Below are 57671 nucleotides of genomic sequence, written 5' to 3'. Positions count from 1 at the left end.
AAACGGGCTACTTGAATTGCTGTAAATACATCTTCTTGTATACCAAAATTCTCCTTTACATCATAAGGCTTGGCCGGCGTACGATCATATTTAATTCCGTTATAGATTGTACAAATTTTCTCTTCTGGTACACCTAGCGTTACCGTATTCCTCTTAAAACGTTCTGTAATAGCAAAAAATAAATCAACTTTCTTAAACGAACGCAAGTTTAACTTTGTAAAAACCCAACCTTTTAAACCACGTTTCATAAAATCCAATGTTGGATCACTGTGAATGGTTGTAACCCATTTGGCATTTATCTTTCTTCTTAATAAAGAAAGATAAAAGTTGGCTCTTGCCCCGTGGGTATGGACAATATCAAAACCTTCTTTATTAATAAAAGAACGTATTTTTGAAAGAATGGATATATCATAACGAGATGATTGTGAAAAAACATGTACTTTTATTCCTAATGCTCTCGCCTCACTGGCTATTGCACCTTCTTCAAATACCGCTAATTCTACTACATCTTTTGGAAATTGTGACAAAAGTGAAATAATATGCGTTTTTCCGCCACCTGTTTCTGCTCCAGCATTCATATGTAACACTTTCATCTTTTTTCCTCCATTAAATATATTTTCTTATTTTTTACTATAGCAAAAAATAAAAGCTAACATAGTGCTAGCTTTTATTTTTCCATTATTCTATTTCTAAATCAACGATTAAATATGCTAATAATACGACAAAGTAAATACTTACTCCTGGTGCCGTTAACACATGACCTGCTGTAAAAGCAATTCCTAATGCTAATCCAAGACCAGCAGCTAACAATGCGTACTTGACCGTAAATACTTCACGAAACCTTGTTATTAACACCATTAGAATTCTCAAACCATAATACAGAAACGGAATCATAAGAAAAATGAAACCGATAATTCCAAAAGTATAAAACCAATCATGGAAATCTCTTTCAATTAATTTTGGGGCATCTTTAAAGTTACCACCATATCCCATACCAAGTAACTTCTGAGACATAGGCGCTTGTTTATAAAAGTCTTCATACGTTTTTGTAAATAATTCACGTCCACTAAAAATGAGAGCCTGTGTCTCAGCCTTTTTCTCTTCTTCTTTCACTTTTTCTTTCTCTTTTGCGGTATCCTCTTGTTTAACATGGTTATTATGTTGCTTTTTTTCCTCTTGTACTTTTTCAAATACTTGATGATGAATCCCTGTATTTTTATATATTGGCGAGAATGGAAAATATCCTACTACTCCTGCAAATATAACTGTTGCGATTAAACCATTTAACAAATATGGCTTTTTATTACGTTCTTTCCGTTGTAAAAACGCTTGTATAAAGCACATAAAAATAGCAATAACAAATGTACAAACAATAGCACCGGCCCCTACTTTTGTTCCAATTGCAAACAATGAAAATACAATTAAAAGAGACGGAATCCAGAAATAAATTTTTGCTAAGCTTGTTGTTTTTTCAATAGAATACAATACAACAACTGGGCATACAATCGCTAAAATTGATCCAAGTTCATTCCCTGCAAAAAACCAGCCGCGAGAACCTTCTTTAAAATAGTCATAACTATTATAATCCGTTCCAGTTGCGATAGCTGCAACCATAGTTACATTTATAATTAAAGCTGCATATGCTATATAGTTTCTCATCTTTGTATGCATTGTTTCTTTCGTCTTTAATGACTTGAATACGAGAATATAGCAACTTATCATCACAAATGGATATAACGCCTTTGCTATAAACTTAAGATCTTCCATTTGTAACATCGGATGCTTAATCATTTTGTTATTTAAAAATCCTAATCCAAGGACAATTCCTAACCCAAGTAAATATATAATATATTTTCGATTTTCTTTTATACGGGCTTGCGTAAGAATATAAATACCACCAAGAGCCATAACAAATAAGCGTGTTATCACTCCAACCGTTGCATCGATTTTTAGCTCTAAAATACAAAATGATGTAAGTAAATCTATAATTGGTTGTAATATAATAAAAATCAATAGAAAACGTTCAAATTTATAACTTAAACTATTGTGATTTAACATTTTTACCCCCCATAAATATTGTTGCTTCTTTCCAAATACCTATTATAGCATAAGTTATGAATTGACTAGATGGGATTTTAATTGAATCATAAAATCTTTGAGGGCGTCACTTTTCTCCTATATCCATTGTATTTACTTTGAAAACAACACTTTCAAACGCTTTCTTTCCTTATTCTTTCGCTTTTTTTACATGTAGCGAAACAGGAATTGTTATTTTGATAACTTTAGTGTATATTCTTTCCTTGGAACATCTTTAGAAGGAAGGGATCGGAGCGATGTTTTTAATTGATGTATTTACATTTCTCGGTATTATCGCAGCTGCCATTTCTGGTACATTAGTAGGTTTAAAAAAAGAACTCGATTTATTTGGTGTCCTTTGTTTGTCTGTAGCAACAGCACTTGGCGGCGGAATCATTCGAGATGTTATGATTGGAAACTTACCTCCAGTTGCATTTGTTCAACCAATTTACTTTTTTATTAGTATCCTAGCAGCATTATTTACTTGTATGTTTTTTGAACGAATTCATAAATTACAAGTTGTTATTATGTTATCAGACGCTGTCGGTTTAGGCGTATTTACTGCTATCGGTGCAAATGCGGCCATTACTCATCACATGAATGCTTCTTTCTTAGTTGTTTCTATGGGAGTTATCACAGGTATTGGCGGTGGAATTTTACGTGATATGTGTGCGCAAGATATCCCATATGTCTTTCGTAAAGAAATTTATGCAATTGCCTCCATTCTAGGTGCAATTAGCTTTCTTATTACTTATGAAATGGGATCACACGTATTAGCTTTCTATATTTGTTTACTCGTAACATTTGTTATACGTGTAGTAACTTTTATCTATAATGTACATTTCCCAGTCTTTTTTAAAACACATGCGAAAATCCATAAAGGTCATTGATCTATTTTTATAAAAAGAGAATTCTTTCATGAATTCTCCTTTTTTATATACAAGTTAAAAAACAACATAAACATCTTCTTTCTATTTAAGGGGGAACGAGAGCGCATAGAAACAGTCAGGTCAGGACCTTTCCCTACCATATGTGACGTTTAAAACAAAAGGAGAAAGCTAGCGCAGGTCATGTTTTATTCTACATGACAGCGAATTACATGTTGAAAAATTTAAATGGATACATAATATATTACATAAATCCTTCGAGTTTTATATAAAGATAAGGTATAGAAAAATAGATATAATAAATAAAGAAACAAAGATTAGAAGCGATTCATAAAACAAATTGACGATCAGCAGGGGGTTTTACTATCCACGAATAACGTGATAAAACAAAATTCCTATGAGTGAGGAATAAAACCATCCACACTCATAGGAACTTTACTTTTTAAAAAATAGCTTTTGACAATATTGATTTATCATATATATCCCATAGCTTTGTAATATCAATAGACTTGGGACTAATACACCCTCATATACAATATGCATGTTCATAAACTTTGTATACAAATGGCTCGCAATTATGAGTAGAAACAGCATATAATTTCTATTTCCCTGTTTTTGAGCTAGAAGATGTAACATAGAGATTGCCGTAAATATCGTAATCATCATGTATATAAAATATCCACCTTTTATAAAGGTGTTTTTCATTTCTTGTTTCTCTAGCTCTCCTAAACTCATTTGAATAGAAGAAAAACGATCCTTCTCTATTTTATTCAACTTTTTGTTTATAAAATCCATATTATATTCTTTTTTCTCTTGTTCTGCTCTTTTTTCATTTTTTCCTATTAGGACAGATTGAATATACCCTTCGTTTGTAAAAGTGTATCGCGAATTACTTGATGTTCCAAGTGCATAACTTACTGCGTAATGAACACCATAAAATATAACACATACACCTATTAGTCTAATCAACATTCCTTTTCTATCTGGACTTTGCAAAACTTCTACTAATACAAGATACAAAACAAGAACTATAATTAAAAATAAGCCTAATGGACGAATCATATTACTGAAAGCAAATAAAGCAACGGCGACTCCCCACATATACGAATGACTTAATCCTTTATGTATAAGTAAGTAACAGGCAAAATAAAATAAACATGTTGCCAAATGCTCATTCGTTAAAACAGAACAAAGCATAATATTAGGAATATACAAAGCGTATAATACCGCTGCAATTCGGCCACATTCTTCATGAAATAGTTTTGAAGCAAGCTGATAAATAAAATAAGCGGTAGCTCCGCAATATAAAACATTACATACCTTTAAGACAAACGTTGCATCTCCGAAAAAACGAATTAAAAAGGATTCGTACATAATAAAAGGAGATTGAACTACAGTTTCTAGACTGCTAAAAATAGTATTTCCTTGTGCAACTTGTTTAGCAGCTTCATACATCACATTCATATCACTTTCGATCGGAGCTTTCATTAACACAATAGATAGAAACCGGAGTAACACAGTACCAGAAATGAGAAAAATAATAAATTGTTTATCCGTAAATCGATACTGTAAAATAGAGGTAGTCAGCAAAAGTAAAATGATACAAACACCTAATACAATCGCTAAACTAGAAGATTTTACATCAAAAACAGTTTTTACCTCTCCAAAAGAATACCAAAAGGAATATGCAAAAAAGAGGAACATGAGTCCAACTACTACCTTGTAAAAAAAAGCTGAAAAACCTATCTGCATCTTGTCCATAACTTTATTCTATCGCACCTCTTTTTTCTCTTGTTAATAGGTATCTATACCCTTAACTTCGTATTTGTAACAAAACGATTTTATCACGAATAAAGAGAATACCGGTACCCTATTTCTATAACAAAGTTCGTAACATCATATATTCTCCTTGCAATGTAAGCGAAATCTCTTTTACACTACAATCTATATACAGAGAAATTTTCGTTCACTGTTTATAACGAATGATGGACGAAATAAATTAAGTTCCGATGAATATCATAAGAACAAACAAAACAGGAGTAGATAATATGGAAAAGAAATTTATGAGAGAGTCAAGAGCGATAAAAACAACACGTGTTTTTCCAAATGACTTAAATAACCATCAAACATTATTTGGCGGAAAATTATTAGCGGAAATTGACAGCATTGCTTCTATCGCTGCTGCACGCCATAGCCGTCAGCATTGTGTAACTGCTTCTATCGATTCTGTTGACTTCTTAACACCAATTCACCAAACCGATTCTGTTTGCTATGAAGCATTCGTTTGTTATACAGGAAAATCTTCTATGGAAGTATTCGTAAAAATTGTTGCAGAGGATTTATTAGGCGGAGAACGCCGTATTGCAGCTACTTGCTTCATCACTTTCGTCGCATTAAAAGATGGAAAACCAGCCTCTGTACCAGGTGTGATCGCTGAAACAGAAGAAGAGATCTGGTTATATAACACAGGCGGGGAACGTGCAGAAAAACGAAAAATGAACCGATTAAAAAGTAAGGAAATGGCAGAAGTACTAACAATTCAAAAACCATGGAATGTGTAATTCCACAACCTCTTCTTGGCGAATGTATTCGCCAAGTTTTTTATATTATGAAGAAATACTAAGCTTTCTTATCTGCTATTTTCATACATTGTATGCCATTTTTAATGCAATTAAGAAAAGAATCCACTGTTGCTTTACAAAGTTTATCTGCGGTAAACTTATATCCGTAATTACTTAAAATTAATTGACTTATATAACTTATTAGCCAGAGGAACATTCCATGAATATCACTCAATAAAAAAATCTTATGCTATATATACAAGTTACAAAACTGATACAAAAACCCTTTTCTTTTTAGGAGGGAAGAGAGCATCTGGCCGCACATAGAAGCGGTCAGGGTCTTTTCTTGCCACATGCAAGGCTTAAAGCAAAGATAGACAGCGAGTGCAGATCATGACGGTCAAAGTTATAGGATTAAAAACGCAAATTAGACTTCTAATATTGAATTCCTTTCAATAGAAAACACAAAAGCATTTTATTTCAAGAACTATCGATGAAAGGTGAAATTATGCAAAAATCAATTGGATCAAATATTTTTTATAAATTATTGCTCAACACCTTTAATATTATCCTTCCGCTTCTAGTAGGCCCCTATGCATATCGAATGCTCGGGCCTCATTCAATGGGAACAGTTAACAATAGCGAAACAATTTTTAATTTTTTCTTTGTGTTTGCTACATTTGGTGTGTATCAATATGGTTTACGCGAAATTAGCTTAGTTAAAAAGGATAGAAAAAAAACTTCCCAATTGTTTACAAATTTATATCTTATTAATTTTACAACTAGTATCCTTGCTTTAATTGCCTTTTTACTTTTTAGTTACATTGGATATGAAAATAAAGAGGAATTTCCTGTTCTTCTTATTTTCGGGTTCAACTTTATTTCAAGTTTATTTTATGTAGAATGGTACAATGAAGCACATGAAAATTATGATTTCATTGCGAAAAAAACAATTGTTGTTCGTCTCATTTATGTTGTCCTTCTATTTATTTTTATTCATGGTGCAAATGATTACAAACAATTTGCAAGTTTATTAGTTTTATCAACATTTTTAAACCATTTTATCAGTTTTGTATATGTAAAACGTCAAGTTAAGTTCGATTTTTCAAACATAACCATTGTTCGGCATTTAAAACCATTATTTTTAGTTGTTATCTTTTCAAATGCAACTATTCTATATACACAATTAGACCGACTATTATTAGGGGAGTATGCTGGTAAATCCGAACTTTCTTACTATGTCATGGCTTTTCAAATTATGACAATTATTAATACACTTATGTTAAGTGTAATTCAAGTTACCATTCCGCGGCTCTCTTATTTATCAGGAAATGCAGATGAAAAAGAGTATGAAACATTATTAAATAAAATCTCAAAAGTGTACTTTATTACATTATTTCCAGCAGCTATTGGCTTAATGCTTATCGCTCATGGGGCTGTTGTTATTTACGGGGGAAATAAATTTGCTAACGCTGGTGGCACATTAGTTGCTTTTGCATTATACATGATTGCAATAGGTATCGAATCCATTTTATCGAATCAAATTATTTACGTAAAAAAGAAAGAAAACATTTTAGTACGTTTTTTATTCATTGGTGGTTTTCTAAACCTTATTTTAAATATCTTGCTGATCGTCTTTCACGTATTCACACCGACAACAGCAATTGTCACAACTACGATTGCATACTGCTTGTTAATTACACTGGAATATATATATGTAAAAAAGAAACTAAAAGTAAATTACACATTATTCGATATGTCGAAACTAAAATATCTCTTCTATTCACTTACATTTATACCGTTATCATTTCTCGTCCATATAACAATAACAGGAAAAATCCTTTCTGTTATTATTACAATCATCACATGCGGATGTGTATATGCCTTGATTTTATTGATAACAAAAGATGAGATATTGTTTATGTTTTTAGATAAAATTAAAGAAAAGCTGAAGAAAAAATGATGTAAGTAACAAAACACCATCTTGCATGTTTAAGCGAATGAAACTTCTTTAAAGGAGCTGTTCCGATTGAAATTCTCTTTAATCATGGCGACTTGCGGCAGACGTGATGATATTATAGATTTACTAAAATCATTAGAAAAACAAACATATAAAGGCTTTGAACTCATTGTAGTCGACCAAAACGATACACCAATCGCTGATTTATTTACTGACTATAAAGAAAAATTCCCAATCAATTATATATACACGCCAATCAAAGGACTCTCCCGTGCACGAAACACAGGTTTAAAAGTAGCTGATGGTGATGTTATCGCTTTTCCAGATGACGACTGTATTTACGAAACGAACGTGTTAGAAAATATTCAGGAGACGTTTAAACGAAATAACAATATTCATTTTATTTCTACCAATACAACAAATGTAGAAGGGACAGGCTCTTTAATACATGCTCCTAAAACAGATATTATTTTAAATAACAAATACGGATTCATGGGCCCTTCCTTTGCCCTTTTCTTTACGAAGCAGTTCGTACAAGATGTAGGCACATTTGATGAAAACTTAGGAGTTGGAGCAGGGACAATTTACGGAGCCGGTGAAGAAACCGATTTTGTACTTCGCGGTATGAAGAATGGCTATACAGGTTTATTTAAGAAAGATCTTTTCGTATATCATCCAGTAAAAGAAGAGATTATTAATGAGCAATCACTAAAAAGAGCTATTTCCTATGCCGGCGGTTTCGGAAGAGTCATTCGCTTACATTATGGATTTCCTTACTTTTTACGTGCCATTGCCGCTGCTTTATTCCGTGCAATGCAAAACATCTCTAATGATAAACGAAAATTCCATACAAATCGCTTAAAAGGGATTGTTAGAGGATACTTTAAATAAAATGAAATTAACCATCAGTTGGTGTTTTCATGATTTCCTACTGATGGAAAGCCCGTTAATGCGGGATAAAAAAAAGAGCAACTTTCCAATACAGGAACAGTTGCTCTTTTTTACAAGGGGTCTTTTCATAAAAACAAGGGGGGTTTTTATACTCTCTAAACAATTATAAAATGAGTAAACTAACGACTATTTATTATCTTGGTATACAGCACACATTATTGTATTTTTATCATTATACTTACTCATCTTTACAGCGTTTGTACCGCCTTACTAACTAAAGTGTATAATATATACAAGGACTCAACTATCGATTTATCTTACACTAACATTACATTGTTGTAATGAAAAAATCCCATAAAGTTACAGGCCCTTTTCATAAGGAATACGTGAAAATTCAAAGATAAAAGATAGCATTATATTTAAGAATTTAGTATCATGATTCAAGATACTATTATAAATAGCAATTGAAAAACTTACCTAAAACCTCTTTTTTTAGGTAGATGAGAGCATCTGGCCATGCTAGGGTCTTTTCCTCCCATATGCAAGGGTTAAAACAAAGGGAGAAAGCGAATGCAGGTCATTTTTTATGCTGCGTATTAGTAACTTTTATGTTAAAAAATTAAAATGGATTTATATATTTCAAACAGAGCGGAGGACACTATGAGCTTATTAACAGTTGAAAATCTAGGTCATACTTTTGGTGATCGTACACTATTTAAAGATGTATCAATGCGTTTATTAGCAGGAGAACATGTTGGATTAGTCGGTGCAAACGGTGTTGGTAAATCAACATTTATGAATATTATTACAGGGCAACTGATCCATGATCAAGGGCGTGTAGAATGGACACCTGGCACCCATTATGGATATTTAGATCAGCACACAATTTTAACACCTGGTCGAACTATTCGTGATGTATTAACAGATGCGTTCTTACCTTTATTCGAAAAAGAAAAAGAATTAAATACGATTGCTGAAAACATGGCAACAGCGTCTCCAGAAGAATTAGAAGAACTACTTGAAAAAATGGCAGGAGTGCAAGATGCACTTGAAGCAGGCGGCTTCTATTTATTAGATATTAAAATTGAAGAAGCGGCACGCGGTCTTGGAATTGATGCAATTGGCTTAGATCGTGATGTTTCGGCGTTAAGTGGGGGACAACGTACGAAAGTATTGCTTGCAAAGCTATTGCTTGAGCAACCTGAAGTACTATTACTCGATGAGCCAACTAACTATTTAGACGTTGAACATATTCAATGGTTAACAAACTATTTAAAGGAATATCCTCATGCGTTCCTTTTAATTTCCCATGATACAGAGTTTATGAACAAATGTGTTAATGTTATTTTCCATCTTGAATTTTCAAAAATGTCACGTTATACAGCAACATATGAAAAGTTCTTAGAACTAGCAGAAATCAACAAAAATCAACATTTACAAGCGTATCAAAAACAACAAGAGTTCATTAAACAACAAGAGGATTTTATTTCGCGAAATAAAGCACGTTACTCAACTACTGGACGTGCAAAAAGTCGCCAAAAACAACTCGATCGCATGGAACGTATTGATCGTCCAGAAACTGCTATGAAACCGGAGTTTTCTTTTAAAGAATGCCGTGCAAGCAGCCGTTTTGTCTTTGAAGGAGAAGAGGTAGAAATCGGCTATACGTATCCTCTCTTACCGAAATTAACAATGACTGTTGAACGTGGTGAAAAAATTGCCATTGTTGGATGTAACGGGGTCGGAAAATCAACATTACTCAAAACGATTCTTGGAAAAATTAAACCGCTAAACGGGAAAATTAGTCTTGGTGATTTTTTAGAGCCTGCTTATTTTGAACAAGAAGTTAAGGCTGAAAATATTACACCAATCGATGATGTATGGAATGCGTTCCCGCATTTAGACCAACATCAAGTACGGGCAATGCTTGCGAAATGCGGCTTAAAAAATGAACATATTTCTCGCCCAATGAGCCAATTAAGTGGTGGTGAACAAGCAAAAGTTCGTTTATGTAAATTAATGGCAACGGAAAGCAACTGGCTATTATTTGACGAGCCAACAAACCATCTTGACGTGACAGCTAAAGAAGAATTACAGCGTGCTATGAAAGCATATAAAGGTACAATTATTCTTGTTTGCCATGAACCTGACTTTTATGAAGGCTGGATTACAAAAGTTTGGAACGTAGAAGAATGGGCAGAGAAAGCAGCTCAGCAATAAAGTCTAATCCATCGGGGCCTCACTGCTCACAAATAGTGGGATAAAAATATGCCTCTTGTCTAAGACAAGAGGCATATTTCATTATTTTTTCTACCTAAAAAACATTTTACCTTATTAAAAAAATTGTATTCTTATAAAATAAAACTTCAAGCTTTTAAGCGGAATACATAATATGCTTTCTTCCTGTATAAATCATTCTATTACAACAAGGGGTGTAACAAATCATGTTAACCATACAATGGAATCGCTTCAATTCATTGTTAGCAAAATGCCTCGTAATTTTGTGTTTACTTATCTTTGCTTTTACTATTTGGGATTCTTATTTAACTGTTAAAGAAACTCTATTCGTTCGAACACTTATTAGTGCTCCCATTATAATTCTCATCATGATTTTGCTTATACTACTGACTTATCTTTGTAATACATACTTTTCAAAAACGACATTTATTATTTTATTAACACTTTGTGCGTTTACCGCTCGATTTATTTGGATTCTAAAAATCCCAACACCAATTGAATCTGACTTCGCATTAATGTATGAAAGTGCTGTACAAGCTGCTCACGGCGACTATAGTTTTTCAAGTTCTCCATACTACACAACATGGGTGTATCAACTAGGATTTGCAATGTATCAAGCTTTTATCATCAAATTATTTGGTAACCATATATTCATTTTAAAGTTGTTAAATGTCCTTTATTGTACGGGAACTACACTATGTGTATATGGCATTACAAGTAAAATTTTCAATGAGTGGACTGGTCGTGTAGCTGGACTATTATATGCTTTTTTTATTTCAAGCATTATGATGAGTTCGGTCTTAACCAACGAACACCTTGCAACATTTTTATTTTATTTAGGATTCTATTTATTAGTAACAAAAGGATTACACAGTAAATATACTTGGATCTTTATAGGAATTACACTAGCGCTTGGTGATATCATACGCCCCCTAGGTAGTCTCGTCTTATTAGCTGTTATCATTTATCTATTCCTTCATGGATTTCTTGGAAAAGATAAACAAACAATGTTTACTACAACAAAGAAACTTATTGGTATTCTTATTGTCTTTTATGCTGTCCATTATATTGTAAGCTCTATGTTCATTGCTACAGGAATTACAAAGTATCCATTATCTAATCGTGACCCTCTTTGGAAATTTGTCATAGGGCTTAACCACGAAACAACAGGATCATATTCAGTGTCAGATGCTGAACAAATCTTGCGTCTAGAAATAGGTGAAGAACGAAAAGCATTAGAAATGAAACTCATTAAAGAACGAATTGCAGATAAAGAAAAGCTATTCACACTCTTTGGAGATAAATTTTCCTATATGTGGGGGGATCTTGACTCCGCTGGTTACTGGAGCTTAAATCAATTAAACAAAAAAGATTTATCTGATACATCTATGGAATATGAAAAATATATGTATATTGCAACCATGTTATTTGGTGTGATTGGATTATTATCTCTTCTTTTCACAAAACAGAAAAACTTTCATTATACATTATTTCTCTTACTTATTATTGGATATATAACTGTTCATTTTTTAATAGAGGTGCAGACAAGGTATCGATATTTTATCATTCCAAGCTTCTTCATTATTCAAAGCTATGGAATCTATGTAATTCATCGATATATGGGAAAAAAACCATATAAATACAAGTTGAAAAAAATGGCATAAAAACCTCTTTCTTTTTAGGGGGGACGGGAGCATCTGGCTGTGCATAGAAGCGGCCAAGGCCTTTTCCTGCCACATGTAAGGGTTAAAAGCAAAGAGAGAAAGCGAGTGCAGGTCCTGTTTTATTCTGCATAGCAGTGATCTATATGTTGAAAAAGCTACTATATATAAATGTGTAGAATTCATTGTTCTTTACATTACATGTCAAATATTTGCATCCGAAAAGATACTAGAGATTTCCGAATCATTGATCGTACCGGATATGTTCCAATATAATAACAGCCTGTTCCAAAAATGAAATAAGCGGAATAGGCTGTTATATTTTTTAGCGTCTAAACAAGATGAGAAAATCTCCATACCCTTCTTTCTCTAAATCCTCTTTAGGGATAAAGCGTAATGCAGCAGAGTTAATACAATAGCGCAAACCATTTGGTCCTGGTCCATCTGGGAATACGTGTCCCAAATGAGAATCTGCTTCTTTACTGCGTACTTCCGTTCTCGTCATGTTATGACTTACATCTATTTTTTCTTTTATACTTGCTGATAACATCGGTTTCGTAAAACTAGGCCACCCACAACCACTATCAAATTTATCTAACGAACTAAATAAAGGCTCTCCTGACACGATATCAACGTAAATACCATCCTCTTTATGGTCCCAATATTTATTTTGAAAGGATGGTTCTGTTCCATTTTCTTGTGTAACATAAAATTGCATGTCAGTAAGCTTTTCCTTTAAATGAGTATTATCTTTTGACCAATATTTTTTGATAAACGCATCACGCCCTGAACCTTGGCGATATAACGCGTATCGAAATGGATTTTTCTCATGATAGCCCTGATGATATTCTTCCGCAAGATAAAATGTTGTAGCTGGTAAAATTTTCGTAACAATTGGCTTCGAAAAGCGTTCACTTTCTTCTAACTCACGTTTAGACATCTCTGCGTCTTTACGTTGCTCTTCGCTATGATAAAAAATGACTGTTTCATATGATTGTCCGCGATCATGAAATTGACCTCCAGCATCAGTTGGATCAATTTGCTGCCAATATAAGCGAAGCAATTGCTCATACGGCATACGCTCTGGATCAAAAGTAATTTGTACTGCTTCATAATGCCCAGTTGTCTCTGAACAAACTTCTTTGTATGTTGGATTTTCCTTATGCCCACCTGTATATCCAGATACAACCTTTATAATGCCATCCATTTCCTCAAATGGCGACACCATGCACCAAAAACATCCTCCAGCAAATGTTGCAAATTCATATTTTTTGTTTACACCCACTTCTTCACCCCATTATCTTTTCTTACAGTATGGCATACGAAAATGTAAATTATAAAGTGAAACTTTAATCAGTGGGGGTTTTCTTCATCCCCCACTGATTATTAGCACACCCAATCGGGCGCATGCCAGCAGTTTATCTCCCACCTAACTTCTTAGGCTCGTTCAGAATATGAGGGGGATGGAACTACTGACGTAGACCTCGTAGGAAGAAGCGAAGCCACTGAAGCTGGACAATGCTTTCGCTGAATTTTAAGGTGGGGCTATTATTGCCCGTTAATTCGTAATAAATAAAAAAGCATCAAAATAGATGCTTTTTATTTATTATTTACCGTTTCTTCTTTCTCGTCACTTATTACTTCTAACACATCTAGTAAAAACATAAAAATTGGAATCCCTATAATCAATCCCCATACACCTAAAAAATGTTCAGAGAAAATTAAAATCATAAATGTATAAAATATAGGTAAATTTGTTTTTTCTGACATAAACTTTGGATTTAAGAAATAACTTTCAATCGCATGAATGACTGCTACAATAATTAAAACGTATAAAATATACACCATACCACCGGTATTATAAGCAATTATACAAAGTGGAAACAGCGAAATAATTACACCTGCGACTGGAATAAGCCCCAGCAAGAAGATCATTAAGGCTAACCCGAGCAACTGCGGGAAACCTAAAATCCAAAGTGCAATAGTCGATAACACACAATTTACAATGGCAATAAGAAATTGCGCCTCAATTACTTTTCCGAATGAGCGAGCGAATTTTCTTCCAAAATACTCAATTTCATTATAGAAAACAGCTAATTTACTTTCTTTGAACTTCGCTGTAAACATAACAATTCTTGACTTTTCTAACAAGAAAAATAAGCTCAAAATAAGTGAAAGTAAAATTTGCAAACTTACTTTCCAAACATTTGCTAGCGAATTATAAATAATATCAACGCCTTGATTCACGTACTTCGATAATTCCACGTGATCAATTGCAGAAACTAGATATCTAATTACCTCATTATCAGGTGGATTTCGTACAAATACATTGAACTGATACACAAGTTGCGTAATTTGTACCATTAAAATTGGTACATATTTGTATAATGTAATAACGATTCCACTAATCAATGCTGTATATAAAAATGCAATAATTATTTTTCTATTAATCGGTAAAAAATGTTCCAATTTGCGAGAAATAAATTTTTGAAATCTATCCATCAAATACGTAAGAATAAATGTAATCAAAATTAAATTAAACATGCTTTTCATCCCATATAAGATAAGCACAAGTAACCCTAATACAACTAACCTCTGAAATCCTTTACTTTGAAACAGGTTTTTCATTTGCATAATCGAAGCGTGATCTCTCCTGTCCATTCATTTTTATCTTAATTTCATTTTACAATATAAATGGTACTTTCAGAACGTATTATTATAAACTAAATAAAAAGTTTTATTATGAAACGTTAAAAACCGACATATAAACAGTTAAGTTCAAGGTTTAAGAAAACCAGCACATGCCACAGTGACTTATAGAAAAATTTAAATGAATAGAAAAAACACCTCCAATTTGTCGTTTATATTTACATACGACAGTGGGGGTGTTTTATCCTTGTCTCGCTTTACTGGGTCATTATATTAACAGTAGATGAGGTTTTTAGTCATATACTCTACTTGCTTCTGTTTCATTTTAATTTTTTTACTAAAGAGTAGAGCAAATCTTTTTGTTGTTCAGTTGTCATAGTAAACCACAAGTTTTACAAACTTTTATCCTTATAGAGTAGGTATTTTCTTTCTGCTCCTTCTACAAATTGCGTATGCTCAGCAACTAAACGATAATTTTCACGAAGATAAGGAACTGTAACCTGATTTGGGCTCATTTTTGGATCAACTCTTAATACAACAAATTTAACTTTTCTCTCTTTTATATAACGATGTTGTTCATCCATATTTTCAGGATATTCATTATAATCAATGTTTTGTCTTTCAAAATAGCGGATATTCGGTACAATATCTGCCACCAAATAAAATCCCCCGTCTAATTCACCATAATTTAATAGCGTTGGATTCGGTTCTTGATGCATAATTTCTGCAAATTTTTCTTGTGCAAGAGGTTCCTTCTGATAGAACTTTGAAGACTTCATGTTGGAATTATAACCGAAGCAAAAGAAAATTGTTGCCATCGCCATCATTGATAGGGCAAACCATTTACTTTTACCAAGAGTAATCTGCGACTTTATATTAGCATTTTGAAGGAAATGAGCGATTGCTATCAATCCAAATAGCCCTAAAGGAGTTATAATAAGAAAATAGTATGGATAGCCTCTTCCTCCAATATATACTCCTACTATTAAGAAAATGATAGTACTTAAAAGCATCCACTTTTGACTTCTATCTTTAAAATACTTCCATGTAAACATAAAATCAATTAAACCAACAAGAATTAACACTTTACTTTCGAAATTACCATTAAATGCATCTCCAAAAGTAAACGCAAAATTGGCTAGTTTTTCAACTTTACCAACTTGTGATGAATAAGTACCAAGATTAAATTTTAAATACACATCTATCAAATCTTGAATTGCATGATTCATACCAAAATAGATAAACCATGGAATACTTGCAAGAACTAGCCCCGCAAACGTGAAAGCAATTGCGTTCATTAAGTCCTTCCATCTTTTTTCACCTATACAAATAAATAAAATTGCAAGGTAGAATCCAATCCAAGCCCCGACAAGGGTAAATTTAATCCAAAATACGCAGGCAATCATAATCCCATTTAGAAGAAAAATTCCTCGTTTAAATAGAGAGTCAGAGCCATACTTATAATATTTAAATATCATATAAAGAAGTGTCATTATGAAAGGAATTGAAAACTCTTCAGCACTATCCCCAAAACGAAATGCATTTTGATTCAATACTAATACTGGGAAAAATATAGATATAAGTGCAGAAGGCATCCAATTCAAATAAAGGCGGGAAATCTTGAATGCTAACACAACGTTAGCAAACATCGCAAGACTTTCCAGTATGTATACTCCAACGAAAGTAGTATGAGAAAACGAATAAGCTAATGCATGCAAACCATATAACAAAGGACCCTTTTGTTCAAAAATGTCTTGATAAGGGACTACTCCATTAGCCATACCTTTTCCAACTGTAAAAAAGGCATTAGAATCTACCCACTCACTTAACGTAAAGAACGGCGATGTCTGTGTAAAAAACAACATAATAAAAAAGGAATAAAAAAATAAAAAGATATTTAGTTTTTCAAATGATGATTTATTTATCCTGAGATCATTAAACCTAACTGACTTTTCCATTTCTTTCAAGTCTTCCTCTCATTCATTTAATTATAGCCGGGAACATTTCATAAAAAGCTTTTGCCCCGATCAAACTTAATACCTATCCTAAAAATTCATCCCCATCTTCAGGCACGTGCTAGGCAATAACCCAGCAGTAAGATGGGGATGATTTTAATTAAACACAGCCTAAAATAATTGTTAGTAAATACTTATAAGGTTTATCCATCCTAAAGATACTCTTCTATGGAATTCTCCTTAGCTATACATTCAACGAAAAACCAATACTAGACTAATAGATTTTTTTACGAATACCCACTCCAAAATACTTTTGTGAGGATGAGTTTCCTTACTTTCTATTTATTTTTTAACCAATTCTGATACGTATTCTTTTTGTTTCTCAAGAACACTATTTTTTTCAATGGTATATCTCGGGCGCCCTTTTGTTTCTTTAAAGATTTTCCCTATATATTCACCAATAATTCCAATAGCTAGCAACTGTACTCCTCCAACAATCCAAATGGATAGCATCAATGAAGTCCAGCCACTAGTTGTATATGAAAAAACTTTTGCAAATAATGCATAAAGAGCAATTCCTATCCCGATAAGCACCATCAAAAATCCTAAATATGAAACGAATCTTATTGGTGCAACGCTAAATGAAGTAAGTCCATCAAAAGCGAAGGCAATCATTTTCTTTAATGGGTACTTTGATTCGCCAGCAAATCTTTCTTTACGGTCATAATAAACATTAGTAGATTTAAAGCCTAATAAAGGAACAATTCCACGAATGAATAAGTTTTCTTCTTGATATTTTATAAATTCATCTAATGCCCTTTTGCTCATTAAACGATAATCTGCATGGTTGGGTACTAACTTAACACCCATTTTTCCCATTAGACTGTAAAACCATAAAGCAGTATTTCTTTTAAATTTAGTATCAGTGTCTCGTTTATCTCGAACTCCGTATACAATCTCATAACCTTCTTGATATTTATCAATAAATTGATAGATAACATTTACATCATCTTGAAGGTCAGCATCTATTGAAACCACACAATCTGAAAAATTTCTGGCCGATTCCAGACCAGCGATTAATGCTCCTTGATGGCCAAAATTTCTACTTAATTTTAATCCTTGAACATACGGATTTATTGCTGTTTTCTCTTCAATTATGCCCCAAGTATTATCAGAGCTTCCATCATCTACATAAAAAATGATACTTTCATCACTTATTTTGTGATTTGCAACTAAATCGTCCATAACCCTTGTCAGTTCTTTTGTTGTTTCCTCTAATGTAGCTTCTTCATTATAGCAAGGAACAACAATCGTCAATAAAGGTACATTGCGCGCCATTCTTCCACCCCTTAATTTTCAAAAAACCCTATTTCATATATCTTAAAAATTTCTAGATTTAGTAATCCCCCAACCAATTTTAACATATCGAGGGATAAAATGTAATAATACCCATTGACTTTCCAATTAAAATTATTGTTAATTATTTCTTCATCGTCTCTCCCAAACAATGAGAATCTCATTTGCTTATGGGAAATTTTTCTCTGACTAATTTAATTTAGTTATACAGTGGGGGGTACTGCCCGTTAATGCGAGATAAACTTCTTAGCAACGCCTTAACAGAGATTAATTTTTTATCCCTTTCAAATTCCAAAACAAAAAAGAAGAGAAATATTGATTCCCTTCCTCCTCTTCTTCCTTTCATTCAGTTGATACTCTTAAAAGGATAACAACCTTATTTATTTATGGTAAGGTTCATTACGATTGATTCGAAATGCTCTATACACCTGTTCTAACAGTACCAAACGCATCAACTGATGAGGCAGCGTCATTTTCGAGAACGACAATGACTCATTGGAGCGCTTCATCACTTCTTTACTTAGTCCAAGCGATCCTCCGATAACAAACGCCACTTTACTTTTTCCATATGTAGCAAGACGGTCTAAACTTGCGGAAAATTCTTCTGATGATTTTTGTTTCCCTTCAATTGCTAATGCAATCACATGCGTATCATCAGAAATTCTATCTAAAATACGAATTCCTTCTTTTTCTTTTACCATTTGTATTTCTGCTTCACTTAAATTTTCTGGTGCTTTTTCATCTGGTAATTCAACAACTTCCACTTTCGCATAAGAGGATAATCGTTTTAAGTATTCTTCAATACCTTGTTTTAAATATTTTTCTTTTAACTTTCCGATTGAGATAATTAAGATATTCACATGTACTCCCCACCTTACAAACACATTATCCACAAAAGTTATCCACATATCCACATGCATCATCCACATATTGTGTGAGAATCTGTGTTCGACACAACATATATCGCCTTATTTTGACAAAATTCACATGTTTTTTTCTTATCTTCTTCGTTATCCACATTGTGGATAACTGGAGCTACTTCACATTCATCCACAATGATATCTAGCGCTAACTCCACATGTTCTAAACAACAAGGTAACTTCATAGTTTCACCTCACTTATCCACAACAGAAAACAGGAGGGGCTGCCTCCTGTTTTAATACTGTTGACTGCCTAATTTTACAGTTATTGTTTCTCGTTTTGCCCCACGATAATATGTAATCGTCATTTTATCGTCAATTTTCTTATTATATAGGACTTTCCGGAATGCAATAATATCCTGCACTGTTTTTCCATCAACCGCTACAATGACATCATATTCATGTAAACCTGCATCGCTACCTGGCGATGGACTTTTTACATCTAAAATACATACACCTTCCGTTATATTTGCTGGGAGGTGCAATGTTTTATCCCAATAATAAGTAGGAATTTCATTTAAAGATCTAAGCTCAATCCCAACATAAGGCCGTCTTACCTTCCCATACTTTTCGAGCTCATTCATCACAGGGACAGCTCTTGCAACAGGAATTGCAAGTCCGATTCCCTCTACCTCTTTTGCAGCAATTTTCATGGAATTGATGCCAATAAGTTGCCCTGCTTCATTTACAAGAGCCCCGCCACTATTACCTGGATTAATAGCAGCATCTGTCTGCAATACTTCTACTTGCCAATCATAATGTCCATCTTGATCTAAATCAACCGGTACAATGCGTTCATTTGCTGAAATAATCCCTTGTGTTACAGTACCTGAAAATTGTAAACCAAGCGGATTTCCGATTGCAAGCGCAGCTTCACCGCGTTTTACTTTCGTAGAATCACCAAGGTCAATGACCTTTTTCGCATATTTTTCTTCAATTTGTAAGACAGCTAAATCTGTTACAACATCAGTTCCCAAAATCTTTCCAGGAACTTTTTTCCCATCACTCAAACTTACTTCAATGCGATTTGCTCCTGCTACAACATGATTATTCGTTACAATATATGCGTTTCCTTTTTCCTTCTTGTAAATTACACCAGATCCTGTTCCTGCTTCTGCATCTGCCTCTGAAAAATTATCACGCTGAATATTAATAACACCAACAACCGCTTCTGAAGCACGGTCAACAGCTTTAACGAAGCCATCTCCTGTATTCACAGATTGAGGAGTAGACTGTGCTATATACTGTTTCTCTTCACTTGCTTCAGTTTCTCTTATTGTAGTCCAACCTAATTTTGAAAACGTTGGAATGGCAAAAGCAAATAATGTAGCACCAATGACAGTTCCCGCTACACCAGAAATAAAAATATGTTTATGCTTTTGCTTTCTTTTTCGTTTCATCTGAACATCTTCTTCATCAATAAAGGACATTTATGCTCACCTAGCCTTCCGAAAGCATTTATATTCTCCTTTATTGTTTACCAAAATGAAGAATTATACGTATTGAATTTTAGTTGGTGTTTTCGGATCAGTATCGTGCAATTGAAATGCTTCTCCTACAGCTAGTCCTTTTTCTTCAAGAACTTGTGCAACAGACATACGAGCAAGTTCTTTCATATTGTTATCTAAACTAAGGTGAGCCAAATAAATATGCTTTGTTTCATCTGTAATTACATCAGTCATTGCAAGAGCTGCATCTTCATTAGAAACATGCCCTACATCACTTAAAATTCTTCGTTTAATGCTCCATGGATAACGTCCCATTCGCAGCATCTCAACGTCGTGATTACTTTCAAACACAAAAGCATTGGCTCCCTTAATAATCCCTTTCATTCGGTCACTAACATACCCCGTATCTGTAATAAGCACTAACTTTCTTCCGTTATGATGGAACGCATAAAACATTGGCTCTGCAGCGTCATGTGAAACGCCAAATGATTCCACTTCAATATCTCCAAATGTTTTAACTTCTCCAATCGAGAAAATAAATTTTTGCTCCGTTGGAATATTACCGATTAAGTGTTCCATTGCATTCCATGTCTTCTCATTTGCATAAATGGGTAAATGATACTTACGAGCTAATACACCTAGCCCTTTAATATGATCACTATGTTCATGTGTGACAAGAATACCAGCTATACTATTTATATCTAATTCAGCTTGTTGAAACAAAGCTTCTGTCGCTTTTCCACTCAATCCTGCGTCTACTAATAACTTTTCACGTTCTGTCCCTACATACAGGGCATTTCCCGTACTGCCGCTTGCAAGTACACTAAAATGCAAACTCATTTACTCTCACTCCATTGCTCAGTGTCCTTGTTGTCCTTACCTAATTGAATAATTTGTCCTTCTATTGCATTTACAAAGTAGTCTATTTTATCTGTATACAAATTCCATGTTGGAACAAGAACTTGCACATTTGAAGAAGAAGGAGCTACCACTGTTGCATATCCTAATTTTGCTCCTTTTATATGACTTCCTTGCCTTAATTCGTTTTTCTTATACAATGTTTCTAATGCATTTGGGGCAGAAATAATATCCAATTCTTTATTCTTTTCTCCCATCTCTTTAAAGTCATATAGCATTGTTTGTGTATACGATATAATTTCCTTCTTTTCATTTAGTTCAGCAACAATCATCCCATGTTGATTATAAAAAAGTGGTTTATCCTTATATTTTTGAAAGAAATACACTTTCGATCCTTCTGATTTTCCTGCAGCATTGTATTTTTGTCCATCAATTACATAAGAACGTAGAAATTCACTATAGTTCTCACTTGTTGTTGCTTTTGCATTCCAAAATGGCTCTTTAAGTTTACTTACAATTGTATTTTGTTCTTGCAAAGATACCGTTTGATTCTTTAAAGAATGTATACCCTCATCGGAAAAAACTCTATTTTTTGCCATAATATACGTATCTTTCGTCGGTTCTTTCGGAAAATCCTCAAATATAATTTTATCTGCTTTCATTTGTTCTTCAATATTCGTTTCCGTCGTATACTCAAGTTGATTACTATCTCGTTTTTGCACGAACTGAAAGACAAGGAAGAGATCTAAAATGAAAAAGGTAACAATAAAAATTGTTTTAATCCTATTCCAATCCAATGAGCTCTCCCCCTTTCTCTTCGCTCCACTCTAGAACTTTATTGTCTTCACCGTACACAACATACCAAATAGGTTTTAAATTTACTGCAGCAATATTTTTCCCATCTGTCCCTGACTCCGGTGTAAGCTTATATCCTAACCGAATATCCTGAATTAATTTCATATCCACATTTTTCTCTAAAGATTGTATAACTGTCTTACCATCCGCAAGAGAGATTTTTTGGTCATCACCATACTTTAATGACAACTTAAATAATGGACGTTTATAGGAAATTAATTCTTCCGCTCCCCATACTTCTTCTAACGTTGCCATACCACTTTCATTAAACACGGGTAAGCTATCAACATATAAACGATATGTTGTTTGTCCTTTTTTAGTGTTCATGTAATCAAAACGATAAGAATCCGTTAAGCCACTATGACTATTAATAAAATCGAAACTGCGTTGAGCAAGTGTATTTCCAGATAATGCATGTTTTTGATCTGATACAGCTGAATTTGTATACTGCAGCATTTGCTTTTTCTTTAATACTTGCATGAGGCGAATTCCATCTGTATATGTGTTTTCACGTTCATCAGATACTTTTTTTACATAGCGAGGATCTGTAAATAATGCATTTATGAATATATCCTCGGATATGTTATTTACTATATAACCCATACTTTGCATATCCGTTTTCGTATCTGGTAAAAATATCTCCCTCGTATCACTTAATGTGTATTGAGAGTAGTCCCTCGCGCTAGCTGCAAATTGATCACGTGCCGTTTCAAGATCTCGAAGCGGAATTCCTTTTAATACCATATAGTACACCTTACGATGTTCATACGAAATAAAATATACAGGAATATTACCATCACGACTTTTTTGTAAATCAATCATTATGCGATTAAAGCTATATGACTCTGAGATTTTTTCTTTAATTGTAAAAACGCCTCTCATAGAATCCAATGGCATATCTGTAGGAAAAATCATTTCAATCTTGTTTTTACCACGAACAAAGGAGAAGAATTGCTGTTTTGGGATATCATTTGATATATCTTTAAAATCGGATAATTCTCCTCTTTCCAGCAATTTATATAATGGATCAATACTATTTATATTTTCGCTTCCAAGATGCGTATTCTCTTTATGAAAAAGAACCATAGAAGGTAAAATTACATTCGCAAGGCTCTTCTGTTCCCCCTCTGTATTGTCTTGTAAATATTTCGCATTTTGCAATTTACTAGAATCAGGTACATAGGTCCATAAATTAAAAGTAAGAAATACACTAATAACAACCAAGTTAATTAGCAAGACTGATTTTAAGTTTTCAATATTCATTCCCAGTCATCCTCTTCGTCCTTTTCCATTGGAAGCATGAAATAAATGGTCGTTCCTTTTCCTTCTTCGCTTTTTGCCCAAATCGAACCGCCATGAGCTTGAATCATTTCCTTGGCAATTGCTAGACCTAATCCTGTTCCGCCCAATTTACGTGAACGAGCTTTGTCAACGCGATAGAAACGTTCAAAAATCTTATCAACGTTCTCTTTCGGAATTCCCACTCCTTGGTCGCTAATGCTTATTTCTAACATATCTTCTCTTTCCCGTAAACGATATGTTATTGTTCCACCTTCTGGAGAATACTTTAATGCGTTTGAAATAATATTATAAAGAACTTGTGTAATTTTATCTTCATCGATCTCAATGAAACGTGCTCTCTTAGAAAATGAACGTTTAAAAGATACGTTCTGTTCTTTTGACATTTCAAAACGATCAATGATATTACTAAAGAATTGTGTAAAGTCTACCCATTCTTTCATTAGACGATATTCCGTACTATCTAATTTTGAAAGCTGTAGCAGCGCATTAACAAGTCGAATCATTCGCTCCGTTTCTTCTTGTGTTACCTGTAAGAATTGCGGCGCAATATTCGGATCTTGCCACGCCCCTTCCCCCAATGCTTCCAAATAGCTTCGCATCGTTGTTAATGGTGTACGAAGTTCATGAGAAACGTTTGCCACAAATTCACGGCGTTCCCTCTCAATTCGCTCTTGTTCCGTTACATCATATAATACAGCGATAAAACCATTTATCTTTCCATTCTCTTTTTGAATAATAGAAAAGCTAGCTCGTAGAATATACGGCTCATCTCTTGTACTAAAATCTAATATGACAGAGTCTGGTTCTTCATATAAATTATCTAATGTGTACTCTTCTTGAATGCCTAATATTTCTAGAATAGATTGATCTAATGCTGTTTCACGTGAAACGTTAAGCATTTTTTCTGCCGGATCATTTAATAAGATAATATCTCCTTTTCGATCTGTTGCAATTACTCCATCTGTCATATGAGATAATACAGACGAAAGCTTTCTTCTCTCACTCTCCGTAGAAGAACGAGCTTGCTGCAACTTCTTCGACAAGTTGTTAAATGCCAACGCTAATTGACCAATTTCATCATGACCATGTACTTTTACTTTACGAGAGTAATTTCCCTTTGCCATTTCAATGGCTTGCTTTCTCATATCTGAAATTGGTCTTGTAATAGTTTGCGCCAATAAAATACCTAGCACAGCTGTTACTAATAATGCAATAACCGTTCCCGTTGCAAAGATTTGATTAATAAGCTTCATTTGTTTATAAACATCTTCCATAGAAGCAACAATATAGATTACACAACGTTTCTCATTATTTACTTTAATAGGAGTAGCAACAACTTGCACACGATTTCCTGTATTACGGTCTATTTCCAGTTTTTCAACAGGCTTTCCTTGCACCAGGGCTCGCTTTACCAATAAATCTGTTGTTTTTTTTCCGACAATACCTTGATTATATTGATGTGATGTTGCTAACACACGACTACCCTCATCAATTACACGAACCTCTTGAATATCAGCTTTTCGATCAGAAGAAAAATCTTCTATACTCGTTTTCAGTGCCTCTTCAATGGAGGGACCTTTTGTTTTATCTCTTTCTTTTGCAAATTCCTGCTTTAAGTTGTAAGCAAGTAAATTCGTTCGTTGTGTTAATGATTCCTTAAAACTCTTCACAAGATTCTTCTCTAACTCCCGAACGAAATATACACCAATAATTTGCATTGCCATTAAAATTAATAGCATGTAAATTAATACGAACTTTAAGTGAATAGACTGAAAAAAACCAACTTTCTTCATATATTACTCCTGCTCTGGATCGCGTAAGTAATATCCCACACCACGTCTTGTTACAATTAAAGTCGGATGACTTGGATTATCTTCAATTTTTTCACGTAAACGACGAACTGTTACATCTACTGTACGCACATCACCAAAGTAATCATAACCCCAAACAGTTTGTAATAAATGTTCACGGGTCATAACTTGCCCTAAATGCTTTGCTAAATAATGAAGTAATTCAAATTCGCGATGTGTTAACTCAATATTTTCCTCGCGTTTTGTTACACTATATGCATTTGGATTAATGATAATCGGACCAATAACCATCTCTGCATTTTCTTCTTTTTCAGCTGCCGCCCCTTGTTGATGACGACGTAAATTCGCTTTTACACGTGCTAATAACTCACGTGTACTAAACGGTTTCGTTACATAGTCATCTGCCCCCAGTTCTAGTCCAAGAACTTTATCAATTTCAGAATCCTTAGCTGTTAGCATAATAATTGGCATTTCATAGTTTTTTCGTATTTCACGACAAACTTCTAAGCCATCTTTTCCCGGTAACATAATATCTAATAAAACCATATCTGGTTGTTCTTCATTTGCTTTTTCAATTGCTTCATCACCATCATGAGCCATTACAATTTCAAAACCTTCTTTTTCTAAATTAAACTTTAAAATATCTGCAATTGGTTTTTCATCATCAACGACTAAAATTTTCTTTCCCATCATCTTAGTTTCCTCCTGAACGTTTAATGCCTTCCTTACAGAAAAACCTCTAGCTTCAACTGCTAGAGGCTTCCCTTCATTCTATTTTAAAAGAACTAATCTCATTTGTAAAATTGTACAATATAAAAAGGATATTAAGCGGGCCCACTTAATATCCTGAAAGTGGCTCGGGACGGAATCGAACCGCCGACACGAGGATTTTCAGTCCTCTGCTCTACCGACTGAGCTACCGAGCCAAAACATATATATAAAACCACTAATTGTGGTATTAAACAAAAGTGGCGGTCCCGACCGGGGTCGAACCGGCGATCTCCTGCGTGACAGGCAGGCATGTTAACCACTACACCACGGGACCAAAACACAATATATATATAAGTGACCCGTACGGGATTCGAACCCGTGTTACCGCCGTGAAAGGGCGGTGTCTTAACCACTTGACCAACGGGCCACGAAAATAAAATGGTGAGCCATGAAGGACTCGAACCTTCGACCCTCTGATTAAAAGTCAGATGCTCTACCAACTGAGCTAATGGCTCATATTCACCAATGTCATGTTTTCGTGACGACAAGATTTATAATATCATGAAATGTTTTCTTTTTGCAATACTTTTTTATATTTTTTTATAAGAACATGAAAAAAGAACCCATTTAAATGCGGGTTCTTCTTTCAATATACCGTATTTTTAAGAAAAAAACAAGATTAGATACCGTATACGTTACGAACAATATTTGTTTGGCTACGGTCTGGACCAACTGAGAACATAGCTAATGAAATACCTGTTAATTGAGATACACGTTCTACATAATGTCTTGCATTTTCAGGAAGTTCAGCTAATGTTTTTACGCCTGTAATATCTTCTGTCCAACCTGGAAGCTCTTCGTATACTGGCTCACATTTCGCTAAAATATTTAAGTTTGCTGGAACTTCATCAAGAATTTCACCGTTATATTTGTATGCAATACAGATTTTCACAGTTGGAATACCTGTTAATACGTCGATAGAGTTTAAAGATAAATCTGTTAAACCACTAACGCGGCGTGCGTGTCTTACAACAACACTATCAAACCAACCTACACGGCGTGGACGACCAGTTGTTGTACCATATTCACGACCAACTTCACGAATTTGATCACCAATTTCGTCATGAAGCTCAGTTGGGAATGGACCGTCACCTACACGGCTTGTATATGCTTTACATACACCTACTACGCGTTTAATTTTAGAAGGGCCTACACCAGAACCGATTGTTACACCACCAGCAACTGGATTAGAAGATGTAACGAACGGATACGTACCTTGGTCAATATCAAGCATAACACCTTGTGCACCTTCAAATAATACGCGGCGACCTTCATCTAATGCATCATTTAGTACAACAGATGTATCACATACGTATTGTGCAATTTGTTGACCATATTCGAAATACTCTTCGAAAATTTCTTCTGCACTAAATCCTTCTGCATCATACATTTTTTCGAATAAACGATTTTTTTCCGCTAGATTACGCTCAAGCTTTTCTTTAAATGCCTCACGGTCTAAAAGGTCTGCCATACGAATACCTATGCGAGCAGCTTTGTCCATGTATGCAGGACCGATACCTTTTTTTGTTGTACCAATTTTATTATCACCTTTACGTTCTTCTTCTAACTCGTCTTGTTTTAAGTGATAAGGTAAGATAACGTGTGCACGGTTACTAATACGTAAATTATCAGTGTTTACGTCACGATCATGTAAGTATTTTAATTCCTCAAGCAAAGCTTTTGGATCTACTACCATACCGTTTCCGATAACACAAATTTTTTCTTTATAGAAAATACCAGATGGAATTAAATGCAATTTATATTTAACACCGTTAAAAACAATTGTATGTCCTGCGTTATTTCCGCCTTGATAGCGCGCAACTACTTCCGCATGTTCAGAAAGGAAATCAGTAATTTTACCTTTTCCTTCGTCGCCCCACTGTGTTCCTACAACTACTACTGAAGACATTATTCAAGCACCTCCGAAATTTTCAAACGAACTTTTTAAACAATATAATTGTACCAAAATGCAAAGAGAAGTCAATTTAAAAACGAACATTTTTTTCTCTTTTATCTTTTTCGTTCGTAAGAATGCCTCTTTACTTATGAAATCATTATTCTCACAAACAAAAAAAGAAACACATTTTATTATAAGAAATGTGCTTCTTTTTTATACTCTCACTATGCTGGCGGTGCATGTCCATTATCAAAGCGTCGTTCTAAGTTTACGAATTTGTTAAATTCCTTCACAAACGCCAACTCAACTGAACCTACTGGACCATTACGCTGCTTAGCAATAATAATTTCAATTGTATTTTTGTTTTCCGTTTCTCGGTCATAGTAGTCTTCACGATATAAGAATGCTACTATATCAGCATCTTGCTCAATACTTCCTGATTCACGAATGTCCGACATCATCGGACGTTTATCTTGACGAGACTCTACACCACGAGAAAGCTGAGATAAAGCAATAACTGGAACTTCTAGTTCACGCGCAAGCCCTTTTAATGTACGAGAAATTTCTGATACTTCTTGCTGGCGGTTTTCACCAGATTTCCCGCTACCCTGAATAAGCTGTAAATAATCGATTAAAATCATTCCAAGGCCATGTTCTTGTTTTAAACGTCTACACTTTGCTCGAATTTCACTAACGCGAATTCCTGGTGTATCATCAATAAAAATACCTGCATTTGAGAGACTACCCATTGCCATCGTCAGTTTCGCCCAGTCTTCCGAAGTTAAAGTCCCCGTACGAAGACGCTGTGCATCAATATTTCCTTCTGCACAAAGCATACGCATAACGAGCTGATCAGCCCCCATCTCTAAACTAAAAATCGCAACATTTTCGTCCGTTTTGGTAGCAACATTTTGGGCAATATTTAAAGAAAATGCTGTTTTCCCTACAGATGGGCGTGCCGCTACAATAATTAAATCATTCCGCTGGAAGCCTGCTGTCATACGATCTAACTCTGTGAAACCAGTTGGAATTCCTGTAATTTCACCTTTTTGATTATGCAGTAATTCAATTTTATCGTAAGCTGCTACAAGAACATCTTTAATATTTTGAAAACCTTTTGTATTCGTACGCTGAGATACTTCTAATATTTTTTTCTCAGCTTCATTTAATAGACTCTCTACATCATCTTCTCGTTCATAACCATCCGACACAATATGCGTTGCTGTCCGAATAAGCCGACGCAAAATCGATTTTTCTGCGATAATACGTGCATAATATTCTACGTTAGCAGCCGTCGGTACAGCTTCTGCTAGTTCAGCTAAATAAGAAACACCGCCAACTTCTTCTAATAAGTTTTGATCAGCAAGTGCTGCTGTTGCGGTAACTAAATCAATTGGCTCTCCTTTATCAGAAAGATCAAGCATCATTTGATAAATTTTTTGATGCGCCGTTCGATAGAAATCTTCTGGCATTAGCATTTCCGAAGCTGATGTTAACGCTTCTTGATCGAGAAAAATAGCTCCTAAAACGGCTTGCTCAGCCTCTATATTATGCGGAGGGGTACGATCAGCAAATACGTCACTCATGCGCAAACCTCCTCTTCAATCTTTTGTTTATTGTTCAGTAACATGTACTTTCACTGTTGCTGTTACTTGTGGATGTAATTTCACGGTAACGTTCGTATATCCTAATGCACGAATTGCATCGTCCATTTCAAATTTACGTTTATCAAGTTTAATATTATGAGTTTTTTGTAAGCCATCTACAATTTGTTTACTTGTAATAGAACCAAATAAACGGCCACCTTCACCCGATTTTGCTTTTAATTCTACTGTTAACTTTTCTAGCGTTTCTTTTAATTCCTTGCATTTTTCAAGCTCTAACTCTGCATCTTTTTCTTCTTTACGCTTTTTCGCATCTAATGTTTTCACATTTGCATTTGTCGCTTCAATTGCAAGTCCTTGTTTTAATAAAAAGTTATTCGCATAACCGTCTGGTACGTTTTTTACTTCCCCTTTTTTTCCTTTACCTTTTACGTCTTTTAAAAAGATTACTTTCATGATTGTATTCCTCCCTCTAAATACTCATTTATAACAGATTGTAAGTTTGCTTCTGCTTCATCAATTGATATGTTTTGTATTTGCGTTGCAGCATTTGTTAAATGACCGCCCCCGCCTAAATTTTCCATAATAAGCTGTACATTTACTTCCCCTAAAGAACGTCCACTAATCCCAATCACGCTTTCACTACGCTGTGCAATTACGAAAGAAGCAATCACTCCTGTCATTGTGAGTAATGTATCAGCTGATTGGGCAATTAATACTTGATCATAAAACCCATCACCATCTACCTTTGCAATTGCAATCCCATTTTTATAAATGTACGCATTTCGAATTGTTTTTGCAATTTGTAAATAATGGGCCATATCTTCTTTTAATAACTTTTGTACTAATATAGTATCTGCGCCATGAGAACGAAGATAGGAAGCTGCATCAAACGTACGTGCTCCGGTACGGAATGTAAAACTCTTCGTATCCACTATAATACCTGCCAGTAAAGCTGTTGCCTCTAGCATATTCATTTTCAAACGCTTAGGCTGATATTCCAACAGCTCCGTTACAAGTTCTGCTGTAGATGATGCATATGGCTCCATATAAACAAGCAACGGATCTTCAATGAAGTCCTCACCGCGGCGATGATGATCAATTACAACAACATTTTCAATCTTATCAAGTAACTTTCTTTCCATAACCATAGATGGTTTATGGGTATCTACTACAACAAGAAGCGAATCATCATTCGCAAATTCAAGAGCCTGCTGCGGTGTAATAAAGCGCGACCATAATTCCTCATGCTGCTTAACTTCGTCCATTAAACGCTTAATTCCTTTATCAGAATCATTTTCATCTAATACGATATATCCTTCTCGTTCATTAAGCTGCGCTACTTTCAAAATCCCAATTGCAGCTCCAATTGCATCCATATCCGGTGCCCGATGCCCCATAATAATGATATTGCTACTTTCTAACACAAGATCTTTTAAAGCATGAGAAATCACACGTGCACGTACACGAGTACGCTTTTCTACCGGATTCGTTTTCCCACCATAAAACTTCACTTTCCCTGTTGCTTGTTTAATAGCCACTTGATCTCCACCCCGGCCAAGTGCTAAATCGAGACCAGATTGCGCCATAGATCCAAGCTCTACTAGTGACAAATCACCAGAACCAACACCGATACTAAGAGTCAGGGGAATATTTCGTTTAGATGTTTCTTCACGTACTTGATCTAAAATATCAAATTTCCCTTTCTCCATTTGCGTTAAAATACTTTCATTTAACACAACAAAATATCGTTCAGATGAAGCACGTTTTAAATACGCCCCATACTTCACAGCCCATTCATTTAGTAAAGATGTAACGTGACTTGTAATATTTGTACGCAATTGATCATCTAATCCTTGTGTTACTTCATCATAGTTATCTAAATAGATAACAGCAAGTACCGTTCTTTGGTCTTCATACATTTTCTCAATTTCTGTTTGCTCTGTCACATCAAAGAAATAAATTAACTTCTCTTCTTTCCTCGCAAATACACGGAATTTTCGATTGTTTAAAGATACAATATCATTAGCTGTTTCCCCTTTTGTAAATAAAAGTAAGGTTTCTGATAGATCATACAAGTGCCATCCAGCTAACGAATGTTGCCCTAAACAAGAAGATAGATATGGATTTGCCCAGTCGATTCCGTAATCTTTATTATATAGTAAAATTCCAATTGGCATTTGATTGAAAGCCTCATTACTTACCTTTTTCACTCTTGTAATCGTATCATTCGTATACTTTTCAACGCTTTTTTGAAATGCAAGTTCAAATTTTATAACAAAAAATAAGACGATACAAAAGACAACAAAGGAAATCATACCCGTCATCCAATGAAAATAAACGAGAATGGTAATGAGTAAAAGCGCTAAAAACGCCAATACATAAACAGGATATAGAAACCGCTGTTTCTTATAAAATTCAGGCATATATACAACTCCTATAAAGTGAAACTTCTATCAGTTAAGTCTTACCCTCTACTGATATTTAGTCGAGTCAGCTACACTTATCCCTCACTTATAGAGTCTGATCGTTTAGGATAAAAGCTTCGATTTCTATGTTTCGTTACAAAAAAGGCTTATAAAAGCACTTTATTTTTAATACTTATTTTACCTGTACTTTCGATCGTAACGAAAAGCCTAAATCAATTATACCTAAGATTGTCATAAGAGGAAACAAAACTGGCACAAACAACCCTATAACAAAGGCTAAGATTGGAACAACTTTAGTATATCCTTTTGCATTTGTAAAAAAAGCAAGGAATGAAAACCCTTGAAACAACAGTAAAAAAGTAAAAATTGTTGATAAATTTAAGAACACCATTTCTACATATGACCCTGTTTCTATTTTGGAAAAAGAAGCAAGCAAAATAATCACGACATACAACCAAACAATACTCTTAGGAATTTGTATATCACGAAATTTTGGCCAAGATACCGCCGTGTACTTTAATCGTTTTAAAACACGATTAGCAATTAAAATAGTAATCCAAGAAGAGAATAGCGAAGCCATAGCAAGTACGGTTGGTAAAAGCATTCCAATTGTATTAACCGCTTTTTTCAATTCAGCTAGCTGCCCTTCATTTACAGATGCACCCGCCATCTTCATAAAATTCTCACTTTGTTCCATTGATTGTTTGAACATATCTTGCATCTGTTTCACAATATCTATATTAAAAAACTGCACGCTAACAATATATAGCGATACAAAACTCACAAGATATACAAGTGTCCCTACCAACAAAATTTCAATAACACTTTTTTTCTTTTTATACATGTGTCCTAATATAATTCCTGTTATTCCGAACATAAGTGTATTCGCAATACTAAGAGGCGAACTCACAATAAGTGTTACAAGAATTGCCGCCCCTAACAACATACAAGCACTACTTAACTGGTATCTGATTGAAAAAATAAGAAATGGTAACGGCAGTGCAAATATAAATATAGCACCTAAAACAGGCATATACAGAGAAGCCAAAAGCAAGACAGCATATAAAGCAAGTAATACCGCTCCTTCTGTAATGAGTCGTGTGGGTTTCATTCTTCACACCCTCTTTCTATAAAGTGAAACTTCTATCATGGTTAACAAAAAGAAAAGAATAGCAAAATGCACAGTAGAGTCATACTCTACTGTGCATTTCATGCGTTATTATTCACCAACATATGGTAAAAGTGCCATTTGACGAGCACGTTTAATTGCAACTGTTAATTTGCGTTGGTATTTTGCGCTAGTACCTGTTACACGACGTGGTAAAATTTTACCACGCTCAGAAACAAAGCGTTTTAGTAAATCAACATCTTTATAGTCGATGCGAGAGATGCCATTAGATGTAAAGAAACACACCTTACGACGTTTCGCACGTCCACCTTTGCGTCCTCCTGCCATGTTCATTTCCCTCCATTCCGTTTTAAAATATTCGGTCTATACCATTAGAATGGTAAGTCATCGTCTGAAATATCAATCGGTTGACCTACATTTGCAAATGGATCGTCATTTCTAGTAAATCCAGCATTATTGCCGTTGTTACCAGATTGACCAAATGGATTTTGAGAGCCTTGATTTCCGAATCCTGCTCCCGATGGTTGCGGATTAAATGAACCACGTTGCTCACCAGCGCTACTGCGCGGCTCTAAAAATTGTACGTTCTCTGCAACCACTTCTGTTACATATACACGTTTTCCATCTTGTCCCTCGTAATTACGAGTTTGAAGACGACCATCTACGCCTGCTAAACTACCTTTTTTCAAGAAGTTCGCTACGTTTTCTGCTTGTTTTCGCCATATAACACAGTTAATAAAGTCAGCCTCACGCTCACCTTGCTGGTTTGTATATGTGCGATTTACAGCTAATGAAAAAGTAGCTACTGCAACACCGTTTGGCGTGTAACGTAAATCAGGGTCTTTAGTTAAACGACCAACGAGTAAAACGCGATTCATCAATCGAACCACTCTCCCTATATATCTTAATGATTATTCTTCTTCTTTAATAACGATGTGACGAATGATATCTTCGTTGATCTTAGCTAAACGATCGAATTCTTTAACCGCTTCTGGGTTAGAATTTACGTTTAAGATCATGTAGAAACCGTCACGTAAGTCGTTGATTTCGTAAGCTAAACGACGCTTACCCCACTCTTTTGTGTTAATGATTTCTGCACCATTTTCAGTTAAAACGCCTGCAAAACGCTCAACTAAAGCTTTTTGAGCTTCTTCTTCCATGTTTGGACGAATGATGTACATGATTTCGTACTTTTTCATTACACTTTCACCTCCTTTTGGTCTAAACGGCCCACATTGGGCAAGGAGCAATTAATTTATAGTAATTACTCACGAGTTTAGATTATATCATAGTAAGTTAGAGGAATCAACTCACGAAAACATAAAAAACTTGGCAAATCCAGTGAATTTGCCAAGTTAGATACTTTATTTTTCCTAGGAAATAAAAGATTATACATTAAAGCGGAAGTGTACAACATCTCCGTCTTTCATAATGTATTCTTTTCCTTCTAAGCGTACTTTTCCAGCTTCTTTAGCAGCTGTCATCGAACCATTTTCCATTAAATCGTCATAAGATACTGTTTCTGCACGAATAAATCCACGTTCAAAATCTGTATGAATGATTCCAGCGCATTGCGGTGCTTTCATTCCTGTTTTAAATGTCCAAGCACGAACTTCTTGTACTCCAGCTGTAAAATAAGTAGCCAATCCTAATAAATCATATGCTGCGCGAATTAGTTGATCAAGACCAGATTCTTCAATACCCAGCTCTTCAAGGAAGACTTTTTTCTCTTCCTCGTCTAACTCAGAAATTTCTGATTCAATTTTTGCACAAACAACAATTACTTGTGAATTTTCTTTTGCAGCAAACTCTTTTACAATTTGTACATATTCATTTCCAGACGGATCGATTACATCGTCTTCAGAAACGTTTGCTACATATAGCATTTCTTTTATTGTTAATAAATGAAGACCTTTTACTACTTTCATTTGCTCTTCAGTAAATTCAACTGTACGAGCCGGATTTCCTTCTTCAAATGCTTCTTTTAAGCGAACTAAAATTTCATGTTCAAATACAGCATCTTTATCTTTTTGTTTCGCTAATTTTGTAACGCGTTCAAGACGCTTATCAACAGATTCTAAATCCGCTAAAATAAGCTCTAAATTAATTGTTTCAATATCTGCAATTGGATCTACTTTTCCTGCTACATGCGTAATATTCTCATCTTCAAAACAACGAACTACTTGGCAAATTGCATCTACTTGACGAATATGAGATAAGAATTTATTTCCTAATCCTTCCCCTTTACTCGCACCTTTTACAATACCTGCGATATCTGTAAATTCAAAGACAGTTGGCACAGTTTTCTTCGGTTCTACAAGCTCAGTTAATTTATTTAAACGATGATCTGGAACTTCTACGATTCCAACGTTTGGATCTATTGTACAGAATGGGTAGTTCGCAGATTCTGCACCTGCTTGTGTAATTGCATTAAATAGTGTTGACTTACCTACGTTCGGCAATCCAACGATACCAGCCGTTAATCCCATATAATTCACTCCTATGACTCAATCTTCCATCATTATAGTTAGTAACGAATAAAATGACAAGCTTCATCCAAATTTATCAAGTGAAACGAATAATCTTTTACAGACAATTTCTCTCCTTCTATCTTCTGCGGATTCTTTACAAATTTGAAGCGAGAATCTTACTGCCCATTAATCGCTAAATAAAAAACAGCAGCAACAATGCCGCTGTTTCCTATTTCATCTATTCTTCATGCTTTACAAGTACTTTCTTCACCTTACGATCAAATTCTCTTCGAGGAATTAATACTGAATGGTCACACCCCTCGCACTTAATACGGATGTCCATTCCCATACGGATAATCTTCCAGCGATTTTCGCCACATGGATGAGCTTTCTTCATTTCCACTACGTCATGCAAGTTATATTGTTTTTGCTCCATTCCCTAAGCTCCTCTCACTGCTAATTTACTTTTTCATTCATCAGCTCTTCACGATTGTATAGAACCATACGCGGATATGGAATTTCAATCCCATGTAAATCTAGGCGATTTTTAATTTCTTTACGAAGTGCTCTCGCTACCGCAAAATGTTCCATCGGTTCTACTTCAGCTGTAACCCTCAAAACAACCTCTGATGCTGCTAAACTCTGTACACCTAATAATTGCGGACGAGTAACCATTTGCTCATACCTTGTTGGTAATTCATCTAACAATTTTTCAAGAACTTGTTCTGCATGTTCAATATCACTTTCATATGAAATAGATACATCTACAAAGGCAACGCTATTACTAACAGAGAAATTTGTTACTTCCTTAATACTTCCATTTGGAATAATGTGAATTTCTCCTGTCCATTTCTTCATTTTTGTTGTACGTAAACCAATTTCTTGAATAACTCCTTCAAATTGACCTAGGCGGACATAGTCCCCTACTGAAAATTGATCCTCTAATAAAATAAAGAATCCAGTGATAACGTCTTTGACTAAGTTTTGCGCACCGAAACCAACCGCCAAACCAACAACCCCTGCACCGGCTAATAATCCTTTTGTATCAATTCCAAATACCCCTAAAATCGCAATTATTACAATGAAAAAGATGACATATGTTAAAATGTTTTCTAATAATTTCGCTACTGTCATCGTTCGTCTTTCGGAAATTTGAATTGGCGATTTGGCCTTCATTTTGAAAGCATTACGAATAATCACTCTACCAACTCGAATAACTACACTCGAAATAAGCCAAATAAGTATGAGTTTCAGTAAACCAAGACCAATTTTCTCCCATAATCCTATATCTAATAACCAATTCATAAAGTCTGTATATAAGTCGTGAAGTCCTTTCATCGCGACCTACCTTTCTATCTCATATTCATTATTCATTGTAACAGAATTTCTCCTTATTTTACGAAAAAAGTTCTTTCATACACTTTTATTTTCGCACTCCATAAGGTATAAAATAACACATTTTTTTATATACTAGTACTAGTATTCTCCAGACTACATGATACGCTTCATCCTTTTTTATACTTTATAAATCTCTAAATACAAGAGTATCCTTCTCTTCTGCCCATATCACATCTTTTGAAACGATCTTATCCTATAAGAAAGCGACATCTGCACAATAGGAATACTAGAAATACTTTCTAATTATTACCTAACATAAAATGATGTTTCTCCTAAATTAAAAGTAAAATAGTCATTACCTCAAGAGAAATATGTAATATGCAAAAATCAGGTTTATATGAAATACACTAAATTCTATTAAAAAGGATGGATGCTTCGTGAATATCGGAAGTTTTCGTTTACCTTTTTTTGAAAAAGATTCGCAGCAAGTTATGTATCATGATGTGAATTGCAATCAAACCATTAGTAGTTTTCTACTTTCTCATCTCCCAATCGAACAAGATTCTCCACTTATTATACTTTGTATCGGAACAGATCGCTCAACTGGTGATGCATTAGGACCCCTTGTTGGTTCAAAACTACAAGATCACAACATTCAAAATTTCCATTTATACGGAACATTAGAATCACCCGTCCATGCTTTAAATTTGGAAGAAACAATTACAGAAATACACAAATCATTTATAAATCCCTTTATTATTGCAATTGATGCCTGTCTAGGAAAATCACAAAACATTGGTTCAATTACAGTTGGAAAAGGGCCTAGTAAGCCTGGAGCAGCTATGAATAAAAACCTTCCCGCAATTGGTGATATGCATATTCATGGTATTGTAAATTTAAATGGTTTTATGGAATTTTTTGTACTACAAAATACAAGACTAAATCTTGTTATGAAAATGGCTACTGGCATTGCCGAAAGTATTATTGAAATCGATAAAAAAATTGCTGTAATGAAAAAAATAAACCATCTATAATCGAAGATGGTTTATTTTTTATCATTCTCCCGATAAAATCTCTAAAATGCGTTGCAAATCATCTTTATTGAAAAATTGAATTTCAATTTTTCCTTTTTCTTGTTTCGTTTCTTTAATTTTCACCGATGTTCCAAATCGTTCTCGTAACACCGTTTCTTGTTCCTCAAAAAAGATATTTCTTTGTGGTTTTTGTTTCTTTGTTTCACGTGAAACATATTCATTCATCTGCTGAATAATTTGTTCCAACTGACGGACATTTAATCCTTCTTCTTTAATTCGTTGTAATAAACTATTGATTTTTGTTTTATCTTTTAATGCAAGTAGTGTTCGTCCATGTCCCATAGAAATGCTTCCATTTACAATCATTTCTTGTACGAAAAGTGGGAGAGAAAGTAAACGAATGTGATTTGCAATATGTGGTCTGCTTTTTCCAAGCCGCTTTGCTAACTGTTCTTGCGTTACCTTAAGCTCTTCCATGAGCATTTGATAAGCTAATGCTTCTTCAATAGGCGTTAAATCTTCACGTTGCAAATTCTCTAGTAGCGCAAACTCCATCATTTGTTGATCATTTAACTCTCGAACAACAGCAGGAACTGTTTTAAGCTTTGCTTCTTTTGCAGCACGAAATCTCCGTTCTCCTGCAACGATTTCATATCCTTTAATACTTTTCCGAACAATAAGAGGTTGTAAAATCCCATGTTCTTTAATTGATAACGCTAACTCTTGAATTGCTTCACTATGAAAATATTTACGCGGCTGATATGGGTTAGGACGTAATTGATTTACTTGCAATTCTTGAATTGTTTCTCCCTCTTTCACATCTAAATCTGGAAAAAACGCATTAATTCCTCTTCCTAGTCCTTTAGCCACCTGCAATCACTTCCTTCGCTAAATCTAAATACACTTCTGCCCCCCTTGACTTAGCATCATACATCATAATTGGCTTTCCATGACTCGGTGCTTCACTTAAACGTACATTACGCGGAATAATGGATCTATATACTTTATCTCGGAAGTATTTCTTCACTTCATCAATTACTTGTAACCCTAAATTTGTACGAGCGTCTAGCATTGTTAGTAAAACACCTTGAATTGCTAAATTTTTATTTAAATGCTTTTGTACAAGGCGAACTGTATTTAATAATTGACTTAACCCCTCTAGGGCATAATACTCACATTGAACAGGAATAATAACAGAATCTGCAGCAGTTAATGCATTAATGGTTAATAAACCTAAAGATGGGGGACAATCAATAATAATATAATCATATTCATCACGAATCGGCTTCAGTGCACGCTGCAGGCGAACTTCCCGGGAAATTGTCGGTACAAGTTCTATCTCGGCTCCTGCTAGTTGAATGGTAGCAGGGAGTACATCTAAATTCTCAGTTGTTGTTCGTTGTATAACAACACGAACGTCCATGTCTTCTACAAGCACATTATAAATACATTCATTTAAATCTGATTTTTCAATTCCGACTCCTGTCGTTGCATTCCCTTGTGCATCAATATCAACAAGAAGTACTTTTTTTCCTACTTGTGCCAATCCAGCTCCTAAATTTACCGATGTTGTTGTCTTTCCAACCCCACCTTTTTGATTAGCAATGGCAATGATTTTCCCCATGATGTCACCTACTTTCAACCTTTATATCTTATTCTACAAATGATTATTTTCATTTTAACATGAAACAATCACGCTTCTTTTGTTTCTGTATATTAAACTTCAAAATTTATTTACAAACTCCTTCTTAATTTTAAAAGAAAATATAGTACTTATAAAGTGAAACTTCCATCGGCGGGATGCTTTATTCCCCGTTGATGGTTAGTTGAACCAATCGGGCTCTTACGGGCAGTTATCTTTCACCTTGCTTCTTTGTTTTCCTTGAAATCTTAAAGGTGAGAGATATTACTGCCCATTAGTAGCGGGATAAAGTGAAACTTCCATCAGTAAGACCTTACTATATAAATCCATTTTGATTTTTCAACATATAGATTGCTGCTATACAGAAAAAAGGATCTTTCACTCGCTTTGTCCCTTTGTTTGAACTTCATATGTGGTAGGAAAAAGCCCTGATCGCTTCTATGCATGGCCAGATGCTCTCGCTCATCTAAAAAGAGAGGGGGTTTTGTCATTTTTCAATTTGAATTTATATAGTTTTTAATGCGTGACAAAACAAAAAGACCTCTTTCAATGATTGAGGTCTTTCTGTTTTCTTACTTCTTTTTTGGAATTTTAATTGTAATTTGATAGTATTCATCAAATTCTTCTTCTTCTGAATTCACATTTAAGCCACTATTCGCAACCATTTGTAAAGATTGACGAATGGTATTCATTGCAATACGCATATCACGGCTTACCGCTTTTTGTTTTGCTTTTCGTTTCGGTTTCGTTTCTTCTAACAATTTAGCAATTCTATCTTCTGCTTGTTTCACATTCAATTGCTTTTCAACAATTTCCTGTAAAACCTTTAATTGAATCTCTTCATTTTTAAGTGGAATAAGAGCACGAGCATGACGTTCTGTAATACTCTTCTCTAATAGCGCTTGTTTAATCTCTTCAGGTAACTTTAATAGTCTTAACTTGTTCGCAATTGTAGATTGCCCTTTACCTAGTCGCTGCGCTAATGCTTCTTGCGTTAAATTATGTAATTCAATTAACTTCTGATAAGCAACAGCTTCTTCAATTGCTGTAAGTTCTTCTCGTTGCAAGTTTTCAATTAAAGCAACAGAAGCGGTCTCAGTATCGTTCAAATTTTTTATAATAGCCGGAACAGTTTCCCAACCTAATTTTGTAGCAGCTCGAAAACGTCTTTCACCAGCGATAATCTCATATTTATCCCCTTCATACTTTCGAACAACAATTGGTTGAATTAATCCATGTGTATGAATTGTAAGAGCAAGCTCTTCAATACGAGCATCATCAAAAATTGTCCGTGGCTGATAGCGATTTGGAATGATATTTGCTAACGCAATTTGTTTAATTTCTTCACGGCTTTCTTCTTGTAACGCTAATTCAGCCTCTTTGTCTCCAAAGCCAAATAAACGAGAAAATGTGTTTTTCATACATATTCCACCACCTTGAATCCTATTGAATACTCTATACAAAAATGTTCCATGTGAAACATTTACGTTTTTATCCCGCTATTCGTGGGCAGTAATATCCCCATCTCAAAGTTTTTCCATACACAAAGAAGAAAGGTGGAGATAAGCTGTCCGCAAAAGCCCAATTTGTTGAACTAGCGATTAGTGAGAAGTGCAGCCTCCCTACTAATCAAAGTTTCACTTTATTTTTTTCGCTCTAACGGGCAGTAAGCCCACGCCTCAATATTGTAAGAAATCTAAAAAGATAGGTGGTGGATAACTGCCTGTAAAAGCCCGATTCGTTCAACTAATCATCAGTGCTGATAAATTAGCTTACTGATATATAACTTAATCTTACGTCTAATAAGATTTATTTTTCAATAGGTAATTTATTCGGTGTTCCTGGCTTACGAGGATATTTCTTTGGCGTTTTTCTCTTTTTCTCAATCAATAAAATGTTACGTTCACTTTCCTCGAATGGTAATTTAAACGTAGACATACTCTTCAATTCACCACCAAGCAATTGCAGAGCATACTTACCATTTTCAATTTCTTCGTTTGCAGCTGCACCTTTCATTGCAATAAATGTTCCCCCTACTTTCACAAGCGGTAAACACAATTCACTTAAGACAGAAAGGCGCGCAACGGCGCGTGCCATTACAATATCAAAAGATTCACGTACTCCTTCTTTTTGTCCAAATGTTTCAGCACGATCATGACAAAATGCTACGTCTTGTAATTCTAATTTTGTTGCTAAATGATTTAAAAACGTAATGCGCTTTTGCAAGGAGTCGACAATTGTAATTTTTAAATTTGGAAAACATATTTTTAATGGAATACTAGGAAATCCCGCTCCTGCACCCACATCACAAATAGAAAATGGCTTTGAAAAGTCATGATGGAAAGCAGCTGTAATAGAATCAAAAAAGTGTTTTAAATACACTTCTTCTTTCTCCGTAATTGCTGTTAAGTTCATTTTTTCATTCCATTCAACTAATGTCTCAAAATAGATTTCGAATTGTTCTAACTGCCTAGTAGAAAGAGTAATCCCTCTTTCTACTAGCATAGATTGAAATTGTTCTATATTCATCTCGCTATATCTCCTAACTATTTATTGGTTCGATACTCGTGCAATTTTTCCTTGTTCTATATACACAAGTAAAATGGAAATATCAGCTGGATTTACCCCAGAAATACGAGATGCTTGCCCCATAGATAGCGGACGGACATCTTTTAATTTTTGACGTGCTTCAGAAGCTATTCCAGAAATTGCATCGTAATCAATATCAACCGGAATCTTTTTGCTTTCCATACGCTTCATACGTTCTACTTGTTGTAAAGATTTTTCAATATATCCTTCATATTTAAGCTGAATCTCAACTTGCTCTGCTACTTCAGCACTAACTTCTACTTCACTTGGAGCAAGAAGATGAATATGCTCATATGTCATTTCTGGACGACGTAATAAATCGCTCGCACGTATACCATCCTTTAGCTCGCTTCCACCAGCTCCGCGAATGAGCTCTTGTACTTCAGGACGCGGCTTAATAATAATACTTACTAAACGTTCTTTTTCTTTTTCAATTTTCTCTTTCTTTGTTGTAAAACGTTCATAACGTTCTTCTGGAATTAAACCAATTTCATGGCCAATCTCTGTTAAACGCAGGTCTGCGTTGTCATGGCGTAATAATAATCGGTATTCTGCACGGGATGTTAATAGACGATATGGTTCATTTGTACCTTTTGTAACTAAATCGTCGATTAAAACACCAATGTATGCATCTGAACGATTTAAAATCACTTCTTTTTTACCTAATGAACGGCACGCAGCATTAATACCCGCCATTAAACCTTGCCCTGCCGCTTCTTCATAACCAGATGTTCCATTAATTTGGCCTGCTGTATATAAATTTTGTATTTTCTTTGTTTCAAGTGTTGGCCACAGCTGCGTTGGTACAATTGCGTCATATTCAATTGCATATCCTGTACGCATCATCTCTACGTTCTCTAGGCCAGGAATAGTCTTTAACATCTCACGTTGTACATCTTCTGGTAAACTTGTCGATAAGCCTTGTACGTATACTTCCTGTGTATTACGACCTTCTGGTTCTAAGAAAATTTGATGACGTGGCTTATCATGGAAACGAACAACCTTATCTTCAATGGAAGGACAATATCGTGGGCCTGTTCCTTTAATCATGCCAGAATACATAGCGGAACGATGTAAGTTTCCATCAATTAAACGATGCGTTTCTTCACTTGTATACGTTAACCAGCATGGAATTTGATCCATGATAAACTTTGTTGTTTCAAAAGAGAACGCACGTGGTGTATCATCACCTGGTTGAATTTCTGTTTTACTATAATCAATTGTACTACTATCTACACGCGGAGGCGTACCTGTTTTAAAACGAACTAGCTCAAATCCAAGATCTTCTAGATGCTCCGATAATTTCACAGATGGTTGTTGATTATTGGGACCGCTTGAATATTTTAAATCCCCAACGATAATTTCACCGCGTAAAAACGTACCTGTTGTAATAACAACTGTTTTCGCTGTATATTCTGCTCCAGTTTGTGTAACAACACCTTTACATACACCATCTTCTACAACTAAGCGTTCAACCATCGCTTGACATAATGTTAAATTCGGCGTTTCTTCGATTGTTTTTTTCAATTCATGCTGATACGCAAATTTATCTGCTTGGGCACGAAGTGCACGTACCGCTGGACCTTTTCCTGTATTTAGCATACGCATTTGAATATGTGTTTTATCAATATTTTTTCCCATCTCGCCGCCAAGCGCATCAATTTCACGAACAACAATTCCCTTTGCAGGTCCACCAACTGAAGGGTTACACGGCATAAACGCAACCATATCTAAGTTAATTGTTAACATTAATGTTTTTGCTCCCATACGAGCTGCTGCCAAACCGGCTTCACATCCTGCATGGCCCGCACCGATTACAATAACATCATAAGAACCAGCGTTGTATCCCATTTTCTATTCCTCCTTACAATTACTTTCCTAAACAAAATTGAGAGAATAACTGATCAATTAAACTTTCGTGTACAGTGTCTCCCGTAATTTCACCGAGTATTTCCCACGTTCTTGTTAAATCAATCTGCACCATGTCAATCGGCACGCCGCTATGAATAGCCGCGATTGCATCACCAATCGTCTTTTCTGCTTGTGTTAATAAACCAATGTGACGAGCATTCGATACATATGTCATATCAGCTGCTTCAATTGTTCCTTCAAAGAAGAGATCAGCAATTGCCTGTTCTAGCTCATCTACACCTTTCTCTTCCAGTAAAGCTGTTGCAATAACACGAGCTGAACCAGCTAATTTTGTAACATACTCCATATCAATTCGCTGCGGTAAATCTGTTTTATTTACAATGACGATAAAGTCTTTCCCTTGCACCGCTCGGAATAACTCTTCATCTTCACTTGTTAACGCTTCGCTATAATTGACAACAAGAAGAACTAGATCTGCTTTAGTCATCATCTCTTTTGAACGCTCGACACCAATTTGTTCTACAATATCCTCTGTCTCACGAATACCAGCTGTATCAATAAGTTTAAGAGGTACACCGCGCACGTTCACATATTCTTCAATAACATCTCGGGTTGTTCCTGCTATATCTGTTACAATTGCTTTCTTTTCTTGTACAAGGCTATTTAATAGCGATGACTTTCCAACATTCGGTCTTCCGATAATAGCCGTTGCAATTCCTTCACGCAAAATTTTCCCTTGCTTTGAAGTTTGTAACAACTTTTCAATTTCTGATTTAACATAGGTTGCCTTCTCAATTAAAACACCATGAGTCATTTCTTCTACGTCATCGTATTCCGGATAATCAATGTTCACTTCTACATGAGCTAACGTTTCTAAAATTTCTTGTCGCAAACGACCAATTAATTTTGATAATCGACCTTCCATTTGATTAATCGCAACATTCATTGCACGATCTGTTTTAGCGCGAATTAAATCCATAACCGCTTCTGCTTGCGATAAGTCAATACGCCCATTTAAAAAAGCACGCTTTGTAAATTCTCCAGGCTCTGCTAAACGAACACCTTGTGATAAAATAAGCTGTAATACTTTATTTACAGAAACAAGGCCACCATGACAATTTATCTCAACAATATCTTCACGCGTAAATGTCTTTGGTGCCCGCATAATTGAAACCATAACTTCTTCAATAACTTTATTTGTATCTAAATCCACAATATGCCCATACTGAATCGTATGAGATGGAACTGTTGTTAAATCTTTCCCTTTAAAAATACGGTTTACCTTCTCTACCGCATCATCTCCACTTACTCGAACAATGGCAATTGCACCTTCCCCAAGAGCTGTAGAAATCGCAGCAATTGTATCAAATTCCATGTTCTTTCACCTCACTTGCTTATTTCTCTATATTTCAACACGTTTTTTCTTTCACTAAATTATTAGGATACCATAACAAAACTGCGTAAAAAAGAATAATAACTTATTTTATTATGTCCTCACCTAAATCGCACTAAACTTATCCACTGTGCATAAGTTTAGTGCGATTTATTTATCCACAGCTCATTCTCTGCCTTTATATTTTATCCAGTAAAAAACCGGCACTCAAACGAGTTACCGGTTTATCCCGCTCTAAAAGGCAGTAAAACTCCTACTTCAATCTTCTAAGAAATGTAAAGCAGATAGGTTACCTATAAGAGACTGGTTTGTTCAACTAGCCAGCCCTCTAGAATCAATTCCTCAGGATGGAAGTTTCATTTTATTTCGGAGATACAACAACATGTCGATGTGGTTCTTTACCTTCAGACGTCGTAATCACATATGGATGATTCGAAAGTGCTTGATGTATAATTTTTCTTTCAAAAGAAGGCATCGGTTCTAACACAACCCTTTTTTTCGTATTGCTAACTTGCTTTGCTAACCGAAGCGCAAGCGATTCTAACGTATTTTTTCGTTTATCACGATAATTTTCAGCATCGATTGTTACACCGATATATTGTTTCGTGCTACGATTCGCAACAAGTTTTGTTACATATTGTAAAGAATTTAATATATTCCCTCTTTTTCCAATCATTACACCAACATCACTACCAGAAAGTGTAAAGTGGATATCACGCCCTTTTACATCTACTCCAACAGTTACATCAACATCCATTTCTTTTATGATACTTTTCAAATAAAGTTCTGCTTCTTCTACAGGATCTTTTTTTACAATGACCTCTACAATAGCAGACCGTCCTCCAATAAAACCAAGAAAAGCTTTTTTCCCTTCATCAATGACATGTATCTCAACTTTATCTCTTGATACTTGCAATTGTTCTAATGCGAATTGCACTGCCAGTTCGACTGTTTGTCCTTTAGCAGTAATCATACTCACTTACTTGATCCTCCTGCCTTACTAGCCTTAAGATCCGGCCCTTTGATCAAATATGTTTGAGCGATACCAAAGATGTTACCTACTACCCAGTAAAGAGATAATGCAGCTGGGAAGTTAATTGCGAAAACTAAAATCATAATAGGCATAAGCCAAAGCATCATTGCCATTTGTGGATTTTGTCCAGCAGTACCAGCCATTGCAAGCTTTTGTTGAATAAACGTTGTAATCGCTGCAACAATTGGAAGAATATAATATGGATCAGCATGACCTAAATCAAACCATAAAAAACTATGTTGTTTAATTTCTGATGTTCTGATAATTGCATGATAAAATGCAAATAAAATTGGCATTTGAATAAATATTGGTAAACAACCTGCTAATGGATTGATACCATGTTTTTGATACAATTGCATCATTTCTTGTTGTAATTTTTGTTGAGTTGCTTGGTCTTTAGAGCTATATTTTTCTTTTAATTTTGCCATTTCAGGTTGTAACACTTGCATTGCTTTCGTACTCTTCGTTTGCTTAATCATTAATGGTAATAAAGCAAAACGAATGATAAGAGTCGTAACAACAATCGCTAAACCATAGTTATTGCCAAATAATTTTGCAAAATACGTGATTAACTGAGAAAGTGGATATACGAAATATTCATTCCAAATTCCCGTACTTTGCGATGTAATCGGCTGATTTGTTTGATTACAGCCAGCAGCAATTGCCATAACAGCAATAAGCATGACTAGTAAACCTATCTTTTTTTTCACAGCCTGCTCCTCCTTATTTCGGTATGTATATAGTGTAATTCATTTTCCTCTTTTTTCGTCACTTTTTGCTCGTTTAACTCCTGAGCGCTGCAGAGCATGAATTAAGCTTTTCTTTAATTGTTCATAGTTCATATCTGAACAAGGCTTCCTTGCTATTATAACAAAATCTTTTCCAGAATCTATCTCATCTTTTAATTCTGTAAAGGCTTGACGGATCATACGTTTAATGCGATTACGCACGACTGCATTCCCTAATTTCTTACTAACGGAAAGACCAATTCGAAAATACGGTTGATCAGGCTTCTCTAACTGATATATGACAAATTGACGATTGGCATTTGATTTTTCATTTTGAAAAACAGCTTGAAATTCCTCATTCTTCTTTACACGATTCTTTTTCTTCATATCAATTGAACACTCCTGTATTTCGCCAGTGGAAAATTCATAATTACTAGAAAAAAGACCACTGAACGATCAGTGGCCTACGCAGATAATACTTTTCTACCTTTACGACGACGAGCTGCTAGAACTTTACGTCCGTTCGCTGTGCTCATACGGCTACGGAAACCATGTACTTTGCTGCGCTTACGTTTATTTGGTTGATAAGTTCTTTTCATTATATGACACCTCCCTGAGGAATAACTGTTAAAGACAGTCCTATAAATTATAGTTAATTTGTTAGGAGAATGTCAATGCTTCTAAAAATTTTAATCAAATATTCATTTTCTCCCTATTCACAATGTTGTTCACAGCAGAATCTATTTGTTGTGGATAATTTTTTTCGCCACTTTTTTCTATCCACAAATATTTTTTTCTTTTTTACACAGTATATCGTATTGTGGACAAGTTTATTCCACAAGGTATTGATTTTGTGGATAACTTTCCGAAATACATTGCTAACGCTATCTTTTTTTGATATTATAGTTGTGTTTTCACCTTGGACAAGTTTTTTCTAATTGTTATTTATCCACAATTTGTGTATAACTTGTGGACATGTATAATCACATGTGTATAAAAAGTTTTCCACAGTATGTTTTTTTGTCGAAAACTCTATTTCGTATTTCAAGCACTTTTTTTCTTTTAAAAAGTGTTACGTATAAATATACAGCACTTTCCGTTTACGTTATACAAATATTAAACATCCTATTTACTCATCATCTTTTGTAAAGGAGGGACACCTTTGGAAAATATTTCGGATTTATGGAATAGCACCTTAAAAGAATTAGAAAAAAAAGTGAGTAAGCCTAGTTATGAAACATGGCTTAAGTCTACAAAAGCGTATTCTTTAAAAAAGGACGTATTAACAATTACTGCGCCAAATGAATTTGCACGTGATTGGTTGGAATCCCATTATTCTGATCTTATTTCAGAAACAATTATTCATTTAATGGGAGCAGAACTTACAATTCGCTTTATCATTCCACAAAGTCAAACAGAAGAGGAATTTGACTATCCTCCTGTTCAAAAGAATAAAACAATGCATGATGAACCTAATCATTTCCCACAAAGTATGCTTAATCCTAAATATATATTTGATACTTTTGTAATAGGTTCTGGCAATCGTTTTGCCCATGCTGCTTCTTTAGCTGTAGCGGAAGCACCCGCTAAAGCATACAATCCCTTATTTATTTACGGGGGAGTCGGACTCGGAAAGACACATTTAATGCATGCGATCGGTCATTATGTCATCGAACATAATCCAAACGCAAAAGTCGTTTATCTATCATCTGAAAAATTTACAAATGAGTTTATTAATTCTATTCGTGATAATAAAGCAGTCGATTTTCGCAATAAATATCGAAACGTCGATGTTCTGCTTATAGATGATATTCAATTTCTTGCTGGAAAAGAACAGACGCAAGAAGAGTTCTTCCATACGTTTAATGCATTGCACGAAGAAAGTAAACAAATTGTAATTTCAAGTGATCGTCCACCAAAAGAAATTCCAACACTAGAAGATCGCTTACGCTCACGTTTTGAATGGGGACTCATTACAGATATTACTCCTCCAGATTTAGAAACAAGGATTGCGATTTTACGTAAGAAAGCAAAAGCTGAGGGGCTTGATATCCCGAATGAAGTTATGCTTTATATCGCCAATCAAATCGACTCTAACATTCGTGAATTAGAAGGCGCCCTAATTCGTGTTGTAGCGTATTCTTCTTTAATTAATAAGGATATTAATGCAGATTTAGCTGCTGAGGCACTAAAACATATTATTCCAAATTCAAAACCAAAAATTATTTCAATTTATGACATTCAGAAGGCTGTAGGGGATGTTTTCCAAGTAAAATTAGAAGACTTTAAAGCAAAAAAGCGCACAAAATCTGTCGCTTTCCCTCGTCAAATTGCAATGTATCTGTCTCGTGAATTAACTGATTCCTCTTTACCAAAAATCGGTGAAGAATTTGGAGGACGTGATCATACTACAGTCATTCATGCCCATGAAAAAATTTCAAAACTGTTAAAAACAGATACACAATTACAAAGACAACTCGAAGAAATTCACGATATTTTAAAGTAATAATTAAATAATGTGAACAACGTGAATAACTTTTCTTGTTTTACACACAGTCTATCCACATGTAGATAGACTGTTTTTCCGTCTTTCCAATGAGTTATCCACATATCCACAAGCACTATTACTATTACTACTAATTTTTTATTATTATTAAATAAACTTAATTTTATACTTACCGGAGGTTTTCGATATGCATTTTTTAATTCAAAAAGACTACCTTGTCAGAAGTGTACAAGATGTAATGAAAGCTGTTTCCTCTCGTACAACAATTCCAATTCTTACAGGGATTAAAATTGTAGCAAATGAAGAAGGTGTTACATTAACAGGTAGTGACGCAGATATATCCATTGAATCTTTTATCCCAGTTGAAGAAGATGGAAAAGAAATTGTAGAAATAAAACAACATGGAAGTATTATTTTACAAGCAAAATATTTCAGTGAAATTGTAAAAAAATTACCGAAAGATACAGTTGAAATTTCTGTAGAAAGTCATTTTATGACAAAAATAAAATCTGGAAAATCTGAGTTTAATCTAAATGGTTTAGATTCAGCTGAATATCCATTATTACCACAGATTGAAGAGCATCATGTATTTCAAATCCCAACAGATCTTTTAAAACATATGATTCGTCAAACTGTATTTGCTGTATCTACATCAGAAACACGCCCGATCTTGACAGGTGTAAACTGGAAAATATATAACAGCGAGTTGACTTGTATTGCAACAGATAGTCATCGCTTAGCACTTCGTAAAGCGAAAATCGCAGGACAAACTATTGCAAATGAATTCCAAGCTAATGTTGTTATTCCAGGAAAAAGTTTAAATGAGTTAAGTAAAATTCTTGATGAGTCAGAAGAGATGGTAGATATTGTTATAACGGAGTATCAAGTTTTATTCCGTACAAAGCATTTATTATTTTTCTCTAGACTATTAGAAGGTAGCTATCCTGATACTACAAGATTAATTCCGCCTGATAGTAAAACAGATATTTTCGTAAATACAAAAGAATTTTTGCAAGCAATTGATCGAGCATCATTATTAGCGAGAGATGGACGTAATAATGTTGTAAAATTATCAACTTTAGAAAATCAAATGTTGGAAATTTCATCGAATTCTCCAGAAATCGGAAAAGTAGTAGAAGAAGTTCAATGTGAGCAATTTGCTGGGGAAGAGTTAAAAATTTCGTTTAGTGCAAAATATATGATGGATGCATTAAAAGCGTTGGATAGTACAGAGATCAAAGTTAGTTTTACTGGTGCGATGAGACCATTTTTAATTCGTACTGTGAACGATGAATCCATCATTCAATTAATTTTACCAGTACGTACGTACTAAAATTATGATAAGGGTTACTAGTGCAAATCTACTGGTAACCCTTTTGATTTCTCGCTATTACTTTCCTAATGCTTGTTTATTTAGTACAATGAAAGAATGAACACTTTTAGAAAGTGAGCGATTTATGATGAAACGTATTGAAATTTCGACAGAATATATTACATTAGGACAATTTTTAAAACTGGCTGACGTGATTGATACAGGCGGAGCGGTAAAGTGGTTTTTACAAGAGTACGAAGTGTATGTAAATAAAGAGCTTGAAAATCGACGAGGCCGAAAATTATATACAAATGACATTATTGAAATTCCGGAGATCGGAACATTTCAAGTTCAAGGATAAAGGGGGATCCCTTTGTATATTACAGAATTACATTTACAAAACTATCGCAATTACGAGAAGTTAGATCTCTCCTTCGAAGATAAAGTAAACGTAATTATTGGTGAAAATGCGCAAGGAAAAACCAATTTGATGGAAGCGATCTACGTATTAGCGATGGCGAAATCTCATCGAACTTCTAATGATCGTGAACTTATCCGATGGGATGAGGATTATGGTAAAATAAAAGGGAAACTACAAAAAAGAAACAACTCTTTGTCTTTAGAGCTAAACATTTCCAAGAAAGGAAAAAAGGCAAAGTTAAATCAACTTGAGCAACAAAAATTAAGTCAATATATTGGTGTGATGAATGTTGTTATGTTTGCACCAGAAGATTTAAACCTTGTCAAAGGAAGTCCTCAAGTACGAAGACGGTTTTTAGACATGGAGCTTGGACAAATAGCTCCTGTGTATTTGTATGAATTAAGTCAATATCAAAAAGTCCTTACTCAGCGTAATCATTTGCTTAAAAAAATGCAAGGAAGCAGTAAGAGTGATGAAGCTATGCTAGATGTGTTTACACTTCAACTCGTTGAACATGGTGTAAAAGTGTTAAAAAAACGTTTTGAATTTTTGCGTCTATTGCAAGAATGGGCAGCTCCAATTCATCGAGGCATTAGCAGAGGACTTGAAGAATTAGAAATAGTTTATAAACCAAGCATAGATGTATCAGAATCCATGGATTTGTCGAAAATAGAAGAAGTATACTATGAAAGTTTCCAATCTGTGAAACAACGTGAAATCTTCCGTGGTACAACCTTAATTGGGCCTCATCGTGACGATTTGCAATTCTTCGTTAATGGGAAAAATGTTCAAGTTTTTGGTTCGCAAGGACAACAACGAACGACCGCGCTTTCCCTGAAGTTAGCTGAGATCGAATTGATTTATTCAGAAGTTAACGAATATCCAATCCTTTTATTAGATGATGTGTTATCGGAACTAGATGATTACAGGCAATCACATCTGCTTAATACGATTCAAGGAAAAGTGCAAACGTTTGTAACAACGACAAGTGTTGATGGAATTGAGCATGATACATTAAAGCAAGCAAAAACAATTCATGTAACGAACGGCACAGTGGATTGTGGAGAAGAAGATAAATAACTTCTGTCTAAATGGAAAAGTAGGTGATCTTTGTGTCAATGGAACAAAAGCAAATGCAAGAGAATGCATATGATGAAAGTCAAATACAGGTGTTGGAAGGACTAGAAGCAGTTCGAAAACGTCCAGGGATGTACATTGGTTCGACGAGTGGAAAAGGTCTTCATCACCTTGTATGGGAAATTGTTGATAATAGTATTGACGAGGCATTAGCAGGATATTGTGATGAGATTAATCTAGTTATTGAAGGAGATAATAGTATTACAGTAACAGATAATGGTCGTGGTATTCCAGTTGGTACGCACGAGAAAATGGGGCGCCCCGCTGTAGAAGTTATTATGACTGTTCTTCATGCAGGCGGTAAATTCGGCGGAGGCGGTTATAAAGTTTCTGGCGGTTTACATGGTGTAGGTGCTTCTGTCGTGAATGCATTATCAACGGAGTTAGAGGTATTTGTTCATCGTGATGGGCAAATCCATTATCAAAAGTATGAACGTGGTATTCCAGTTGCAGACTTAAAGGTGATTGGGGATACAGATCACACAGGAACAGTGACGCGTTTCAAACCAGATGCAGAAATTTTTACTGAAACTACGGAATATGAATTTGATACATTAGCAACTCGTTTACGAGAACTAGCGTTTTTAAATCGTAATATTAAACTAACAATTGAAGATAAACGTGAACATAAACAAAAGAAAGAATTCCATTATGAAGGCGGAATTAAGTCTTATGTTGAGCATTTAAATCGCTCTAAAGAACCAATACATGAAGAACCAGTATATGTAGAAGGTTCAAAAGATGGAATTCAAGTTGAGGTTGCTCTTCAATATAACGAAGGATATACAACGAACATTTATTCATTTACAAATAATATTCATACGTATGAAGGTGGTACGCATGAAGTAGGATTTAAAACAGCATTAACACGTGTAATTAATGATTATGGTCGAAAAAATAATATTTTAAAAGATGCTGATAGTAATTTAACTGGTGAAGATGTTCGTGAAGGTTTAACAGCCATTGTATCCATTAAACACCCAGATCCACAATTTGAAGGACAAACGAAAACGAAACTTGGAAATAGCGAAGCAAGAACAATTACGGAATCAGTTTTCTCTGAAGCACTTGAAAAGTTTTTACTTGAAAATCCAAATGTCGCTCGGAAAATTGTAGATAAGGGAACGATGGCAGCACGCGCGCGTGTAGCAGCGAAAAAGGCTCGTGAATTAACACGTAGAAAAAGTGCGCTAGAAGTATCAAGCCTACCGGGAAAACTTGCAGATTGCTCTTCTAAAGATCCTTCTATTAGTGAAATTTATATCGTAGAGGGTGATTCAGCGGGTGGTTCAGCAAAGCAAGGGCGCGATCGTCATTTCCAAGCGATTTTACCGCTTAAAGGGAAAATTATTAACGTTGAAAAAGCTCGTTTAGATAAAATTTTATCAAACGATGAAGTACGTACAATTATTACTGCGCTTGGTACGGGTATTAGCGGAGACTTTGATATTGAAAAGGCACGTTATCATAAAGTTATTATTATGACTGATGCTGACGTCGACGGTGCTCATATTCGCACCCTATTATTAACGTTCTTCTATCGTTATATGCGTCAAATTCTTGAGCACGGTTATGTATATATTGCACAGCCACCATTATATAAAGTGCAACAAGGTAAGCGAGTTGAGTATGCTTACAATGATAGAGAACTTGAAACGATATTAGCGGAGCTTCCGAAACAGCCAAAGCCAGGTATTCAGCGCTATAAAGGTCTTGGAGAAATGAATCCAACGCAGCTATGGGAAACAACAATGGATCCAGAAGTACGTTCACTTCTTCAAGTTTCGCTTCAAGATGCAATTGAAGCAGATGAAACATTTGAAATTTTAATGGGTGATAAAGTTGAACCACGTCGTAACTTTATCCAAGAAAATGCAAAATATGTGAAAAACCTTGATATTTAATGACTGATGACAGGAATCGGAGTATTCCTGTCTTCTACGTATAAATGAACATGATATATCGATCGGAAATGTAATGAGGAGGTGCTGGTTGATGTCAGACAACCAACAACAAGGCCGAATTCGAGAAATTAATATTAGCCAGGAAATGCGTACCTCGTTTTTAGATTATGCGATGAGCGTTATCGTATCTCGTGCACTGCCAGATGTTCGAGATGGGCTAAAACCTGTACATCGTAGGGTTTTATATGCAATGAATGATTTAGGGATTACTGCCGATAAAGCGTATAAGAAATCAGCGCGTATTGTTGGTGAAGTAATTGGTAAGTATCATCCACACGGTGATTCAGCGGTATATGAAACAATGGTGCGAATGGCCCAAGACTTTAGTCAACGTTATATGCTAGTAAACGGGCATGGTAATTTCGGTTCTGTCGATGGTGATTCGGCAGCTGCGATGCGTTATACAGAGGCAAAAATGTCCAAGATTTCTATGGAATTATTGCGTGATATCACCAAAAATACAATTGATTATCAAGATAACTATGATGGTTCAGAAAGAGAACCAATTGTATTACCTGCACGCTTTCCTAATTTATTAGTAAATGGTGCAACTGGTATTGCCGTTGGGATGGCAACGAATATTCCGCCGCATCAGCTTGGTGAAGTAATTGATGGGGTATTAGCGTTAAGTCACAATCCGGAGATTACAATCGCAGAATTAATGGAGTATATTCCCGGCCCAGATTTCCCAACAGCTGGTCAAATTCTTGGACGGAGTGGAATTCGAAGAGCGTATGAAACAGGGCGTGGTACAGTAATTCTTCGTGCAAGAGTAGAGATCGAAGAGAAGGCAAATGGGAAACAATCTATTATTGTAACTGAACTACCATATCAAGTGAATAAAGCAAGGTTGATTGAAAAGATTGCGGAGCTTGTTCGAGACAAAAAGATTGATGGTATTACAGATTTACGTGATGAATCAGATCGAAATGGTATGCGTATCGTCATGGAATTACGACGAGATGTAAATGCAAATGTGTTATTGAATAACTTATATAAACATACAGCACTTCAGACAAGCTTTGGTATTAATATGCTATCGCTCGTAAATGGGGAACCAAAAGTATTAAATTTAAAAGAATGTCTATATCATTACTTGGAGCATCAAAAGGTTGTTATCCGTAGACGTACTGCATATGAATTAGAGAAAGCAGAAGCTCGTGCTCATATTTTAGAAGGTTTACGCATCGCGTTAGATCATCTTGATGAAGTAATTACTCTAATTCGTAATTCGAAGACAGCAGACATTGCAAAGCAAGGATTAATGGAACGTTTTGGTTTAAGTGAAAAGCAAGCACAAGCAATTTTAGATATGCGTTTGCAACGTTTAACAGGGTTAGAGCGTGAAAAAATCGAACAAGAATATCAAGAACTACTTGCATTGATTGCGGAGTTAAAAGCAATTCTCGCAGATGAAGAGAAAGTTCTTGAAATTATTCGTGAAGAATTAACAGAAGTTAAAGATCGCTTCAATGATACACGAAGATCAGAAATTACAATTGGCGGTATGGAAGCAATCGAGGATGAAGATTTAATTCCAGAGCAAAACATTGTAATCACACTTACTCATAATGGATATGTGAAACGATTACCAGCTTCGACGTACAAAACGCAAAATCGTGGTGGACGTGGAGTTCAAGGTATGGGGACAAACGATGATGATTTTGTAGAACATTTGTTAACAACATCTACACATGATCACATTTTATTCTTTACAAACAAAGGGAAAGTATACCGTACAAAAGGGTATGAAATTCCTGAGTATAGTCGGACAGCAAAAGGCATACCGATTATTAACTTATTAGAAGTAGATAAAGATGAATGGGTAAATGCGATTATCCCAATCCGAGAATTTAATGATAACCAATTTTTATTCTTTACAACAAAATACGGTATTGCAAAAAGAACGCCGCTTTCCTCATTTGCTAATATTCGTAACAATGGTTTAATTGCTATTTCTCTTCGTGAAGAAGATGAATTAATTTCTGTCCGTTTAACAACGGGTGAAAAAGATATGATTGTTGGGACGAGCAATGGGATGTTAATTCGTTTCCATGAACAAGATGTTCGGTCAATGGGACGTAATGCAGCGGGTGTTAAAGCTATTACACTCGGCGATGAAGATCAAGTTGTGGGTATGGAAATTGTAGAAGAAAGTATGGATGTTTTAATTGTTACGAAAAATGGTTATGGTAAACGTACTCCAGTTGAGGAATATCGTTTACAAAGTCGCGGTGGTAAAGGGCTTAAAACATGTAATATTACAGATAAAAATGGTAAGTTAATTGCTGTTAAGTCTGTGCACGGCGAAGAAGATATTATGCTTATTACAGCAGCGGGTGTGTTAATTCGTATGCCAGTTGATCAAATTTCTCAAATGGGACGTAATACACAAGGTGTTCGTTTAATTCGTTTAGAGGGCGATCAGGAAGTCGCGACAGTGGCAAAAGCACAAAAAGAAGATGAAGAAGAGAATCAAGGAAATGAAGAAGAATAAGGGAGAACCTCTCCCTTATTTTTTTTGAAAATAGGACTTGCTTATAAATTAGAAAATGTATATAATAAGCGGAGTCAGCAATTTTAGTTAATGAAAAGTTAAAAGAAATTGTTGACGGAAACAGAATGTCATGTTATATTATAAAGGTCGCTAAAACGCGGCATTGAACTTTGAAAACTAAACGAAACAAACAACGTGAAACGTCAATTTTTATTTATGATGCTAGACAAACTTTATTGGAGAGTTTGATCCTGGCTCAGGATGAACGCTGGCGGCGTGCCTAATACATGCAAGTCGAGCGAACCGATTAAGAGCTTGCTCTTAAGAAGTTAGCGGCGGACGGGTGAGTAACACGTAGGTAACCTGCCTATAAGACTGGGATAACTCCGGGAAACCGGGGCTAATACCGGATAACATTTTGCACCGCATGGTGCAAAATTGAAAGGCGGCTTCGGCTGTCACTTATAGATGGACCT

Annotated in this window: 48 protein-coding genes, 4 tRNA genes, 1 rRNA gene and 1 pseudogene (1 of these 54 running past the window's edge); 14 read left to right on the top strand and 40 right to left on the bottom strand. The window is 35.0% G+C overall.

Annotated features, from left to right (window positions below; genetic code table 11):
* Both BM350_RS20260 and BM350_RS20255 read right to left on the bottom strand, forming a co-directional pair.
* A protein-coding gene (locus tag BM350_RS20260) for a glycosyltransferase family 4 protein (RefSeq protein WP_090916236.1) crosses the window boundary here: on the bottom strand, window positions 1-593 show its 5' portion. 538 nt of this gene lie to the left of the window's left edge; only the first 593 of its 1131 coding nucleotides appear in the window; the start codon lies at window positions 591-593; the stop codon falls past the left edge of the window.
* 85 nt (window positions 594-678) lie between these two features.
* Entirely contained in the window at window positions 679-2058 is a 1380-nt protein-coding gene (locus tag BM350_RS20255) for an O-antigen ligase family protein (protein ID WP_090916238.1), read from the bottom strand.
* A 275-nt stretch (window positions 2059-2333) separates the two neighbouring features.
* Between BM350_RS20255 and BM350_RS20250 the strand changes: the two genes are divergently transcribed.
* Window positions 2334-2966: a trimeric intracellular cation channel family protein gene (locus BM350_RS20250; protein ID WP_090916240.1), complete on the top strand. Its 633-nt coding sequence runs from the start codon at window positions 2334-2336 to the stop codon at window positions 2964-2966.
* A 432-nt stretch (window positions 2967-3398) separates the two neighbouring features.
* On the opposite strand, the gene BM350_RS20245 is transcribed toward BM350_RS20250, so the two are convergent.
* Complete coding sequence (locus tag BM350_RS20245; RefSeq protein WP_211482635.1) at window positions 3399-4667, bottom strand: glycosyltransferase family 39 protein; 1269 nt, start codon at window positions 4665-4667, stop codon at window positions 3399-3401.
* A 344-nt stretch (window positions 4668-5011) separates the two neighbouring features.
* Between BM350_RS20245 and BM350_RS20240 the strand changes: the two genes are divergently transcribed.
* The 5 genes from BM350_RS20240 to BM350_RS20220 all read left to right on the top strand — a co-directional run bounded on the left by BM350_RS20240 (window position 5012) and on the right by BM350_RS20220 (window position 12277).
* Window positions 5012-5524 (top strand): acyl-CoA thioesterase, encoded by a 513-nt coding sequence (locus tag BM350_RS20240; protein ID WP_090916244.1) that lies wholly within the window; start codon window positions 5012-5014, stop codon window positions 5522-5524.
* Window positions 5525-6032: 508 nt separating this feature from the next.
* Window positions 6033-7487: an oligosaccharide flippase family protein gene (locus tag BM350_RS20235; protein ID WP_090916246.1), complete on the top strand. Its 1455-nt coding sequence runs from the start codon at window positions 6033-6035 to the stop codon at window positions 7485-7487.
* Window positions 7488-7553: 66 nt separating this feature from the next.
* Window positions 7554-8375, top strand: a complete 822-nt coding sequence (locus BM350_RS20230) for a glycosyltransferase family 2 protein (RefSeq protein WP_090916248.1) — start codon at window positions 7554-7556, stop codon at window positions 8373-8375.
* A 660-nt stretch (window positions 8376-9035) separates the two neighbouring features.
* The gene (locus tag BM350_RS20225) at window positions 9036-10595 is read left to right on the top strand and encodes an ABC-F family ATP-binding cassette domain-containing protein (RefSeq protein WP_090916250.1); all 1560 of its coding nucleotides are present in this window, start codon (window positions 9036-9038) and stop codon (window positions 10593-10595) included.
* Between the two features lie 224 nt (window positions 10596-10819).
* Window positions 10820-12277 carry a glycosyltransferase family 39 protein gene (locus BM350_RS20220; RefSeq protein ID WP_090916252.1) on the top strand — a complete coding sequence of 486 codons (1458 nt, stop codon included), beginning with the start codon at window positions 10820-10822 and terminating at the stop codon, window positions 12275-12277.
* Between the two features lie 322 nt (window positions 12278-12599).
* On the opposite strand, the gene msrB is transcribed toward BM350_RS20220, so the two are convergent.
* The 27 genes and pseudogenes from msrB to BM350_RS20085 all read right to left on the bottom strand — a co-directional run bounded on the left by msrB (window position 12600) and on the right by BM350_RS20085 (window position 37034).
* Window positions 12600-13559 carry a peptide-methionine (R)-S-oxide reductase MsrB gene (gene msrB, locus BM350_RS20215; RefSeq protein ID WP_090916254.1) on the bottom strand — a complete coding sequence of 320 codons (960 nt, stop codon included), beginning with the start codon at window positions 13557-13559 and terminating at the stop codon, window positions 12600-12602.
* A gap of 314 nt (window positions 13560-13873) precedes the next feature.
* Window positions 13874-14908 (bottom strand): AI-2E family transporter, encoded by a 1035-nt coding sequence (locus tag BM350_RS20210; protein WP_090916256.1) that lies wholly within the window; start codon window positions 14906-14908, stop codon window positions 13874-13876.
* A 407-nt stretch (window positions 14909-15315) separates the two neighbouring features.
* On the bottom strand, window positions 15316-16881 hold the full coding sequence (locus BM350_RS20205) for a hypothetical protein (protein ID WP_090916258.1): 1566 nt from the start codon (window positions 16879-16881) through the stop codon (window positions 15316-15318).
* 339 nt (window positions 16882-17220) lie between these two features.
* On the bottom strand, window positions 17221-18216 hold the full coding sequence (locus tag BM350_RS20200; protein WP_090916260.1) for a glycosyltransferase family 2 protein: 996 nt from the start codon (window positions 18214-18216) through the stop codon (window positions 17221-17223).
* A gap of 398 nt (window positions 18217-18614) precedes the next feature.
* Window positions 18615-19094, bottom strand: coding sequence for a 23S rRNA (pseudouridine(1915)-N(3))-methyltransferase RlmH (rlmH, locus tag BM350_RS20195; protein WP_090916262.1), 480 nt, complete (start codon window positions 19092-19094; stop codon window positions 18615-18617).
* Window positions 19095-19153: 59 nt separating this feature from the next.
* Window positions 19154-19339, bottom strand: a complete 186-nt coding sequence (locus BM350_RS20190; protein WP_090916264.1) for a CxxH/CxxC protein — start codon at window positions 19337-19339, stop codon at window positions 19154-19156.
* 51 nt (window positions 19340-19390) lie between these two features.
* A complete protein-coding gene (locus BM350_RS20185) occupies window positions 19391-20584 on the bottom strand; it encodes a S1C family serine protease (RefSeq protein WP_090916266.1) in 1194 nt (397 codons plus the stop codon).
* 63 nt (window positions 20585-20647) lie between these two features.
* Window positions 20648-21442, bottom strand: coding sequence for an MBL fold metallo-hydrolase (locus BM350_RS20180; RefSeq protein WP_090916268.1), 795 nt, complete (start codon window positions 21440-21442; stop codon window positions 20648-20650).
* Window positions 21426-22257 (bottom strand): annotated as a pseudogene (gene yycI / locus BM350_RS20175) (two-component system regulatory protein YycI). The gene BM350_RS20180 and the pseudogene yycI overlap by 17 nt, the downstream one beginning before the upstream one ends.
* Window positions 22244-23578, bottom strand: a complete 1335-nt coding sequence (gene yycH, locus BM350_RS20170; RefSeq protein WP_090916273.1) for a YycH family regulatory protein — start codon at window positions 23576-23578, stop codon at window positions 22244-22246. The pseudogene yycI and the gene yycH overlap by 14 nt, the downstream one beginning before the upstream one ends.
* Window positions 23575-25410, bottom strand: coding sequence for a cell wall metabolism sensor histidine kinase WalK (gene walK / locus BM350_RS20165; protein ID WP_090916275.1), 1836 nt, complete (start codon window positions 25408-25410; stop codon window positions 23575-23577). Before walK ends, yycH begins: the two co-directional genes overlap by 4 nt.
* A 3-nt stretch (window positions 25411-25413) precedes the next feature.
* Window positions 25414-26121 (bottom strand): cell wall metabolism DNA-binding response regulator WalR, encoded by a 708-nt coding sequence (gene walR / locus BM350_RS20160; protein WP_090916277.1) that lies wholly within the window; start codon window positions 26119-26121, stop codon window positions 25414-25416.
* A gap of 160 nt (window positions 26122-26281) precedes the next feature.
* A tRNA-Phe gene (locus BM350_RS20155) sits at window positions 26282-26354 on the bottom strand.
* A 43-nt stretch (window positions 26355-26397) separates the two neighbouring features.
* Window positions 26398-26473 (bottom strand) — tRNA-Asp (locus BM350_RS20150).
* Between the two features lie 21 nt (window positions 26474-26494).
* A tRNA-Glu gene (locus BM350_RS20145) sits at window positions 26495-26566 on the bottom strand.
* A 12-nt stretch (window positions 26567-26578) separates the two neighbouring features.
* A tRNA-Lys gene (locus tag BM350_RS20140) sits at window positions 26579-26654 on the bottom strand.
* 164 nt (window positions 26655-26818) lie between these two features.
* Window positions 26819-28108 carry an adenylosuccinate synthase gene (locus BM350_RS20135; RefSeq protein ID WP_090916279.1) on the bottom strand — a complete coding sequence of 430 codons (1290 nt, stop codon included), beginning with the start codon at window positions 28106-28108 and terminating at the stop codon, window positions 26819-26821.
* 212 nt (window positions 28109-28320) lie between these two features.
* The gene (dnaB, locus tag BM350_RS20130) at window positions 28321-29682 is read right to left on the bottom strand and encodes a replicative DNA helicase (RefSeq protein WP_090916281.1); all 1362 of its coding nucleotides are present in this window, start codon (window positions 29680-29682) and stop codon (window positions 28321-28323) included.
* A 27-nt stretch (window positions 29683-29709) separates the two neighbouring features.
* The gene (rplI, locus tag BM350_RS20125; RefSeq protein WP_090916283.1) at window positions 29710-30156 is read right to left on the bottom strand and encodes a 50S ribosomal protein L9; all 447 of its coding nucleotides are present in this window, start codon (window positions 30154-30156) and stop codon (window positions 29710-29712) included.
* Window positions 30153-32126: a DHH family phosphoesterase gene (locus BM350_RS20120; RefSeq protein WP_090916286.1), complete on the bottom strand. Its 1974-nt coding sequence runs from the start codon at window positions 32124-32126 to the stop codon at window positions 30153-30155. Before BM350_RS20120 ends, rplI begins: the two co-directional genes overlap by 4 nt.
* Before the next feature lie 175 nt (window positions 32127-32301).
* Window positions 32302-33240: a YybS family protein gene (locus BM350_RS20115; protein WP_090916288.1), complete on the bottom strand. Its 939-nt coding sequence runs from the start codon at window positions 33238-33240 to the stop codon at window positions 32302-32304.
* A gap of 108 nt (window positions 33241-33348) precedes the next feature.
* Complete coding sequence (gene rpsR, locus BM350_RS20110) at window positions 33349-33585, bottom strand: 30S ribosomal protein S18 (protein WP_090916290.1); 237 nt, start codon at window positions 33583-33585, stop codon at window positions 33349-33351.
* Between the two features lie 44 nt (window positions 33586-33629).
* Entirely contained in the window at window positions 33630-34139 is a 510-nt protein-coding gene (ssb, locus tag BM350_RS20105) for a single-stranded DNA-binding protein (protein WP_035433797.1), read from the bottom strand.
* Window positions 34140-34169: 30 nt separating this feature from the next.
* Window positions 34170-34457 (bottom strand): 30S ribosomal protein S6, encoded by a 288-nt coding sequence (gene rpsF / locus BM350_RS20100; RefSeq protein ID WP_090916292.1) that lies wholly within the window; start codon window positions 34455-34457, stop codon window positions 34170-34172.
* Window positions 34458-34646: 189 nt separating this feature from the next.
* Window positions 34647-35747 carry a redox-regulated ATPase YchF gene (ychF, locus tag BM350_RS20095; RefSeq protein ID WP_090916294.1) on the bottom strand — a complete coding sequence of 367 codons (1101 nt, stop codon included), beginning with the start codon at window positions 35745-35747 and terminating at the stop codon, window positions 34647-34649.
* Window positions 35748-35967: 220 nt separating this feature from the next.
* Complete coding sequence (locus BM350_RS20090) at window positions 35968-36165, bottom strand: DUF951 domain-containing protein (RefSeq protein ID WP_090916295.1); 198 nt, start codon at window positions 36163-36165, stop codon at window positions 35968-35970.
* A 20-nt stretch (window positions 36166-36185) separates the two neighbouring features.
* Complete coding sequence (locus BM350_RS20085) at window positions 36186-37034, bottom strand: mechanosensitive ion channel family protein (protein WP_139207677.1); 849 nt, start codon at window positions 37032-37034, stop codon at window positions 36186-36188.
* A 470-nt stretch (window positions 37035-37504) separates the two neighbouring features.
* Here BM350_RS20085 and yyaC point away from each other — a divergent pair, with 470 nt between their 5' ends.
* Window positions 37505-38101 carry a spore protease YyaC gene (gene yyaC / locus BM350_RS20080; protein WP_090916299.1) on the top strand — a complete coding sequence of 199 codons (597 nt, stop codon included), beginning with the start codon at window positions 37505-37507 and terminating at the stop codon, window positions 38099-38101.
* Window positions 38102-38122: 21 nt separating this feature from the next.
* On the opposite strand, the gene BM350_RS20075 is transcribed toward yyaC, so the two are convergent.
* The 10 genes from BM350_RS20075 to rpmH all read right to left on the bottom strand — a co-directional run bounded on the left by BM350_RS20075 (window position 38123) and on the right by rpmH (window position 47957).
* Window positions 38123-38971: a ParB/RepB/Spo0J family partition protein gene (locus tag BM350_RS20075; RefSeq protein WP_170857746.1), complete on the bottom strand. Its 849-nt coding sequence runs from the start codon at window positions 38969-38971 to the stop codon at window positions 38123-38125.
* Window positions 38964-39725 (bottom strand): sporulation initiation inhibitor protein Soj, encoded by a 762-nt coding sequence (gene soj / locus BM350_RS20070; protein WP_090916303.1) that lies wholly within the window; start codon window positions 39723-39725, stop codon window positions 38964-38966. The genes BM350_RS20075 and soj overlap by 8 nt, the downstream gene beginning before the upstream one ends.
* A gap of 590 nt (window positions 39726-40315) precedes the next feature.
* Entirely contained in the window at window positions 40316-41164 is an 849-nt protein-coding gene (gene noc, locus BM350_RS20065) for a nucleoid occlusion protein (protein ID WP_090916305.1), read from the bottom strand.
* Window positions 41165-41552: 388 nt separating this feature from the next.
* A complete protein-coding gene (gene rsmG / locus BM350_RS20060; RefSeq protein WP_090916307.1) occupies window positions 41553-42272 on the bottom strand; it encodes a 16S rRNA (guanine(527)-N(7))-methyltransferase RsmG in 720 nt (239 codons plus the stop codon).
* Window positions 42273-42293: 21 nt separating this feature from the next.
* On the bottom strand, window positions 42294-44183 hold the full coding sequence (gene mnmG, locus BM350_RS20055) for a tRNA uridine-5-carboxymethylaminomethyl(34) synthesis enzyme MnmG (protein ID WP_090916309.1): 1890 nt from the start codon (window positions 44181-44183) through the stop codon (window positions 42294-42296).
* Between the two features lie 19 nt (window positions 44184-44202).
* Window positions 44203-45579, bottom strand: coding sequence for a tRNA uridine-5-carboxymethylaminomethyl(34) synthesis GTPase MnmE (gene mnmE / locus BM350_RS20050; protein ID WP_090916311.1), 1377 nt, complete (start codon window positions 45577-45579; stop codon window positions 44203-44205).
* Window positions 45580-45958: 379 nt separating this feature from the next.
* A complete protein-coding gene (jag, locus tag BM350_RS20045; RefSeq protein ID WP_090916312.1) occupies window positions 45959-46576 on the bottom strand; it encodes an RNA-binding cell elongation regulator Jag/EloR in 618 nt (205 codons plus the stop codon).
* Window positions 46573-47340 carry a YidC family membrane integrase SpoIIIJ gene (gene spoIIIJ / locus BM350_RS20040; protein ID WP_090916314.1) on the bottom strand — a complete coding sequence of 256 codons (768 nt, stop codon included), beginning with the start codon at window positions 47338-47340 and terminating at the stop codon, window positions 46573-46575. The genes jag and spoIIIJ overlap by 4 nt, the downstream gene beginning before the upstream one ends.
* A 39-nt stretch (window positions 47341-47379) precedes the next feature.
* The gene (gene rnpA / locus BM350_RS20035) at window positions 47380-47745 is read right to left on the bottom strand and encodes a ribonuclease P protein component (RefSeq protein WP_090916316.1); all 366 of its coding nucleotides are present in this window, start codon (window positions 47743-47745) and stop codon (window positions 47380-47382) included.
* 77 nt (window positions 47746-47822) lie between these two features.
* On the bottom strand, window positions 47823-47957 hold the full coding sequence (rpmH, locus tag BM350_RS20030) for a 50S ribosomal protein L34 (RefSeq protein ID WP_000831901.1): 135 nt from the start codon (window positions 47955-47957) through the stop codon (window positions 47823-47825).
* Between the two features lie 563 nt (window positions 47958-48520).
* On the opposite strand from rpmH, the gene dnaA reads away from it, so the two are divergent.
* From dnaA to BM350_RS19995, 7 genes are all read left to right on the top strand, one after another.
* Window positions 48521-49864, top strand: coding sequence for a chromosomal replication initiator protein DnaA (dnaA, locus tag BM350_RS20025; protein ID WP_090916318.1), 1344 nt, complete (start codon window positions 48521-48523; stop codon window positions 49862-49864).
* A gap of 187 nt (window positions 49865-50051) precedes the next feature.
* Window positions 50052-51197 (top strand): DNA polymerase III subunit beta, encoded by a 1146-nt coding sequence (gene dnaN, locus BM350_RS20020; RefSeq protein WP_090916320.1) that lies wholly within the window; start codon window positions 50052-50054, stop codon window positions 51195-51197.
* A 127-nt stretch (window positions 51198-51324) separates the two neighbouring features.
* On the top strand, window positions 51325-51537 hold the full coding sequence (gene yaaA, locus BM350_RS20015) for a S4 domain-containing protein YaaA (protein ID WP_090916334.1): 213 nt from the start codon (window positions 51325-51327) through the stop codon (window positions 51535-51537).
* Window positions 51538-51549: 12 nt separating this feature from the next.
* Window positions 51550-52677 (top strand): DNA replication/repair protein RecF, encoded by a 1128-nt coding sequence (gene recF, locus BM350_RS20010; protein ID WP_090916322.1) that lies wholly within the window; start codon window positions 51550-51552, stop codon window positions 52675-52677.
* Between the two features lie 38 nt (window positions 52678-52715).
* Window positions 52716-54638, top strand: coding sequence for a DNA topoisomerase (ATP-hydrolyzing) subunit B (gyrB, locus tag BM350_RS20005; RefSeq protein ID WP_090916324.1), 1923 nt, complete (start codon window positions 52716-52718; stop codon window positions 54636-54638).
* Between the two features lie 91 nt (window positions 54639-54729).
* On the top strand, window positions 54730-57195 hold the full coding sequence (gene gyrA, locus BM350_RS20000) for a DNA gyrase subunit A (protein WP_090916326.1): 2466 nt from the start codon (window positions 54730-54732) through the stop codon (window positions 57193-57195).
* Window positions 57196-57428: 233 nt separating this feature from the next.
* Window positions 57429-57671 (top strand): 16S ribosomal RNA (locus BM350_RS19995); the annotation flags it as partial.

The sequence above is a fragment of the Bacillus sp. 103mf genome (assembly GCF_900116295.1).
Lineage (GTDB): Bacteria > Bacillota > Bacilli > Bacillales > Bacillaceae_G > Bacillus_A > Bacillus_A bruguierae.
The sequence above is the reverse complement of the archived record's forward strand: the minus strand, read 5'-3'. Positions and strand labels throughout refer to the sequence as shown.

Coding starts and splice junctions, on each gene's coding strand:
- BM350_RS20255 (WP_090916238.1), bottom strand. CDS start 2,058: ATGTTAAATCACAATAGTTTAAGTTATAAATTTGAACGTTTTCTATTG.
- BM350_RS20250 (WP_090916240.1), top strand. CDS start 2,334: ATGTTTTTAATTGATGTATTTACATTTCTCGGTATTATCGCAGCTGCC.
- BM350_RS20245 (WP_211482635.1), bottom strand. CDS start 4,667: ATGTTCCTCTTTTTTGCATATTCCTTTTGGTATTCTTTTGGAGAGGTA.
- BM350_RS20240 (WP_090916244.1), top strand. CDS start 5,012: ATGGAAAAGAAATTTATGAGAGAGTCAAGAGCGATAAAAACAACACGT.
- BM350_RS20235 (WP_090916246.1), top strand. CDS start 6,033: ATGCAAAAATCAATTGGATCAAATATTTTTTATAAATTATTGCTCAAC.
- BM350_RS20225 (WP_090916250.1), top strand. CDS start 9,036: ATGAGCTTATTAACAGTTGAAAATCTAGGTCATACTTTTGGTGATCGT.
- BM350_RS20220 (WP_090916252.1), top strand. CDS start 10,820: ATGTTAACCATACAATGGAATCGCTTCAATTCATTGTTAGCAAAATGC.
- BM350_RS20210 (WP_090916256.1), bottom strand. CDS start 14,908: ATGCAAATGAAAAACCTGTTTCAAAGTAAAGGATTTCAGAGGTTAGTT.
- BM350_RS20205 (WP_090916258.1), bottom strand. CDS start 16,881: ATGGAAAAGTCAGTTAGGTTTAATGATCTCAGGATAAATAAATCATCA.
- BM350_RS20200 (WP_090916260.1), bottom strand. CDS start 18,216: ATGGCGCGCAATGTACCTTTATTGACGATTGTTGTTCCTTGCTATAAT.
- BM350_RS20190 (WP_090916264.1), bottom strand. CDS start 19,339: ATGAAGTTACCTTGTTGTTTAGAACATGTGGAGTTAGCGCTAGATATC.
- BM350_RS20185 (WP_090916266.1), bottom strand. CDS start 20,584: ATGTCCTTTATTGATGAAGAAGATGTTCAGATGAAACGAAAAAGAAAG.
- BM350_RS20180 (WP_090916268.1), bottom strand. CDS start 21,442: ATGAGTTTGCATTTTAGTGTACTTGCAAGCGGCAGTACGGGAAATGCC.
- yycH (WP_090916273.1), bottom strand. CDS start 23,578: ATGAATATTGAAAACTTAAAATCAGTCTTGCTAATTAACTTGGTTGTT.
- walK (WP_090916275.1), bottom strand. CDS start 25,410: ATGAAGAAAGTTGGTTTTTTTCAGTCTATTCACTTAAAGTTCGTATTA.
- walR (WP_090916277.1), bottom strand. CDS start 26,121: ATGATGGGAAAGAAAATTTTAGTCGTTGATGATGAAAAACCAATTGCA.
- BM350_RS20135 (WP_090916279.1), bottom strand. CDS start 28,108: ATGTCTTCAGTAGTAGTTGTAGGAACACAGTGGGGCGACGAAGGAAAA.
- dnaB (WP_090916281.1), bottom strand. CDS start 29,682: ATGAGTGACGTATTTGCTGATCGTACCCCTCCGCATAATATAGAGGCT.
- rplI (WP_090916283.1), bottom strand. CDS start 30,156: ATGAAAGTAATCTTTTTAAAAGACGTAAAAGGTAAAGGAAAAAAAGGG.
- BM350_RS20120 (WP_090916286.1), bottom strand. CDS start 32,126: ATGCCTGAATTTTATAAGAAACAGCGGTTTCTATATCCTGTTTATGTA.
- BM350_RS20115 (WP_090916288.1), bottom strand. CDS start 33,240: ATGAAACCCACACGACTCATTACAGAAGGAGCGGTATTACTTGCTTTA.
- rpsR (WP_090916290.1), bottom strand. CDS start 33,585: ATGGCAGGAGGACGCAAAGGTGGACGTGCGAAACGTCGTAAGGTGTGT.
- rpsF (WP_090916292.1), bottom strand. CDS start 34,457: ATGAAAAAGTACGAAATCATGTACATCATTCGTCCAAACATGGAAGAA.
- ychF (WP_090916294.1), bottom strand. CDS start 35,747: ATGGGATTAACGGCTGGTATCGTTGGATTGCCGAACGTAGGTAAGTCA.
- BM350_RS20090 (WP_090916295.1), bottom strand. CDS start 36,165: ATGGAGCAAAAACAATATAACTTGCATGACGTAGTGGAAATGAAGAAA.
- BM350_RS20085 (WP_139207677.1), bottom strand. CDS start 37,034: ATGAATTGGTTATTAGATATAGGATTATGGGAGAAAATTGGTCTTGGT.
- soj (WP_090916303.1), bottom strand. CDS start 39,725: ATGGGGAAAATCATTGCCATTGCTAATCAAAAAGGTGGGGTTGGAAAG.
- noc (WP_090916305.1), bottom strand. CDS start 41,164: ATGAAAAACACATTTTCTCGTTTATTTGGCTTTGGAGACAAAGAGGCT.
- rsmG (WP_090916307.1), bottom strand. CDS start 42,272: ATGAATATAGAACAATTTCAATCTATGCTAGTAGAAAGAGGGATTACT.
- mnmG (WP_090916309.1), bottom strand. CDS start 44,183: ATGGGATACAACGCTGGTTCTTATGATGTTATTGTAATCGGTGCGGGC.
- mnmE (WP_090916311.1), bottom strand. CDS start 45,579: ATGGAATTTGATACAATTGCTGCGATTTCTACAGCTCTTGGGGAAGGT.
- rnpA (WP_090916316.1), bottom strand. CDS start 47,745: ATGAAGAAAAAGAATCGTGTAAAGAAGAATGAGGAATTTCAAGCTGTT.
- rpmH (WP_000831901.1), bottom strand. CDS start 47,957: ATGAAAAGAACTTATCAACCAAATAAACGTAAGCGCAGCAAAGTACAT.
- dnaN (WP_090916320.1), top strand. CDS start 50,052: ATGCATTTTTTAATTCAAAAAGACTACCTTGTCAGAAGTGTACAAGAT.
- yaaA (WP_090916334.1), top strand. CDS start 51,325: ATGAAACGTATTGAAATTTCGACAGAATATATTACATTAGGACAATTT.
- gyrB (WP_090916324.1), top strand. CDS start 52,716: ATGGAACAAAAGCAAATGCAAGAGAATGCATATGATGAAAGTCAAATA.
- gyrA (WP_090916326.1), top strand. CDS start 54,730: ATGTCAGACAACCAACAACAAGGCCGAATTCGAGAAATTAATATTAGC.